Source organism: Pseudomonas sp. GLN_2 (genome assembly GCF_043106005.1).
Lineage (GTDB): Bacteria > Pseudomonadota > Gammaproteobacteria > Pseudomonadales > Pseudomonadaceae > Aquipseudomonas > Aquipseudomonas alloputida.
Genome location: NZ_JBICMC010000099.1, coordinates 1 through 57,671, shown reverse-complemented (window position 1 = coordinate 57,671; position 57,671 = coordinate 1). Strand labels below are relative to the sequence as shown.

The 57,671-nt window shown below is 60.0% G+C and carries 43 protein-coding genes (1 of these 43 running past the window's edge); 7 read left to right on the top strand and 36 right to left on the bottom strand.

The window, feature by feature from the left end; genetic code table 11:
• The 26 genes from ACF8Q6_RS24490 to mtnA all read right to left on the bottom strand — a co-directional run.
• On the bottom strand, positions 1-4,015 hold the 5' portion of the coding sequence (locus ACF8Q6_RS24490; RefSeq protein WP_392494215.1) for an SDR family NAD(P)-dependent oxidoreductase. Its footprint begins 3,485 nt before the window's first position; the window shows 4,015 of its 7,500 coding nt (coding positions 1-4,015); its start codon is at positions 4,013-4,015; its stop codon lies beyond the left edge, outside the window.
• A gap of 521 nt (positions 4,016-4,536) precedes the next feature.
• A complete protein-coding gene (rfbA, locus tag ACF8Q6_RS24485) occupies positions 4,537-5,418 on the bottom strand; it encodes a glucose-1-phosphate thymidylyltransferase RfbA (protein WP_014592009.1) in 882 nt (293 codons plus the stop codon).
• Positions 5,415-6,320 carry a dTDP-4-dehydrorhamnose reductase gene (gene rfbD / locus ACF8Q6_RS24480; RefSeq protein WP_392490888.1) on the bottom strand — a complete coding sequence of 302 codons (906 nt, stop codon included), beginning with the start codon at positions 6,318-6,320 and terminating at the stop codon, positions 5,415-5,417. The genes rfbA and rfbD overlap by 4 nt, the downstream gene beginning before the upstream one ends.
• Positions 6,317-7,387 (bottom strand): dTDP-glucose 4,6-dehydratase, encoded by a 1,071-nt coding sequence (gene rfbB, locus ACF8Q6_RS24475; RefSeq protein WP_392490887.1) that lies wholly within the window; start codon positions 7,385-7,387, stop codon positions 6,317-6,319. Before rfbB ends, rfbD begins: the two co-directional genes overlap by 4 nt.
• 169 nt (positions 7,388-7,556) lie before the next feature.
• Complete coding sequence (locus tag ACF8Q6_RS24470; RefSeq protein ID WP_392490886.1) at positions 7,557-9,575, bottom strand: polysaccharide biosynthesis protein; 2,019 nt, start codon at positions 9,573-9,575, stop codon at positions 7,557-7,559.
• A gap of 6 nt (positions 9,576-9,581) precedes the next feature.
• A complete protein-coding gene (locus ACF8Q6_RS24465; RefSeq protein ID WP_392490885.1) occupies positions 9,582-10,595 on the bottom strand; it encodes a glycosyltransferase family 4 protein in 1,014 nt (337 codons plus the stop codon).
• Positions 10,592-11,581 (bottom strand): UDP-glucose 4-epimerase family protein, encoded by a 990-nt coding sequence (locus ACF8Q6_RS24460; RefSeq protein ID WP_392490884.1) that lies wholly within the window; start codon positions 11,579-11,581, stop codon positions 10,592-10,594. The genes ACF8Q6_RS24465 and ACF8Q6_RS24460 overlap by 4 nt, the downstream gene beginning before the upstream one ends.
• On the bottom strand, positions 11,578-12,735 hold the full coding sequence (locus ACF8Q6_RS24455) for a glycosyltransferase family 4 protein (RefSeq protein ID WP_392490883.1): 1,158 nt from the start codon (positions 12,733-12,735) through the stop codon (positions 11,578-11,580). The genes ACF8Q6_RS24460 and ACF8Q6_RS24455 overlap by 4 nt, the downstream gene beginning before the upstream one ends.
• Before the next feature lie 65 nt (positions 12,736-12,800).
• On the bottom strand, positions 12,801-13,751 hold the full coding sequence (locus tag ACF8Q6_RS24450; RefSeq protein WP_392490882.1) for an NAD-dependent epimerase/dehydratase family protein: 951 nt from the start codon (positions 13,749-13,751) through the stop codon (positions 12,801-12,803).
• A 34-nt stretch (positions 13,752-13,785) separates the two neighbouring features.
• Entirely contained in the window at positions 13,786-14,838 is a 1,053-nt protein-coding gene (locus ACF8Q6_RS24445) for an EpsG family protein (RefSeq protein ID WP_392490881.1), read from the bottom strand.
• Positions 14,838-15,629: a glycosyltransferase family 2 protein gene (locus tag ACF8Q6_RS24440; protein WP_392490880.1), complete on the bottom strand. Its 792-nt coding sequence runs from the start codon at positions 15,627-15,629 to the stop codon at positions 14,838-14,840. Before ACF8Q6_RS24440 ends, ACF8Q6_RS24445 begins: the two co-directional genes overlap by 1 nt.
• Before the next feature lie 61 nt (positions 15,630-15,690).
• Complete coding sequence (locus ACF8Q6_RS24435) at positions 15,691-16,704, bottom strand: polysaccharide biosynthesis protein (RefSeq protein WP_392490879.1); 1,014 nt, start codon at positions 16,702-16,704, stop codon at positions 15,691-15,693.
• 18 nt (positions 16,705-16,722) lie between these two features.
• On the bottom strand, positions 16,723-17,580 hold the full coding sequence (locus tag ACF8Q6_RS24430; RefSeq protein ID WP_392490878.1) for a dTDP-4-dehydrorhamnose reductase family protein: 858 nt from the start codon (positions 17,578-17,580) through the stop codon (positions 16,723-16,725).
• Positions 17,581-17,618: 38 nt separating this feature from the next.
• Positions 17,619-19,103 carry a hypothetical protein gene (locus tag ACF8Q6_RS24425; protein ID WP_392490877.1) on the bottom strand — a complete coding sequence of 495 codons (1,485 nt, stop codon included), beginning with the start codon at positions 19,101-19,103 and terminating at the stop codon, positions 17,619-17,621.
• Positions 19,104-19,113: 10 nt separating this feature from the next.
• Positions 19,114-20,331, bottom strand: coding sequence for a glycosyltransferase family 2 protein (locus ACF8Q6_RS24420; RefSeq protein WP_392490876.1), 1,218 nt, complete (start codon positions 20,329-20,331; stop codon positions 19,114-19,116).
• A 112-nt stretch (positions 20,332-20,443) separates the two neighbouring features.
• Entirely contained in the window at positions 20,444-21,496 is a 1,053-nt protein-coding gene (locus tag ACF8Q6_RS24415) for a Wzz/FepE/Etk N-terminal domain-containing protein (protein WP_392490875.1), read from the bottom strand.
• A gap of 246 nt (positions 21,497-21,742) precedes the next feature.
• Positions 21,743-23,176 (bottom strand): MBL fold metallo-hydrolase RNA specificity domain-containing protein, encoded by a 1,434-nt coding sequence (locus ACF8Q6_RS24410; protein WP_392490874.1) that lies wholly within the window; start codon positions 23,174-23,176, stop codon positions 21,743-21,745.
• Positions 23,177-23,278: 102 nt separating this feature from the next.
• The gene (locus ACF8Q6_RS24405) at positions 23,279-23,542 is read right to left on the bottom strand and encodes a lipopolysaccharide assembly protein LapA domain-containing protein (protein ID WP_003260859.1); all 264 of its coding nucleotides are present in this window, start codon (positions 23,540-23,542) and stop codon (positions 23,279-23,281) included.
• Between the two features lie 19 nt (positions 23,543-23,561).
• Complete coding sequence (gene ihfB, locus ACF8Q6_RS24400; RefSeq protein ID WP_010952810.1) at positions 23,562-23,864, bottom strand: integration host factor subunit beta; 303 nt, start codon at positions 23,862-23,864, stop codon at positions 23,562-23,564.
• A gap of 345 nt (positions 23,865-24,209) precedes the next feature.
• Entirely contained in the window at positions 24,210-25,886 is a 1,677-nt protein-coding gene (gene rpsA, locus ACF8Q6_RS24395; protein ID WP_003252673.1) for a 30S ribosomal protein S1, read from the bottom strand.
• A 124-nt stretch (positions 25,887-26,010) separates the two neighbouring features.
• Positions 26,011-26,688, bottom strand: coding sequence for a (d)CMP kinase (gene cmk / locus ACF8Q6_RS24390; protein ID WP_392491644.1), 678 nt, complete (start codon positions 26,686-26,688; stop codon positions 26,011-26,013).
• 5 nt (positions 26,689-26,693) lie between these two features.
• Entirely contained in the window at positions 26,694-28,901 is a 2,208-nt protein-coding gene (locus ACF8Q6_RS24385; protein ID WP_392491643.1) for a bifunctional prephenate dehydrogenase/3-phosphoshikimate 1-carboxyvinyltransferase, read from the bottom strand.
• 191 nt (positions 28,902-29,092) lie between these two features.
• Entirely contained in the window at positions 29,093-30,187 is a 1,095-nt protein-coding gene (pheA, locus tag ACF8Q6_RS24380) for a prephenate dehydratase (RefSeq protein ID WP_003252669.1), read from the bottom strand.
• A 1-nt stretch (position 30,188) separates the two neighbouring features.
• Entirely contained in the window at positions 30,189-31,274 is a 1,086-nt protein-coding gene (serC, locus tag ACF8Q6_RS24375; RefSeq protein WP_088513604.1) for a 3-phosphoserine/phosphohydroxythreonine transaminase, read from the bottom strand.
• A gap of 214 nt (positions 31,275-31,488) precedes the next feature.
• Positions 31,489-34,248, bottom strand: coding sequence for a DNA gyrase subunit A (gyrA, locus tag ACF8Q6_RS24370; RefSeq protein WP_392499602.1), 2,760 nt, complete (start codon positions 34,246-34,248; stop codon positions 31,489-31,491).
• Between the two features lie 362 nt (positions 34,249-34,610).
• On the bottom strand, positions 34,611-35,687 hold the full coding sequence (gene mtnA / locus ACF8Q6_RS24365; protein ID WP_012053387.1) for an S-methyl-5-thioribose-1-phosphate isomerase: 1,077 nt from the start codon (positions 35,685-35,687) through the stop codon (positions 34,611-34,613).
• A gap of 110 nt (positions 35,688-35,797) precedes the next feature.
• Here mtnA and ubiG point away from each other — a divergent pair, with 110 nt between their 5' ends.
• The 3 genes from ubiG (at position 35,798) to ACF8Q6_RS24350 (ending at position 38,074) form a co-directional block, all read left to right on the top strand.
• Positions 35,798-36,502, top strand: coding sequence for a bifunctional 2-polyprenyl-6-hydroxyphenol methylase/3-demethylubiquinol 3-O-methyltransferase UbiG (ubiG, locus tag ACF8Q6_RS24360; protein ID WP_392493750.1), 705 nt, complete (start codon positions 35,798-35,800; stop codon positions 36,500-36,502).
• Positions 36,503-36,504: 2 nt separating this feature from the next.
• Positions 36,505-37,176: an N-acetylmuramic acid 6-phosphate phosphatase MupP gene (gene mupP / locus ACF8Q6_RS24355; RefSeq protein WP_003252659.1), complete on the top strand. Its 672-nt coding sequence runs from the start codon at positions 36,505-36,507 to the stop codon at positions 37,174-37,176.
• Between the two features lie 157 nt (positions 37,177-37,333).
• A complete protein-coding gene (locus ACF8Q6_RS24350) occupies positions 37,334-38,074 on the top strand; it encodes a YciK family oxidoreductase (RefSeq protein ID WP_003252656.1) in 741 nt (246 codons plus the stop codon).
• A gap of 118 nt (positions 38,075-38,192) precedes the next feature.
• Here the strand turns inward: ACF8Q6_RS24350 and ACF8Q6_RS24345 are convergent, their stop codons facing one another.
• The 7 genes from ACF8Q6_RS24345 to ACF8Q6_RS24315 all read right to left on the bottom strand — a co-directional run bounded on the left by ACF8Q6_RS24345 (position 38,193) and on the right by ACF8Q6_RS24315 (position 46,181).
• Positions 38,193-38,978 carry a TenA family transcriptional regulator gene (locus ACF8Q6_RS24345; RefSeq protein WP_010952802.1) on the bottom strand — a complete coding sequence of 262 codons (786 nt, stop codon included), beginning with the start codon at positions 38,976-38,978 and terminating at the stop codon, positions 38,193-38,195.
• Positions 38,979-39,008: 30 nt separating this feature from the next.
• Positions 39,009-41,465: an EAL domain-containing protein gene (locus ACF8Q6_RS24340; protein ID WP_392492638.1), complete on the bottom strand. Its 2,457-nt coding sequence runs from the start codon at positions 41,463-41,465 to the stop codon at positions 39,009-39,011.
• Between the two features lie 262 nt (positions 41,466-41,727).
• The gene (locus ACF8Q6_RS24335) at positions 41,728-43,560 is read right to left on the bottom strand and encodes an ABC transporter ATP-binding protein (protein ID WP_012053391.1); all 1,833 of its coding nucleotides are present in this window, start codon (positions 43,558-43,560) and stop codon (positions 41,728-41,730) included.
• The gene (locus ACF8Q6_RS24330) at positions 43,553-44,185 is read right to left on the bottom strand and encodes a DsbA family protein (protein WP_017147873.1); all 633 of its coding nucleotides are present in this window, start codon (positions 44,183-44,185) and stop codon (positions 43,553-43,555) included. The genes ACF8Q6_RS24335 and ACF8Q6_RS24330 overlap by 8 nt, the downstream gene beginning before the upstream one ends.
• 3 nt (positions 44,186-44,188) lie before the next feature.
• The gene (locus tag ACF8Q6_RS24325) at positions 44,189-45,121 is read right to left on the bottom strand and encodes a rhodanese-related sulfurtransferase (RefSeq protein WP_185280069.1); all 933 of its coding nucleotides are present in this window, start codon (positions 45,119-45,121) and stop codon (positions 44,189-44,191) included.
• A gap of 228 nt (positions 45,122-45,349) precedes the next feature.
• A complete protein-coding gene (locus tag ACF8Q6_RS24320; RefSeq protein WP_010952797.1) occupies positions 45,350-45,646 on the bottom strand; it encodes a BolA family transcriptional regulator in 297 nt (98 codons plus the stop codon).
• Positions 45,647-45,656: 10 nt separating this feature from the next.
• Complete coding sequence (locus tag ACF8Q6_RS24315; RefSeq protein WP_003252642.1) at positions 45,657-46,181, bottom strand: DUF2059 domain-containing protein; 525 nt, start codon at positions 46,179-46,181, stop codon at positions 45,657-45,659.
• A 154-nt stretch (positions 46,182-46,335) separates the two neighbouring features.
• Between ACF8Q6_RS24315 and ACF8Q6_RS24310 the strand changes: the two genes are divergently transcribed.
• The gene (locus tag ACF8Q6_RS24310) at positions 46,336-47,730 is read left to right on the top strand and encodes a class II fumarate hydratase (RefSeq protein ID WP_392490140.1); all 1,395 of its coding nucleotides are present in this window, start codon (positions 46,336-46,338) and stop codon (positions 47,728-47,730) included.
• Positions 47,731-47,826: 96 nt separating this feature from the next.
• Here the strand turns inward: ACF8Q6_RS24310 and ACF8Q6_RS24305 are convergent, their stop codons facing one another.
• The 3 genes from ACF8Q6_RS24305 to pap form a co-directional block, all read right to left on the bottom strand.
• Positions 47,827-48,987 (bottom strand): alginate lyase family protein, encoded by a 1,161-nt coding sequence (locus tag ACF8Q6_RS24305; protein WP_392490141.1) that lies wholly within the window; start codon positions 48,985-48,987, stop codon positions 47,827-47,829.
• Between the two features lie 74 nt (positions 48,988-49,061).
• The gene (locus tag ACF8Q6_RS24300; RefSeq protein ID WP_392490142.1) at positions 49,062-50,036 is read right to left on the bottom strand and encodes a DMT family transporter; all 975 of its coding nucleotides are present in this window, start codon (positions 50,034-50,036) and stop codon (positions 49,062-49,064) included.
• A gap of 291 nt (positions 50,037-50,327) precedes the next feature.
• The gene (gene pap, locus ACF8Q6_RS24295; protein WP_014754195.1) at positions 50,328-51,821 is read right to left on the bottom strand and encodes a polyphosphate:AMP phosphotransferase; all 1,494 of its coding nucleotides are present in this window, start codon (positions 51,819-51,821) and stop codon (positions 50,328-50,330) included.
• A gap of 136 nt (positions 51,822-51,957) precedes the next feature.
• Between pap and mnmC the strand changes: the two genes are divergently transcribed.
• From mnmC to ngg, 3 genes are all read left to right on the top strand, one after another.
• Positions 51,958-53,922, top strand: coding sequence for a bifunctional tRNA (5-methylaminomethyl-2-thiouridine)(34)-methyltransferase MnmD/FAD-dependent 5-carboxymethylaminomethyl-2-thiouridine(34) oxidoreductase MnmC (gene mnmC / locus ACF8Q6_RS24290; protein WP_392490149.1), 1,965 nt, complete (start codon positions 51,958-51,960; stop codon positions 53,920-53,922).
• 130 nt (positions 53,923-54,052) lie between these two features.
• Positions 54,053-55,840 carry an N-acetylglutaminylglutamine amidotransferase gene (locus ACF8Q6_RS24285; RefSeq protein WP_392490148.1) on the top strand — a complete coding sequence of 596 codons (1,788 nt, stop codon included), beginning with the start codon at positions 54,053-54,055 and terminating at the stop codon, positions 55,838-55,840.
• Between the two features lie 3 nt (positions 55,841-55,843).
• A complete protein-coding gene (gene ngg / locus ACF8Q6_RS24280) occupies positions 55,844-57,589 on the top strand; it encodes an N-acetylglutaminylglutamine synthetase (protein WP_014754198.1) in 1,746 nt (581 codons plus the stop codon).
• Positions 57,590-57,671 lie beyond the last annotated feature (82 nt).

Below are 57,671 nucleotides of genomic sequence, written 5' to 3'. Positions count from 1 at the left end.
GCAGAGTGTCGAAGGCCTGGCTGCCATCCAGCAACGCCGACAGATGACGGCCGATACGGCCCACGGAATGGATAATCTGGAAGTACTCGGGGTAGCTTCTGAACAGCTCTTGCCAGATAGCCTGCGAGGTCGGGCGCTCGCCCTGGTCGACCAGTTGCCAGCTGCCGTCCGCGCTACGCTGCAGGCTGCCGTCGTGCTCGGCATGGCGCAACAGCATCGCCAGGAAGTCGCCCTGGCCCTGCGACCATAGCGCGACCTGCTCGGCACTGATGCGGCCGCCGGCCTGTTCCACCGCATCGAGGACAAAGCTGCTGCACAGCACATCCAGCAGTGGCTCCACTTCATTCAGGTAACGCACCTGTGCCGGCTCGTCGGCCAGGCACTGCAAGGCCTCGGCCAGCGGCGAGCAGGCCACGGCGTTACGCTGCACAGGCACAACTGCGCCTGGCGCGGCCTGCCCCACATGGCCCATACGCTTGATGTCGCCACTGCGGTCGTACTGCAGGCGCACGGCACGCATGCGCGCATCCTTGATTGCCAGCACGGCAGCGCCGCTGGCATCGAACAGGGTGAAGTCGACCAGCAGCGAATGCGCGGTGCGCTTGCGCTGGCGCACCTCGGCCAGCACCGGCACACCGCCGGCATTGGTAAAGGCAATGCGCCCAAGCTTGACGGGGATGAACGCCAGGCCATCGTCATGCCCCTGGCGGCTGGCCAGCAGCTCGGTAATCAGCTGGAAGGCACCATCCAGCAGCGCCGGGTGCAGGTGCAGGCTTGCCAGTTCGTGTTCGATGGCAGCAGGCACGACCAACTGAGCCAGCACGCGCTCCCCTTCCACCCAGGCTGCGGCCACCGTCTGGTAAGCGGGGCCGTAGTTCAGGCCAACCGCGCAGGTCATTGCCAGGTGCTGCTCGCCGGTGAAGTCTGCCGGGCGGGCTGGCAACGCCGGTGCCCGGGTGTCCAGCAGCACACCGCGCGCTTCGCCCGGCAAGCGTGCGACCACGTGCTGTACCCAGTCTTCGCGTTGCATCAACGTGCGCGAGCTGATGCGCAATGTGCCATCGGCCTCTTCCACCTGCACGCGCACTTTCTTGCTGACCTCGCTGCTCAGCAGCAGAGGGTTGTGGATTTCCAGCTCTTCGATATCGACGAACTCGCCCGGCTGGTGCAGTTGCGCCACGGCCAGGGCCAGCTCGGTAAAGCCTGCACCCGGGAACAGTACCGACTCACCCACCTTGTGGTCGGCCAGGGTCGGGTACTGCTGGGTATCCAGGCGGTTTTCCCAGGTCAGCGCTTGGTCCGTTACCGGGTAACCCAGCAACGGGTGCACGCGCTCGTGGCTCAGCGGGCCATAGGCCTCGGCAGTGACCGGCAAGCTGAAGTGATCGCGCTGCCAGGCGTAGTTAGGCAGGCGCAGCGGGCGCCCCGTCACCGGGAAGCGTGCCTGCCACTGTGGCTCCACGGCGGCAATCTGCAGGCGGGCTACGGTACGTTCCAGCAGCAGCGGACTGTGGTCGTTGCGCTTGAGGGTGCCAATCACCTGCCCCGGTTGTTCGCACTCGGCCAGCACATCGCTGACGTAGCTGCGCAGAATCGCATGCGGGCCCACTTCGACGAACAGGTTAAGGCCATTGCGCACCAAGGCAGCCAGCGCGCCCTGGAACAGCACCGGGAAGCGAATGTTCTGCCACCAGTACTGGCTGTCCAGGCGTTCGCCGTTCAACTGGCCACCGACGACAGTGGAGTAGAACGGAATCTTCGTAGCCTGCGGGCGGATATGCGCGAGGTCGTCGATAACCGCTTGCTTGATCGGGTCCATGGCCGGCGAGTGGAAGGCGTAGTCCAGGTCCAGGCGACGGGCGAATACCTGGCGCTCTTCCAGGGCCGCCTCCAGCAGTGCCAGGGCGTCGACCTCACCGGCCACAGTGGCGCCGCGGGCGCTGTTCTCGCCCGCCACCACCAGGCGGCCGTCCAGTTTCAGTTCGGCAATCAGCTGCGCCGTGGCTTCACCCGAGAGGCCGACCGCCGTCATCTTACCGGTACCACGGGTCAGGCCCTGCAGGCGGCTGCGGTGGTAGATGACCTGGGTGGCGTCCTCCAGGCTCAACGCGCCGCTGGCCCAGGCCGCGGCCACTTCACCCACACTGTGGCCAATCACCGCCACCGGGTGGATGCCTTCGGCAGCCAGCACTTTGGTAACCGCCACTTGCAGGGCAAACAGCGCAGGCTGGGCGATTTCGGTACGTGCATAACGGCCTTCGCCGTTGTCGCCCAGCAGCTCGGCGCGCAGCGAGTAGCCCGCCAAGGGCTGGAACAACGCGTCCACTTCATCCACGGCGGCGGCGAACAGCGGCTGGTCGAGCATCGCCCGGCCCATGCCCTGCCATTGCGAGCCGTTGCCGGAATAGACAAATACCGGTGCCGAGGCGCCGTCCAGGGCCTGGCCGGCCTCCAGCACTGCGCTCAGTTCGCTGAGGGTCGGGTCCTGGGCATAGTCGTCCAGCGCCTGGGCAGCTTCGGCTGCAGTGTCGCAAACCAGCAGCAGGCGATGGCTGTGCGCATCCCGGCGGAACATCGCCTGGTAGGCCACATCGTAATAGTCGGCCTGCGGCTGCCCGGCCAGGTAGGCGGCAAAGCGCTCTGCGGTTGCGCGCAGGCCTTCTTCGCTCTTGGCACTGAGCAGTAACGGCACGCGCCGGGCGCTGGCCGCTTGCGCTACCGGCGCCTGTAGCTCGGGGCTTTGCAGGATGACATGGGCGTTGGCGCCGCCAAAGCCGAACGAGTTCACCCCCACGGTCAACTGGCCATCGGCTTTCAGCGGCAGGGGCTCGGTGACCACCTGCAGGTTGAGGTCGGCGAACGCGATGTTCGGGTTGAGCGCCTGCACGCCAATGGTAGCGGGCACGGTACGCTCAGCCAGGCAGTTCAGTGCCTTCATCAGGCCAGCCACGCCAGAGGCGGCTTCAAGGTGCCCGAGGTTGCTTTTCACCGAGCCGATTGGCAGCGGGTTGCCGGCGCCGCGCGCCTGGCCCAGCGCCTCGCCGATGGCGCGGGTTTCGATCGGGTCCCCCACAGCGGTACCGGTGCCGTGGGCCTCCAGGTAGTCCAATTGCTCGGGGGCGATGCCGGCCTGGGTGTAGGCGCGCTTGAGCAACGCCGCCTGGGCCTCGGCATTGGGCAGGGTCAGGCTGGACTTGCGCCCGTCGGTGTTCACCGCACTGGCCGCCACCACTGCCAAAATGGTGTTTCCATCGGCCACTGCCTGGTCGTAGTCCTTGAGCAGGAACAACCCGCCGCCTTCGGAGCGGGCGTAACCGTCGCCGTTTTCGTCGAACGACTGGCAGCGCCCGGTGCGCGACAGCATGGTCGCCTTGGCGAAGATCATGAAACCGAACGGGTGCATGTGCAGGCTGATACCGCCCGTCACGGCTTGGTCGACATCACCGCTGAGGATGGCCTGGCACGCCTGGTGGAAGGCCACCAGCGACGACGAGCAGGCGGTGTCGATGGCCATGCTCGGGCCTCGCAGGTCGTAGAAAAACGACAGGCGGTTGGCCGCGATACTCATGGTGTTGCCGGTCGCCGTGGCGCCATCGATGGCCGACAGGTCCTCGAGCAGGCGGTAGGACTGCTCGACACCGGCGATACCCAGGTACACGCCACAGTTGCTGCCACGCAGGCTGGACGGCTTGACCCCGGCGTTCTCGAAGGTTTCCCAGCACATTTCCAGCAGCATGCGCTGCTGCGGGTCCATCATCGCGGCTTCACGCGGCGAGATGCTGAAGAAGCCAGCGTCGAAAGCGCTGATATCACCCAGGGTGCCTGAGGCGAAGGTGTAGCTGGTTGCAGGGCTGGCCTTGTCCGGGTGCAGGAACTCGCGTTTGTTCCAACGCGACGGGTCAACCTGGGTCACCAGGTCGCGGCCCTCCATCAGGTTTTGCCAGAAGCCTGCATTGGAAGAGCCAGGAAAACGGTACGCACAACCAACGATTGCAACCTTTCTACGCTTGATCAAAACCTATTCCTTCAAATCTCATCGGGCACCGTCCCATCCGTCGGACAGCCGGCATGCCTGGCCCGGCCACGAAACTGGCCAGTCGTTATATGTCACTGATGATTGTCTGGGTACCTGAAACTGCCATGCACGCACCGGGCGCAAGACTCATGGTCTGGGACTCGCGTGGGAATGTTCAGATTTGTGTATGCGGATGATACGCGGGTTGCCGGGGTGGGAAAACCCTGGGGTGAGGGATGGTTCACGTATCGGCGCAGGAGCGGGTTTACCCGCGAATTCGGTGGTGGAGGCGACGGTGAATGGCCGGAGGAGATTGGCCAGCAGGGCCGGCCCTTTCGCGGGTGAACCCGCTCCTACAGCGGCCTGTGCCGCCCTCGATGCGTGTGTAGGAGCGGGTTTACCCGCGAATACGGTAGCGCCGGCAACGGTGAACGGCGGGTGGAAATTGGCCAGCAGGCCCGGCCCCTTCGCGGCTTGAACCGCCCGTGGAATGGCGGCTCCACCCCGCCGAGGTTGTTACCTCAATAAACCGTGCCTTGAATCAAACGCAGCAGATACTGGCCATAACCGGTCTTGGCCAGCGGTGCTGCCAGCGTTTCCAACTGTTGGGCATCGATCCACCCCTGCCGGAATGCCACCTCTTCGGGGCAGGCCACCTTCAGCCCTTGCCGCCGCTCGATCGTCGCGATATACCCGCTTGCCTCAAGCAACGAGTCATGCGTCCCGGTATCCAGCCAGGCATACCCGCGCCCCATGATCTCTACCGACAAACGGTGCTGCTCCAGGTACGCGCGGTTCACGTCGGTAATCTCCAGCTCACCACGCGCGGATGGCCGAATGCTTTTGGCAATCTCGATAACGTCGTTGTCGTAGAAGTACAACCCGGTCACGGCATAGTTGGACTTGGGTTTGGCCGGTTTTTCTTCCAGGCTGATGGCATTACCCTGCCCGTCGAATTCGACCACGCCATAACGCTCGGGGTCTTGCACGTGATAGGCGAACACACTGGCGCTGCCCTGGCGGTCCATCGCGTTGCGCAGCAACTGCTGGAAGTCGTGGCCGTAATAGATGTTGTCACCCAGCACCAGCGCGGTGGGGGCGTTGCCGAGGAAGTCTTCGCCAATCAGGAACGCCTGGGCCAGGCCGTCCGGGGATGGCTGCACGGCGTAGGTGATGTTGATACCCCAGCGGTGGCCGTTGCCCAGCAGCTGCTCGAAGCGCGGGGTGTCTTGCGGGGTGGAGATGATCAGGATGTCATGAATGCCCGCCAGCATCAGGGTGGTCAGCGGGTAATAGATCATCGGCTTGTCGTACACCGGCAACAGTTGCTTGGAAATTGCCAGGGTCGCCGGGTGCAGGCGGGTACCCGACCCACCTGCCAGAATAATGCCTTTACGCTTCATAGTGGTCCTTTCTCGTGGATTTCCGTCAGCATGCGAGCCACACCCAGGCGCCAATCTGGCAGGGTCAGGGCAAAGGCCTTCTGCAGTTTATGGGTATCGAGACGCGAGTTGGCCGGCCGCATGGCCGCCGTCGGGTAGGCCTCTGTGGTCAAGGGGGTGACGTTCTCGGCATGAGCTTTCAGCGGCACGCCATGGACCGCCGCTTGCTCCAGTACGTAACGGGCATAGCCGCACCAGGTGGTTTCACCCTCAGCGGCCAGGTGGTACAGGCCAGCCAGGGATGGGTTGCGGCGCGTGGCGACAATGGCGTGCGCGGTGATGTCGGCGATCAGTTCTGCACCCGTCGGGGCACCGTGCTGGTCATCGATCACGCCCAGGCTGTCACGCTCCGCAGCCAGGCGCAGCATGGTTTTGGCGAAATTGTTGCCGCGTGCGGCATACACCCAGCAGGTGCGGAAAATCAGGTGCTGGCAACCGGCAGCCTGGATCGCTTGCTCGCCGGCCAGCTTGCTGGCGCCATAGGTATTCAATGGGTCAACGGCATCGTCTTCGCGCCAAGGCTGGGTGCCCTGCCCCGGGAACACGTAGTCGGTGGAGTAATGTACCAGTAGCGCGCCACATTCGGCGGCAGCGCGGGCCAGCACGCCGACGGCGTCGGCGTTTACCTTGAAGGCTTGCTCACGGTCACTCTCGGCCTTGTCCACGGCAGTGTAGGCCGCCGCATTGACGATGACATCGGGGGCATAGACACGGACCGTTTCGGCCAGGCCAAGCAAGTTGGCCAGGTCGCCACAGTACGCCTGGCTGCGAGCGTTCAGCGCCAGCAACTGCCCCAGTGGGGCCAGGCTGCGTTGCAGTTCCCATCCTACCTGACCGTCCTTACCCAGCAGCAGCACCTTCATGCAGAACGCCCTGCGTAGTTTTTTTCTACCCAGTCGCGGTAACTGCCAGACTGCACGTTCTGCACCCAGTCCTGATTGTCGAGGTACCAGGCCACGGTTTTGCGGATGCCGGTTTCGAACGTTTCCGCAGGCTTCCAGCCAAGCTCCTGCTCCAGCTTGCGGGCATCGATGGCATAACGGCGGTCGTGACCTGGACGGTCGCTTACATAGGTGATCTGTTCGGCGTAGGGCTTGCCGTCGGCGCGTGGGCGCAGTTCGTCCAGCAGCGCGCATACGCGGTTGACGATGTCCAGGTTGGGCTTTTCATTCCAGCCGCCGACGTTGTACACCTCACCAGCTTTGCCGGCCTCCAGTACGCGGCGGATGGCGCTGCAGTGGTCCTTTACGTACAACCAGTCGCGAATCTGCTGACCGTCGCCATACACCGGCAGCGGCTTGCCGGCCAGGGCGTTGACGATCATCAGCGGGATGAGCTTTTCCGGGAAGTGATAAGGGCCGTAATTGTTCGAGCAATTGGTGGTCAGCACCGGCAGGCCGTAGGTGTGGTAGTACGAACGCACCAAGTGGTCGCTGGCAGCCTTGCTGGCCGAGTACGGGCTGTTAGGCTGGTACTGGTGGGTTTCAGTGAAAGCCGGTTCGGCGGCAGTCAGAGAGCCATACACTTCGTCGGTAGACACATGCAGGAAGCGGAATGCCTGCCGCGCCGGCTCATCAAGGCCGCCCCAGTATGCACGCGCGGCTTCCAGCAACTGGAACGTGCCGACGACGTTGGTTTCAATGAAGGCTTGCGGGCCATGGATCGAGCGGTCGACGTGGGACTCGGCGGCAAAGTTGATGATGGCGCGGGGCTGATGGGCATTCAGTAATTCCGCGACCAGCCGGCTATCGGCAATGTCGCCGTGCACGAAGATATGGCGCTTGTCGCCCTGCAGGCTGCTCAGGGTCTGCAGGTTGCCTGCATAGGTGAGTTTGTCCAGGTTGACCACGGGTTCGTCATCGCCGGCCAGCCAGTCCAAAACGAAGTTCGCCCCGATAAAGCCTGCACCGCCGGTTACCAGAATGGTCATGTTTGTCTGCTTCCGTTGTCAGGGTCTGCGCTTCCACTTTCAGGATTCTAGACTGTCGGCGGTTGATTCGAGAGCGAAGACGATGGCAACGTGATATTCAGGCTGGAATGGCGGAGATACAGGGGCCGCGCTGCGGCCCTGTGGAAGCAGGATTACCTGCAAAGCAAGGTCAAGGCTCCAGGCGCCGCTGCTGGTAAATCCAGTCGACAATCTCGCCTTCCGGCGAATAGCCGCTCACGGTTTCACGCAGCAACTGCCGTACCCGCACAAAGTCATCCACCGCCGCTGCCGCCATCAGCTGCCGCAGGAACTCCTTGAGCGTATCCCAGGGCAGGAAGTCTTCATTGGCACTCATGATCATCGGGTGACGGGTCGCAATGACGTTATCGCCAATCAGCAACTCTTCATACAGCTTTTCCCCCGGACGCAACCCGGTGAACTCAATGGCAATATCACCCATCGGGTTACGCTCGGAGCGCACACTGAAGCCCGACAGGTGAATCATCTTCTCGGCCAGTTCCACAATTTTCACCGGCTCGCCCATGTCCAGCACGAACACATCGCCACCCTTGCCCATGGAGCCGGCCTGAATTACCAGCTGCGCGGCCTCGGGAATGGTCATGAAGTAGCGGGTGATCTTGGGGTGGGTGACGGTAAGCGGGCCGCCCGCCTTGATCTGCTTGTGGAACAGTGGAATCACCGACCCCGATGAGCCCAGCACGTTACCGAAGCGCACCATGGTGAAGCGGGTCTTGTTCACCTGCGAAACGTTGCTGCTGTCGCCAAACAGCACCGGCGCCACTTCACGGCTCAGCGCCTGCAGGGTCATCTCGGCCAGGCGTTTGGTGCTGCCCATCACATTGGTCGGGCGCACGGCCTTGTCGGTGGAAATCAGCACGAAGTTGGCAACCCCGGCCTGCAACGCGGCCTGGGCAGTGTGCAGTGTGCCGATGACATTATTCATCAGGCCTTCGGTGATGTTGTGCTCCACCATCGGCACGTGCTTATAGGCGGCTGCGTGATAGACAGTATCGACGTGCCAGGTGCGCATGATGTCCAGAAGCTGGGACTGGTTGCGCACCGAGCCCAGCATGGGTACTAGGCTGACCGTAAGGGATTCACGGGCAACACGCTGCTCCAACTCGGAGAGGATGCTGTAGAGGTTGAATTCACTGTGATCGAACAACAGCAGGGTTTTTGGCCCCTGGCCCAATATCTGCCGGCACAGTTCCGAGCCGATGGAGCCGCCGGCACCGGTTACCAGTACGATCTGATCGACGATGCAGCGCTCCAGCAGGTCAGCCTGTGCCGGGACGGCATCGCGACCCAATAGGTCGGCAATATCTACTTCCTGGATGTCGTCCACCTTTACTTTACCGCTGGCCAGGTCCAGGAAGCTGGGAATACTGCGCACGTGCAGCGGGTAGCCTTCAAGGAAGTTAAGGATTTCGCGACGGCGAGTGCGGGTAGAGGACGGTATGGCTAGCAGGATTTCCTGCGCTCCCGTGGCATCGATCATGTCCTGTAACTGGTCGGGGCGGTAGACCTGCAAGCCGGCAATCACCCGGTCGGTGATGCTGGGGTCATCGTCGATGAAGGCAACCGGGCGCAGGGCCTTGTCAGACCGCAGGGCGGCAGCAAGCTGATTGCCAGCACCACCGGCGCCATAGATGGCGACCCGCGGCAGGCTGTCGCCACGGCCATTATTGGCAAAAGGAACGTGCTGCACTGCAGCGGCAAACCAGTCACCCAAGAAATACTGCCGCATGGCCAGGCGAAGACCGCCGATCATGATCAGGCTCAACCACCAGTAATTGAAGGTTATGGACCGTGGCACAACATTCTGGTGGTTGCTAGCCCAGTAGATGATGAAGCCGAGAATGAGCGCCGAGAGTGTCACGGCCTTGATGATGGCGATCAAGGCGTCGTTACCGAAATATCTCATCACCGCACGGTACAAGCCGAAGCGAATGAACAACGGAATGGACACCAAAGGAGCAGTGAGGAACAGCCATGCATGGTCGATTATGGGGTTAGCCATCTCTTCAATGCCTAGACGGACCACAAACGCGAGCCAGAGCGCCACCCATATCAGCAGCACATCAGTAGACAATTGCAGCATCCGTTTCTGGCGCCGCGTAAGCTGTAGAAGCCAACTGCGCATCTTGTTATCGCCTCCTGGTCTCATAGATAGTCAGGCCTCCCGCCGTCCGGCGTTAAACTTTGCCGCCAGTACACATAGCGGCGCATAGGCGATCAGTAGACCGCCAACTCCGTCAAGGAGCCCCGATCCCACCAGCAACGCGAGTGGTGTCAGCCAGAGTACATTGATCAACAGCACAGTGAGAGTGACTACTCTGTGGCTTTTGTAGTGCCTGGCCGCATACTGATAGCCGTGGCTGCGATGTGCCTCGTGGACCTTCTCCCCACGCAGGAGCCTTCGAATCAGGGTCCAGGTTGCATCAACAACGAATACTCCTAGCAGTATTAGCCAACTCCAGAAAAAAGCAGGCGAAATCCAAGCAGCCTGCAGGGCCAGTAGCCCCATCATGATCCCGAGGAAACCACTGCCGGCATCGCCCATGAAGATCTTCGCTGGAGGGAAGTTCCAGATCCAGAAACCTGCCACTGCGGCCAGCAACAAGCCGCAAAGCCACAGTTGCGATGCCTGCCCGCCCAGCCAATAGAGCAATGCGCCACCGATGCATGCCGTCACGGCCTGGCCACTGGCCAAGCCATCAATTCCATCCATGAAATTGTTCAAATTGAGTAACCAGACCAAATACACGGCCGCAAGAACGCTTCCCACCCACCCCAGATCTATAACCGTTCCAAAGAGCTCAAGGGGGGGAGCACCTGCCATCCAGAACAAGCCCCAGGCCGCGGCAGAAAAATGCCCGAGCAATCGCCAGCGTGCAGGCACATGACCATGGTCATCAAGAAACCCTATCAGCGCTGCGATCAGACCTGCCCCGAAAAGCCCTACTGCTAGAGCGCCAGGCAACACTCCCACGATTCCAAGTACTACCAACCCTAAAAGGAACGACAACACAATAGCAACGCCACCACCACGAGGCGTGGGCACGGTGTGGGAACTGCGTGCATTCGGCACATCTATCATGCTCGCTGAGAGCGCATAGCGACGAAGGGCGGCGGTTAAAAAATATGAAAGAATTGCGGTAATGGGTAATAGCAACCAAAGGCTCATTTGGATTCCTGCTGACGATATGCTTTGACGGTTCGCTTCAATTCATCGGATACCGAAGACTGCGGCTGCCAACCGAGCAACCGTCTATTTTTTTCAATGTCTATCGTCAGTGAGCCACACAGTCGGCGAAATTCTGCCTTTTTCCCAACCAAGGCTGCCAGCCCCAGCAAAAATGACACCGGGAACGGTATCAAACGGGATGATTTACCTAGCGCGCCTGCTACTTTCGATAACAGAGCTGGCGTCGACAGATCCTGGCCATCTGACACGAGGAATATCTGATTGCCAGCGTTTGGGTGGTCAATGCAATGAATCAGGAGGGAAATGAGGTTACTCAATCCCACCAGGCTTCTGCTGTTGTGCACTGACGCCAAAGGCAACGGTATACCTCGATCCATCCATTTGACCATCTTAAGAAAATTCGCCTTTACCCCTGGACCGTAGATCAGTGGTGGTCGAACAATCACGACATCCATTGCGCTCTCCGCTGCCAAGGCCAGCAAACCCTGCTCGGCCTCCCACTTGGATATACCGTAGGGATCAGTCGGTGAACAGTTGTCCTGCGCGTTGAAAGGAGCTTCGCTCGTTTCCTCACCATTAACCTTGATGGAGCTCAAGTAGATGAATCGACGGACACCAGCACTCGCTGCCTGGCGGGCGAGTGCAAGCGTTCCATCTACATTCACGCGACGAAAAGCAGCCAAGGGATCGTTCGTAGTTTCATTCATTACGTGAACACGCGCCGCGCAATGTACGACAACATCAACGTTTTCCAGCGCGGCCTTCCAATCAGTCTCGCCGTTGATCGAAGGCACACATACCGCGTCTACCAGAGTGCTGATCGCTTCTGGCCTCTCACGGTACTGTGCGACTACGTCAAAACGCCCAGTCTCTATAAGCCCGTTCAACAGCGCGCCCCCCACAAAACCGGTGGATCCCGTCACCAGAATGCGCTCACCGGCTGACAGTTCTGCTGAATGACTCACTTGTAAAATCCTTCATATTGTTGGATTAAAAGCGCTGAGCAGTGCCTGGAATCGAAGTCCCTTCTCGCACGCTCTCTTGCCTTTGTGGACATGCTAATCAGCCGCTGGGGGTGCGACAGTAGAGCATCTATCGCATCGGATAAAGCACCGGGGTTACGGACAGGCACCAATAGCCCCGTTTCGCCATTGACGACAGCATCATTAAGGCCATAGATATCCGTTCCAACTGTTGGAAGGCCCATCGCTGCTGCTTCGATAACTACCGTACCGAAACCTTCCCGATAGCTCGGCAAACAGAGCAAATCGGCCGCTGCCATAAATTTTTCAGGCAATTCCTGCAGGCCAAGCACCTTTACGTGCGCGGTCCCCGCTGCAAAATGAGACTCGACAACCTCTCGCCCTTCAGCCTCATAAGGCCCGACCAGCACGAGAAAAAGGTCCGCATGCACTGCCCTCAGCGTGGTGAAAGCCTCCATGAGTTCACCTATACCCTTTTCTGGAGTGACCCTCCCAACAAAGAGAAGAACTTTGGCATCCTGAGGAATTTCGAGTTCGTTTCTGGTCTGCGCAATCACCTCCGGTGAAAAACGCTGACGGTCAAATCGATCCATATCAACACCCGCCAGTGAACCGAAGCCAATCACTGACACTTTCTCTTGATGAATCACACCTTCTCGAACGAGAAACTCTCGCTGGCTGACACTGTCGGCGTAGTTGTGGGTATTTAATCTGGCGATTAGCGCGTCGCAAAATTTTAGCAGGTGCTTTTTGAACCCATTCATGGTTACCCAAGGCTGGCCTGTGAAGGTGTGCAAACGTATCTTGACACCTGCGATCCGCCCAGCAATAGCCGCTAGCAGTCCTGCTTTAGGCGTCGTGGAGTGAACGATGTCATAACCCTGCTTCCTGAACAAGATGATAAGCTTTATCAGGCTCCGCAAATCCTTCAACGGGCTGATTTCACGGGCTATCTCGACAGGTATAAAATTCAGATCCTTCCTTGACTGAAGCACTCCACTCATGTCGTCGTTACTGGCGATCACGTCGACCTCTGCTCCCGCTTCATTTAGCGCTCGCAATTGAGCGCTGAGCTGCGTAACCACAAAAAACGGGACAGTAGAAATCCGTGCTACCCGCAAACCCTTAATTGACATACTGTTAGATTCCAATGCGCCAGTCACAGATAAAATTACCCAATAGCCTTCAATTCATAATTCCATTATTTTTGGATCACTTCACATATGTGCAAGGGGACGCTGTACTTAGGCGTAAAATTCAAATCGTTGCGTATTTTCTCCGCAGGATAAGAAGTTTTATTTACTAGGGCATCTACTCGACTTTGTGTTAACGGCAAACGCATCATGTTCCCAGCAAGCCAAACAGCCACTCTGACTAGCCACTCCGGCAACCACCATTGCGGCGCCTGAACACCTTGACAATCTGCAAGTGCCTCGACCACGTCCCTCAGCCTGCAATCATTGGACAAGTTGTAGATTTGCCTCGCTGCACGTGGCTCAATCGAACAACAGGCAAGGGCTGCTGCAACGTCATTCGCATGAATGTAAGTGGCAATCGCTTCTTCGCGCCCAACGTAGAAGAACATCTTTTTACAAATGATCCTGGCCAACTGACGAATGGAACCATTGGGCATGTCACAAGCAAACACATTGGACGGTCGAAGTATTACCCAGTCACCCGACTCTCCCTGCAATGCAGCATGAGACATGATCAGCTTGTCCGCATCGGTCTTGGTAATCTCGTACATTCCTTGAGGATTAGGTGCGGTCTGCTCGGTGACCACTCGTCTTTTGCCCGCCGCTGGTCCATACGCGCCAACACTGCTCAATTGTACCCAGCGAACGTGAGGCGCCCCCCGGCCCCTGCGGCCAAGGGCATCGAGTAGGCGCTTTACCGCGCTCACATGCAAAGCGGGCATTAATTGCTCATTCTTGATTTCACCCGCACAATTGATGATCACATCACAGCCATCTACAAGACGTTCAACGTCCAGCGTATCACTCGTGAGATCCCCCACTAGCACTTCCAGTTTTTCACTGGATGCTTTCCCGGGCTTACGGGTCAACATTCGAATCGAGTGCGCTTGCTCGGCGAGGACCGTCATCAAACGTCCCCCAATGAAGCCATTTGCGCCCAATACTAGGATTTTCAAGTTCCCGCTCCTATCACAACCTTGCGACACCAACTTACAGGCCGCCGAGTGCATCCAGTAAATGATAAGGCAAAAAAGGGCTAGGACCCTGCCCCATTTCCTGGAGATAGTTCCTGTAACTAGCCACCATTGACAAGATCCCAACTGCCGATAGCCCTATTTTTATCGCCCAGTCCAAGGAGCGCTCATTATCGTTATACGCTACCAGAACGGCTAATGGCAGCGAGAACGACAACAAATCGAGAAATCGCAACCCAGCATAACTAATGCTTGCTAACGCAAAAAATGCGATTGTTAAAACAGTAGTAAGAATCACTAACTTTATTTTGTCGCTGCGCGGCAGGCGCGAAGCCACAACCGCCATGAGCATGACTGCAATGACCGCCACCTTACTCATGCCAGAAAACTTTCCAGGTGATGAAACTGCACTGTAAGCACTGAGCTTCATCAGGAAATAATCACTTTTAAGGACCAGTAACAACGCCACGCACACCACAAAACCAAGGCCGGCAATTAAACTGCTCCAGCGCGCCCACGGGACGCGCAACATCATCAGATAGGCGACGTTAAAAATCGAGGAATAATGAAACCCCAAAGCGAGCAACGAAAAACCTACCCGTCTTGAGTAACGAATCCGTCGAGCATATTGGAATGCTAAAAGCAAAAACACACTGGCCAAACCTAATCGCAATGTGTTCATGCTGTACTGATAAATAAAGGAAGGTAAGAAACAGGACAACAAAAAAAATCGCTCATTCGCATTGGAGCGCAACAAATAATAAAAAAGAACAATAAATAGCAAAAGACCAAATAATCTCACTGCGCCAACAGAAGAGCCTGTAACGCCCATGAAAATCCAGCCCAGGAAAGTAAAGGCAGGCTCAACCCCTCCCGCCAAAGGATCCAAGGTAGCCAAACCCAACAACCACTCATAGGTGTTAGTATCCGTACCAACAGCACCGCGCAATACAGCTACTACTGCAACAAACAAAATCACCAAAGCAACAGGAATACGGCTCCTGTTCTTGGTAATTTCAGAAGCAACTAGCGCCAACAGCATCATTGCCCAGCCGAAGATATAAATCATTAACGTCTTCGCACATATGAGTTTACGACACGTCGGGCAAACTTCAGCATCGACCACGACACGGCCAACAAAAATGGCAGGATTCCAATTCTCTTTTCCCGCAACAGCGCGCCATGAACACCTAATTCACCCAACTCCATAGACCATAACTGCCCGCTCAAACCAGAATCCCCATAAACAGGTTTAAAGGTTTTGACCAACGGAAAATCCATATTGCAACACACACCCCCCTTAAAAAGGATATCAGACCAGAGCTGATAATCCTCACAGTAGCGCTTTCCTTGTTTAAATCGACTTTTCACGCCATGCTGGAGCATTACCGATGATGTAGTAAATTGATTAGAAAACAGTAGCTGTCGCTTTGTTACCTGGGTACAACTCACTTCCTCTACAGCCGGCTCTCGCTGCATCCCCGAAGCAAATTTTTGCCCCAACAAAGTTACTTCGGGGTGCTGTTCAAGCCAGTTGTACTGAAGTTCTACTTTTCGAGCATGCCAACAATCATCAGAGTCTAAGAAGGCCACATACTTGCCGCTCGCCTGTGCCCAGCCTGCATTGCGTGCGTTCCCTGGCCCACCATTCCGCGGCAGTTTAATCACTTTTATCCAACCTGCCGGGTATTTTTGCTGCTCGGCATACAGTTGTTCAAGCGTATCATCTGGGCTACAGTCATCAACCAAAATTACTTCGATCGGTCTTAGGGTTTGCGTAAACACCGATTCGACCGCACGCGAAATTGATGCTTTGCTCCGATAGCAAGGAACAATTACACTGACAGAAGCCTTTGTCACTGCGAACCACCTTTTCCAGCACCATTAAAGATAATGCACTGCAACCACAGAGACATCGCAGTCAAACCTTCAACTCTTGCTGAATATACTCCAACCTCAACAACGTCTCCTTGATTTCTTCGATGGACAGCAGCGTTGTATTATGGGAGGTGTAGTCATCAAGCTGAGAGACCTCCTGCTCGCCATCAGAAGCATACTTCTCATAATTCAGATCGCGATTGTCGGCAGGGATCCGATAGTACCGCCCCATGTCCTCAGCCTTAGCCATCTCTTCGCGAGATATCAATGATTCGTAGAGCTTTTCGCCGTGCCGGGTACCAATCACCTTGACTTCACTGTTTGATACAAAGAGCTGCTTGAGCGCTTCCGCCAAATCTCCCACTGTCGAAGCGGGCGCTTTCTGAACAAAGATATCACCTTGCTGGGAGTGCTCAAACGCGTGCAAAACCAGATCGACCGAGTCTTCCAATGACATCAGAAAACGGGTCATATTGGGGTCTGTGACCGTCAACGCCTGCCCACACTTAAGTTGATTCACAAATAGCGGAATCACTGACCCGCGGGACGCCATGACATTGCCGTAACGAGTGGCACATATAACGGTGGGTGAAGTATCGGGAATCATCCGAGATTTCGCGATTACCAACTTCTCAGCTAGAGCCTTGGAAATACCCATCGCATTTATGGGATAAACCGCTTTATCAGTACTCAAAACAACAACGCGTTTGACCTTACACTCAACCGCCGCATTGAGAACATTTTCAGTCCCCATGACATTGGTTTTCACGGCCTCCATTGGAAAAAACTCACAAGATGGAACTTGCTTTAGTGCTGCAGCGTGAAAAATATAATCCACGCCCACCATTGCCTGGATAAGGCTGCTATAGTCCCGAACATCGCCAATATAAAACTTTACCTTGTCGTTACCCAAGGCGATACGCATGTCTTCTTGTTTTTTTTCATCGCGACTGAATATTCTTATTTCTTTAACATCAGTATCCAAAAAGCGCTTTAGCACTGTATTACCGAACGATCCAGTGCCACCGGTAATCATCAATACTTTATTTTTGAACATATATTTGCCCTGAAAAATCTATTTAAAGTCGCGCATGCTAGATATCAAATCATCCCAACAGGGAGGCACATATCCGACAGCTTCTCGGAAACGTGTCGAATCGAGAGACCGGTCAATGACTACCTCATCATCGGCTGTAATAGTGATAGCCTTACCATAAATCCTCGCGACTTTACTTAACAGCGAATACTTATCAATGGCATCAGCTGACACGTGATAAAGGCCGCTTAATTCAGTATTAGGCAAGACGAGATTGCCGATGATCCGACCTAATTCAACGGTGGGCAAACCTGAGAAAATCGCTCGCTGATAACCCTTCACAGGACCTGTTTGCGACAAGAACCAGTCAATGAGTGATTTGCTACTGCTCAGCTCATGACCAATAATGGAAGTCCTAAGTGTAATGGCATTGGTCGCATCAGTGACCTCGCCAATATACTTCGACTTACCATAAAGGTCCTCTGCATCAGACGGGTCTGACTCAATGTACATCCCTCGAGTTCCGGCGTATACGCAATCCGTACTAATATGAACTAGACGAGCGCCAATCAAACTGGCTATTTTTTGCAGCCGATGGGGTAGCAAAGAATTGATCGGCAGTACAGCAAGCGGATCGTTTGCAGTTGCCAGTTGCTTTATTAAACCGGTGCAATTGATTATTACGTCAGGACGGTGCTGATTAAACAGTGCTAAAATCTCATCCTGGTTAAGCACATCGATACCCACCTGAATGCGCACCTGCTCAGCCGGTGAGAAAAATCGTAACACCCCCGCACTACGGACGGTACCACACACGTCGTAGCGTGGATCAGACGCCAGATGCCTGAATACCGCGCTACCTAACATCCCGGACGCACCGAGCACCATGATTTTCATTGTCATTCTCCCTAATCAGGAAAGCGTATACGGTCACGTCATCTGAGTCCAGCAAGATGCCGTCGAAAAACTACCAAGCCTACTGCGCACAACGCTGCCGAAGAAAGACACGTCACGACCAAGACAGCCAAACCGCTGCTTAACCAAATTGAACATAGGAAAAAAATTCCGTTCGCCAGTGCGGTAGTGAAAAGCACAGCTATCAGACAGGTTCTATATGCGCTCTTCAACCAAGGAAAGCGACGGCATGTGAAATATGCAGTACACGCAAGCGAAAACAAATTGTAAAGCACCCAAGTGTACCCTCCGCCGACCGCTCCAAAGTGAGCCACCAGCGTGGGTAGCGCCAACAGCATGACGGGCACTGCCACCAAATTCAAGCGAAAAGACAGTGAAGTCCAACTTGCCGCTAACTGCAGCGCAAAGGGAATAATTAATAGAGATTGTAATGCCGTACCCACTAATAACCACGGCAACACGATCGCCATTCCGTTTGCCAGGAACGGCTCAAACAGCATAAGTAGAACGGGCTGAGCAAACCAAAATACCGCGCTGCACATAATTGTCATGACAAGGGAAAACAAAACCAGTGCAGCACGAAATATTTTTTCTATTACGTCAAACTGGCCAAGCCGCAAGTTACTTGAAAACCTCGGAAACAAAACAGCATTAAAAGCTGTCGAGAATATGTAGGGAAATCCAGCGACCGTGCTCGCCAGGCTGTAATAGGCATACTCTTCCAAGCCAAGCTTACCGCTCATGAATACCTTGTCGTATTGCACCGTTATCAGCGAGGTCAGTGAGATTAGAAAAACCCCTCGACTAAAAGCAATTCCGTGCTTCAGATATTTGAAGTGGACCCTGGCTCGCCCGAGAACTCCATGCCTTTTCAACACCAAGAGCAAGGAAACGACATAAACAAATTGCACCACTACCTGAACTATAAAATAGCCAACCACACTATCAAGACGCGAAACCTCGCTAACAACCAGAAGCACGCCCAGCGTCCGCATTATGGAGTACGGAATATAAATCTTATTTAACGACTGCTGTAGCTCATGGCCGACAAATACTCCCTGCAACAACATCACCGGGAGATTCAATCCAATAAATATAGCCATACAATACAAACAATATAGTGCTTGCTGCTCAGCAATCACGGTGAGCTTCAGCCAACTTGACACAAGCAGGGGTGAAGCCATCACAATCACTAACGCCGCCACCAATCCCATTAAGGTGAACACCAGCAAATAGGTATTGATGAGCGCGAAAATGGGACGATGTGAGCGCCCGATTAATCGTGAGCCTCTTATACTCGCCAAGCGCTGTATTACACTACTGGTAAGCCCGCCCTCGAGCACCATCAGTACCATCAGAAGCGTGGTGAAGAAACCGACCAACCCCACCGCTTCGGCCCCCAATACATGTGCTGCCACAGGCAGGGAAGCCAAGCTCGCCAACGCATAGATCAATTTTCCAGAAAAACTGGCAAGCAATAGCGATGATAGGTTAGGTATCTTCATGGCTGCACAATCACTCACTACCCTGAGCGCTTACTGACGATGACCCGCTTTGTGCAGAGCCTGACAAGCTCAAAGGCAGTCGCTGATCCAAGGCCTGCCGGGCAAGATACACGTCTTCAACCACAGCTACTACTTCTCGACCATTACTAGCCTTGGGCTTCAAAACGCGTTTAAACCTGGCAAGCGCATACTTGCAGGCGACAGAGAACAGCTCCGAAACGATCCGGGCAGTACCGACTTGGGTGCATCCGCCTTGCTTAGCAGCACGCCGCGCCGAGAGCACCTCCTTTGCATAATCCCGATGATGGAAAAGGCATAAAGCATAAAGCCGAGCCAGATTGAACTGGGCTTGACGAGTTTTATCACCTAAGCCATCAAGGGTGGCCCAAGCAGCGTGGGCCCAGACAGTCTCCACACTGAAAAACATCGGCAACTCAGGCGGCCAACGTAGATCGGTGAACGGCTTCATGTGTGGATCGCTTTTAAGATCGCCCTTGTGCTTCCCCATAGCACTGCGCCCGCTATTGCTGCCTCCGCCACCGCCCGGCATGGTAAAGGGAAAGTCTATGAGGGAGTATGTTTTACCTATCAGAGATAGCGAGATGGAGGCTGACATGTCAGGGCTAGTTCCATAGAAGATCTTACCGCTACGCTGCCGAAGCTCATCCAGAAGACGGCGCTTGACCAATCCGTGATAAAGCTTGGGTAACGCATCAGTACCCTGACAAGCTTCATGCAGTGCAATATCCAAACGTGCTTTCACGTCATACTGTATGCATCCACCGGAAAAATCGTCCAAGTAAATGCGCCCGGCATGCGCGGCGCCATAGAACCTGGTCCGAAAGTCAGGCCAGTAGTAAAACGCTTTTACCTGTGGCGTCAGCATTTCGATCGCCTCAGATTTTGCGAACTCGGCTGCTTCGATGATTCTCGCGGAGACTGTGTCGTCGTCACCGATCAGGCATACGTATTCGCCTTCTGCCAGCTCAATCGCACGCTCATGATTCTCGGTCATGGAAAGACGATTTTTCCAATGTACGTACACCAAACGCGAATCTGTCTGAGCGACCGCCCATGCCGCGAGAGCACAGTCATCATTGCTGGTGTCGTGCACAACGATCTGCAGCCGGTCGCTTTTAATTTCCAGCAGGCTTTTCACGCAAGGGATCGCATACTTTGAGCGGTTATGGGTTGGCACTACCACTGAGACTAGATATCGCTCACTCATTTTCAATCGAACCCTTAAAAAATTTGATCATTGCTTCAGTCTGGTGAGTCATTCCATGACTCTTGACTTTACGGAATGCGATAACTGACTGCACCGGCCAATCGGCTACTGGCTACGTGCGCAAACGCGCTTGACGGAAACGCCAAGCCTCACGAACAAGAGCAATAAAAATCCCTAGAAACAAGCCCGCAAATATTCCGACAGCCACCAGCAATGCCTTCCTTGGTTTAATCGGCCTCTCTGGTATCTCGACGACACCATCCTGACGATACACCGAGAATTGATCAGGGCTAACCTTCAAAGATCGATAGACGGCCACCTGCTCTTCACGCTCGCGGAGGTTATTGACGAATGGATCATCAGATGAGCGTGTCTGGAGATTCTGAATTTCCGACTCCAGGGCCTTGCTCCCTCGCATGTACATTAGCGACCCGTTCATACCTGCAGAAACTTCAGACGAAAGATTATTTTCAATAATTGGCGGTTTTTCCAAACCGATCGACCTTGATATTTTCAAGGCTTCTGTCAATTGGGCAATGCGGTCATCCCGCTCAAGTTTGGCTTTCGCCCGCGCAGAATCTATAGATTGCTGAATATTATCAGCTTCTACTTTAAAGTCAGACGCCACCCTTTCCATCAACTCTTTTTTTGATTGCTCACCCGCCATCTCCGCATAGCGCACAGCCCAATCAGCGGCTTGTTTAGGATCCTCCGCCAACACTGTTACTGTTGCATATTGCTCTGACTGATTGATACCAACCAAAAACTGAGCATTAAACTTTGCATAAAGCCCTGCTTGCGATTCACCGTCAACATTTTCAACAAGACTCGCCAAATAGACACGTTTGTAAAACATCTGTCGTAAAACATTTGACTGCAAGTTTCGCAAATAAACGTCATTCACAAACTTTGCCGTTATTGGCACAAGAAGCCCTCTGCCATCCGACCGCCCGACATTCAGCTGATTGATATCGCTATCTAACGGAGGCTGAACATTCAGCTTGGCTTGATAAACGGGCGTCACTGCAATCGCGTAAATAGCGAAGACCGCGACCACCACTGCAGTAACCACCAGCACCAACCAACGCTGCCGCCATATCCCCTCAGTCAAATCGAAAATATCAAATTCACGCTCTTGCTTGAAGCGCTCGAGGTCATTGCGCATTTCTTTTATTTTTCCTTGATTCCGAAAAGCTGAACAGACTACTGGTATACCAAGCAGCGCTGAATTCTATAGCGGCCGCTCCTACGGTAACTAAAATCGAGCGCAGCGGCAATTAGCCTCTGCTTGATCCTGGACCTGACCGAAGGAAGCTTGGAAAAAATGCTGCCCCACACATGTGACCTGAGAGGCAATGACCGTAAAAGTAGTTCCCTGGTTCCACCAAGGCCTGTTCAGACTGTCAGGTCGTTATCGAGGAATGCTCACCTCTACCCTGTGCTTGAACGCTAAGCTTGCGGTCATCAAGGCCTGGCTCAACGCAGCTTTTGCATTAGGATCACCGTGCACTAAGAGGATATTCACTGCCGAGCTAGGGCCTCGTGTTGCGAAGCTCACTAACCCTTTTTGGTCCGCATGCCCCGAGTACCCCGACAACGTCATGACCTTAGCCCGCACCTCGTACATATGCCCATCCAGGTCGATCTGCACAAAACCCTCCGCCCCCTCACTCGCCTGTATCACCGCCCCCGGCGTCCCCTTAGCCTGGTACCCCACGAACATCACCTCATGCCGCGGATCCCCCAGCATGGCCTTGAGGTAATTGACGATGCGCCCACCCGAACACATGCCATTGCCGGCAATCACGATCGCCGGTCGCCCGGTGCTCTTGAGGTAATTGACCACCTGCTGGTGGCGGGCATGGGTGTCCACACTGATCAGTTGGCTGAAGCCGAGTGGATCGCGCCCGGCTGCAACACGCGCCCTGGCTTCTGCATTCCAGTATTCGTGCAGCTCCCGGTACACGCGGGTGATGCGCTGAGCCAAGGGCGAATCGAGGATGATGGGCAACTGTGACCAGTCGATTGGCTCACCGTCCGGAGCCGGACCGGTAGTGTTCAGCAGGGCTTTGCGGTGCAGAATGTCTTCCAGCTCGTACAACAGCTCCTGCGTGCGACCAAGACTGAATGCAGGAATCAGGAGGGTACCTTTGTCGGCCAGGGCTCGGTCGATGGCGTCTTCCAACCGCTGACGGCGGTCGTCTGCCTGCGGGTGCAGGCGGTCGCCGTAGGTGCTTTCCAGCACCAGCACGTCAGCACGCTCCGGGGGCTGCACCGGGCGCAGCAGCGGGTTGCCACAAGCGCCCAGATCGCCAGAAAACACATACCGGCTGTTGGTTTGCTCATGCTGCATATCGCACTCAACATAAGCGGAACCCAGCAGATGCCCTGCACGCTGCAGGCGAATACGGCAGGCAAGACCAGGGTACTCAACCACCGTGTGCCACTGCTCGAAGGGCAGCGGCACGATAAGGTCACCGATGAAATCGAGATAGCGCGCCACCTGCGCAGGCTCGCTGCTGATGCTCAGCTTGTAGGCGTCTTCCAGCACCAGCGGCAGCAGCCGGGCCGAAGGCTCGCTGCACAGGATAGGGCCACGGTAACCCGCTGCCAGCAGCGCAGGGATGCGCCCGACATGGTCGATATGGACATGGGTGATGACCAGAGCCTGAATACCCTGGATATCAAAACCGAGGGGGGCGGATGCTGCACCGGGCGGCGCATCACTTCCCTGTTCCAGCCCGCAGTCGACCAGCAAACTGGTGGATGGGCCGAGGTGCAGCTGGTGACAGGACCCGGTGACACCCCGGGTACCACCGTGATGGGAAAGGCTGGGATATTCCATGCTGCGCACACTCGCCTGGACCGAAAATGAAGTGGACTATTACTCCATGACGACCGACGCATGCATAGGCGAACCTTTCTTTAGTAGGTGTAGGAAATTTCCTTAGTTGCCGTTCAGTGCCGCCTGACGGGCAGAAGCCCTGATCTTGCGCTTGCTGCGCTGCACGCCGTAAGCCCCCAGCAACGGCCCGACCGCCAGGCCAATGACCAAGGCAGCCAATACCAGGACAGCAACCGGCATGGCGGGTGCAGCCCAGCCGAACAGAACCAGTGACACGGTTTGCTGGTTCTCCAGCACGAAGAACAACACCACAGCCGCCAATAGCAGCACGAACACCGCCGCCAGGGCGCGCTTGAGGTTACGCATCAGATTGCTCCTTGTGGAATCAGGTGTGGGCCTCTTCATGCTCGTCTTCATTGACCCGGTCACGCAACTCTTTGCCGGGCTTGAAGTGCGGCACGAACTTGCCTTCGAGGCTGACCGACTGGCCGGTCTTCGGGTTACGGCCTACGCGAGGGGCGCGATAGTGCAGCGAGAAGCTGCCAAAACCGCGGATCTCGATGCGATCGCCGGTAGCCAGGCATTGCGACATCTGCTCAAGCATGGTCTTGATGGCCAGCTCCACATCCTTGGACGAGAGCAGCCCCTGATGGGTGACAATACGTTCGATCAGCTCCGACTTCGTCATATTTTTCCCTTCGTTATCAAGCAGCTAGATCATTGCTTAACCAGTTTGTAGCACGCCGGGAAGGATTTGAACAGGGTGGATCTTGACTTAATAAAAAAATTCAAGATTGAAGTAATTCAAGAATGGTCTACCCCTCAGGCAGGCCAGCGCCGCCTGATTCGCGGGCAAGCCCGCTCCTACAATGGGGGGCGTCGGCCTGAGGCGAGTGTGATCCAGCGCCATCGGTGTAGGAGCGGGTTTACCCGCGAACACCGGCGAAGCCGGTGCCATCCGCCGCGCCGCCTGATTGCGGAGCACAAAAAAAGGGCGACCCGAGGGTCGCCCTTTTTACCGATCAAACAGAACTCAGTTCTGCTTGGCCATTGCTTCGCGCAGCAGCGCAGCCATGGTGGTGTCGGCAGCAGCTTCCGGAGCGTTTTTCAGGCTCTGGATAGCTTCGCGCTCTTCAGCGTCGTCTTTCGATTTGATCGACAGGCTGATAACGCGGGACTTGCGGTCAACGCTGATGATCTTGGCTTCGATCTCTTCGCCTTCCTTCAGAACGTTACGCGCGTCTTCAACGCGGTCACGGCTGATTTCGGAAGCTTTCAGAGTGGCTTCGATGTCGTCGGCCAGGGTGACGATGGCGCCTTTGGCGTCAACTTCTTTCACGATGCCCTTGACGATAGCGCCCTTGTCATTGACAGCAACGAAGTTGGAGAACGGATCGTCTTCCAGCTGCTTGATGCCCAGGGAGATGCGCTCGCGCTCTGGGTCGACCGACAGGATGACGGTTTCCAGCTCGTCGCCCTTCTTGAAACGACGTACGGCTTCTTCGCCGGTTTCGTTCCAGGAGATGTCGGACAGGTGAACCAGGCCGTCGATGCCGCCGTCCAGACCAATGAAGATACCGAAGTCGGTGATCGACTTGATGGTACCGGTGATCTTGTCACCCTTGTTGAACTGGCCGGAGAAGTCTTCCCATGGGTTGGACTTGCACTGCTTGATGCCCAGGGAGATACGACGACGCTCTTCGTCGATGTCCAGAACCATGACTTCCACTTCGTCGCCAACCTGAACGACTTTCGACGGGTGGATGTTCTTGTTGGTCCAGTCCATTTCGGAAACGTGTACCAGACCTTCAACGCCTTCTTCCAGCTCAGCGAAGCAGCCGTAGTCGGTCAGGTTGGTAACGCGAGCCTGTACGCGAGTACCTTCTGGGTAACGGGCAGTGATAGCTACCCACGGATCTTCGCCCATCTGCTTCAGACCCAGCGAAACGCGGTTGCGCTCACGGTCGAACTTCAGAACGCGTACGTCGACTTCGTCGCCAACGTTAACGATTTCCGATGGGTGCTTGATGCGCTTCCAGGCCATGTCGGTGATGTGCAGCAGGCCGTCGATACCGCCCAGGTCCACGAATGCGCCGTAGTCGGTGAGGTTCTTGACGATACCTTTGACTTGCTGGCCTTCCTGCAGGGTTTCCAGCAGGGCTTCGCGCTCGGCGCTGTTCTCGGCTTCCAGCACGCTGCGACGGGAAACGACAACGTTGTTGCGCTTCTGGTCCAGCTTGATGACCTTGAATTCCAGCTCTTTGCCTTCCAGGTGGGTGGTGTCACGCACTGGGCGGACATCAACCAGGGAGCCCGGCAGGAACGCACGGATGCCGTTAACGTCGACAGTGAAGCCGCCCTTAACCTTACCGTTGATAACGCCCTTGACCACTTCTTCGGCGGCGAAAGCTGCTTCCAGAACAATCCAGCACTCGGCGCGCTTGGCTTTTTCACGGGACAGCTTGGTTTCGCCAAAGCCGTCTTCGACCGCGTCCAGCGCAACGTGAACTTCGTCACCGACCTTGATGGTCAGCTCGCCAGCTTCGTTGTAGAACTGCTCGAGCGGGATGACGCCCTCGGACTTCAGGCCAGCGTGTACGGTAACCCAGTCGCCGTCGATGTCGACAACGATACCGGTGATGATCGCACCCGGCTGAAGATTGAGGGTTTTCAGGCTTTCTTCAAAGAGTTCTGCAAAGCTTTCGCTCATTTTAATTCCTGTAGATTCGGGCGAAACAAACGCCCATAACCACATTCCAGACAATGTGGGTTCGTTTTAAGTAAAGGAAAGCCGGCAGGACGTTGACTGGTGCCCCTGCCTGCTTTCCTGGCTATCAGATAAGGTCGCGCTGGGCAATCTCGCTTCTGATACGTTGCAACACCTGCTCGATGGACAACTCGGTAGAGTCCAACTGAATGGCATCGGCCGCTGGCTTCAGCGGGGCCACTGCACGTTGGGTGTCGCGCTCATCACGCGCACGAATCTCATCCAGCAGACTCGACAGACTAACATCTTCACCCTTGCCCTTCAACTGCAGGTAGCGGCGACGTGCGCGCTCCTCCGCGCTGGCGGTGAGGAAGACCTTCAAGGGCGCATCCGGGAACACCACGGTACCCATGTCGCGACCGTCAGCAATCAGCCCCGGCTCTTCGCGGAACTCACGCTGACGCACCAGCAGCGCATCACGCACTGCCGGCAGCGAGGCCACCATCGATGCACCAGCACCGACGGTTTCGGTACGGATGACGTTGCTGACGTCCTCACCCTCAAGGATGATCTGTTGCAGCTTACCGGGCTCGGCAGCAATGAACTGCACATCCAGATGGGCGGCAAGTTTGGTCAGCAGCTCTTCGTTGGTCAGGTCGACGCCGTGGTTGCTGGCATTGAATGCCAGCAAGCGATACAGCGCGCCGGAGTCCAGCAGCTTCCAGCCCAGCTCGCGGGCAATCAGCCCGGCGACCGTGCCCTTGCCCGAGCCGCTTGGCCCGTCGATGGTGATAACCGGTGCCATTGAATTCACGACTTGCCCTCTTCTGCCACGCGAATCCCCACTTCGGCGCACAGCGCCAGGAAGTTGGGGAACGAGGTGGCGACGTTGGCGCAGTCGTGAATGCGAATTGGCGCACTGGCGCGCAGCGAAGCCACGCTGAAGGCCATGGCGATGCGGTGGTCACCATGCCCATGCACTTCGCCGCCGCCCATCTGGCCGCCGTCGATGATGATGCCGTCCGGGGTCGGCTCGCACTTGATACCCAAGGTGGTGAGGCCATCGGCCATCACCTGGATGCGATCGGACTCCTTCACCCGCAGCTCTTCGGCGCCACGCAGCACGGTACGCCCTTCAGCGCAGGCTGCGGCCACGAACAATACCGGGAATTCGTCGATGGCCAGCGGCACCAACGCTTCAGGAATGTCGATACCCTTCAGCTTGGCACCGCGCACACGCAGGTCGGCCACGGGTTCGCCGCCCACTTCACGCTGGTTTTCCAGGGTGATGTCGCCGCCCATCAGGCGCAGGATGTCGATCACGCCGGTACGGGTCGGGTTGATGCCGACATGCTCCAGCACCAGCTCGGAGCCTTCAGCGATAGAGGCTGCGACCAGGAAGAACGCGGCCGAGGAAATGTCAGCCGGCACTTCGATCCGGGTAGCGGTCAGCTTGCCACCGGACTGCAGCGAGGCCACCGGGCCATGGCTGTCGACCGAGTAGCCAAAACCGCGCAGCATGCGCTCGGTGTGGTCACGGGTAGGTGCAGGCTCAGTGACAGTGGTCTTGCCTTCGGCGTACAGGCCGGCCAGCAGCAGGCAGGATTTGACCTGGGCGCTAGCCATTGGCAGCGTGTAGGTCAGCCCTTTGAGCTTGTGGCCACCGCGGATGGTCAGCGGCGGGCGGCCGTCCGGGCCGGTCTCGACCACAGCACCCATTTCGCGCAGCGGGTTGGCCACACGGTTCATCGGGCGCTTGGACAGCGAGGCGTCGCCGGTCATGGTGACATCGAACGACTGACCGGCCAACAGGCCCGACAGCAGGCGCATCGAAGTACCGGAGTTACCTACGTACAGCGGCCCAGGTGGCGGCTTGAGGCCATGCAGGCCCACGCCGTGAATGGTCACACGACCGTGGTTGGGGCCTTCGATGACCACACCCATGTCACGGAATGCCTGCAGGGTCGCCAGCGCATCTTCGCCTTCGAGGAAGCCTTCGACCTCGGTAGTACCTTCGGCCAGCGAGCCGAGCATGATCGAGCGATGGGAAATCGACTTGTCGCCCGGTACACGGATCCGCCCGTTCAGGCGGCCACCCGGTTGGGCCTGGAAAATCAGATCGTTGGCGTTCATAGCGTCCACATAGGCCCGGCGGGCCAGGATTTTACTGAAATGCTCGCGGGCAACCCGTGCACGGGTGAATACACCCAGCAGTTGGTGCCCATCCCCTTCAGCGATCGCGTCGCGCAGGGCGTCGAGATCGCTGCGATATGTATCAAGCGTGCGCAGGACAGCGTCGCGGTTGGCGAGGAAGATGTCATGCCACATGGTCGGATCGCTGCCGGCGATTCTTGTGAAATCGCGGAATCCACCCGCAGCGTACCGGAAGATCTCGAGGTTTTCATTGCGTTTGGCCAGTGAGTCGACCAGGCCAAAGGCCAGCAGGTGTGGCAGATGGCTGGTGGCGGCCAGTACTTCGTCATGGCGCTCGACCGACATGTGCTCCACATCGGCATCCAGCGCACGCCACAGGCGGTCAACCAGGGCCAGCGCGGCGGGGTCGGTTTCGGCCAGCGGCGTGAGGATGACCTTGTGCCGGCGGAACAAGGTGGCATTGGAGGCTTCTACCCCGCTCTGCTCGGAACCGGCAATGGGGTGGCCCGGGACGAAGCACGGCAGGCGATCACCGAAGACGGCACGCGCTTCCCGCACGACGTTGCCCTTGGCGCTGCCGACGTCGGTGATGATTGCATCACCCAGGTCGAGCTGGGCCAGGCGGGCCAGGACTTTCTCCATGGCCAGGATCGGTACGGCCAGCTGAATGACATCGGCGCCCACGCAAGCGGCGGCGAGGTCTTCTTCGCAGCGGTCGACCACGCCCAGGGCCACGGCCTGCTTGCGCGAGGGGGCATCCAGGTCGACACCGACCACTTCGCGGCACAGGCCGCTTTCACGCAGGCCTTTGGCGAACGAGCCGCCGATCAGGCCGAGACCGACCACGACCAGGCGGTTGATGATTGGCGCGGGTTTGGTTTTTGCTGCATTTACCACTGGTGCGAACCCTGTTCTGAAATCTGGACAGCCGGTAAGAGCCATTGGGGCTGCCTTGCAGCCCATCGCGACACAAGGCCGCTCCCACAATGCGCTACACCTGTGTGGGAGCGGCCTTGTGTCGCGATGGGGCGCGAAGCGGCCCCAACAACCTCAGATCAAAGCACCGCCTTCGGATACGAGCCCAGCACCTTCAGCGCCACAGCCTCCTGGCTGATCTGCTCGAGCACCGCCTTGATCAGCGGATCGCGGTGGTGACCGACGAAGTCGATGAAGAACACGTAGGTCCACTTGCCGCTGCGCGACGGGCGGGTCTCGATGCGGGTCAGGTCGATGCCGTTCTGATAGAACGGCACCAGCAACTCATGCAACGCACCTGGCTTGTTGCTCATCGAAACGATGATCGAGGTCTTGTCGTCGCCGGTCGGCGGTACTTCCTGGTTACCGATCATCAGGAAGCGCGTGGAGTTGTCCGGGCGGTCTTCGATCTTCTCGGCCAGACGGGTCAGGCCGTACAGGTTGGCCGCCATATCGCCGGCGATCGCCGCCGAGTTCCACTCGCCCTTGACCCGCTTGGCCGCTTCGGCATTGCTCGATACGGCCACGCGCTCCACGTTCGGGTAGTGCGCGTCCAGCCACTTTCGGCACTGGGCCAGCGACTGGGCGTGGGAATAGATGCGGGTGATGCTGTCGGTCTTGGTATTCTCGCCCACCAGCAGGTGGTGGTGGATACGCAGCTCGACCTCACCGCAAATCACCATGTCATGCTCGAGGAAGCTGTCCAGGGTGTGGCTGACCGCACCTTCAGTGGAGTTTTCCACCGGCACCACACCGAAGTTGACGGCACCGGCCGCCACCTCACGGAACACTTCGTCGATGGCCGCCATCGGCCGACTGATCACCGCGTGGCCGAAGTGCTTCATGGCCGCCGCCTGGGTGAAGGTGCCTTCAGGGCCGAGGTAGGCGATTTTCAGCGGCTCTTCCAGGGCCAGGCACGACGACATGATTTCGCGGAACAGCCGCGCCATCTCTTCGTTGCCCAGCGGGCCCTTGTTGCGCTCCATCACACGCTTGAGCACCGCAGCTTCGCGCTCGGGACGGTAGAACACCGGCTTCTCGCCCTCTTTCAGGGAGGCCGTCTTGACCCGGGCTACTTCTTCGGCGCAGCGGGCGCGGTCGCTGATCAGCTCGAGGATTTTCTCGTCGAGGCTGTCGATGCGCACGCGCAGCGCCTTGAGCTCCTGTTCGGACATGTCAGCCATGCTCCTTCTCGAATTCAGCCATGTAGCCTACCAGCGCTTCTACCGCTTCCAGGCCCAGGGCGTTGTAGATGGAGGCGCGCATGCCGCCCACCGAACGGTGGCCCTTGAGGTTGAGCAGGCCACGCGCGTCGGCGCCAGCGAGGAAGGCCTTGTCCAGGCGCTCGTCAGCCAGGCGGAACGGCACGTTCATCCACGAACGGGCGTTGACGCTGATCGGGTTGGTGTAGAACTCGCTGCGGTCGATGAACCCGTAAAGGCGCTCTTTCTTGGCACGGTTGCGCTGCTCCATGGCCTCAACACCACCCTGCTCTTTCAGCCACTCGAAGACCAGGCCAGAGAGGTACCAGGAGTAGGTGGCCGGGGTGTTGTACATCGACCCGTTGTCAGCCGAAACCTTGTAGTCGAGCATGGTCGGGCAGCTGCTGCGGGCATGACCCAACAGGTCTTCGCGCACGATCACCACCACCAGGCCGCTTGGGCCGATATTCTTCTGCGCGCCGGCGTAGATCAGGCCGAACTGCGACACATCGATCGGGCGCGAGAGGATGTCGGACGACATATCGACCACCAACGGCACGTCACCGGTTTGCGGCACCCAGTCAAACTGCAGGCCACCGATGGTCTCGTTGGACGCGTAGTGCACGTAGGCAGCGTTTTGGGTCAGGTTCCACTCGTTCTGGCCGGGGATGGCCAGGTAGTCGTAAGGCTTGGCAGTGGCGGCGACGTTGACGTTGCCGAAACGGCGCGCTTCCTCGATGGCCTTTTTCGACCAGATACCGGTTTCGATGTAATCGGCCGTGCCGTTTTCCGGCAGCAGGTTCAGCGGGATTTCAGCGAACTGCTGGCTGGCGCCCCCTTGCAGGAACAGCACCTTGTAGTTGGAGGGGACGGACAGCAGGTCACGCAGGTCCTGCTCGGCCTTTTCGGCGATGGCCACGTAATCGTCGCTGCGATGGCTCATTTCCATCACCGACAACCCCTTGCCACGCCAGTCCAGCATCTCGGCCTGTGCGCGCTGCAGGACAGCGTCAGGAAGCGCGGCAGGGCCTGCGCAGAAGTTAAAGGCTCGTTTGCTCACATCCACTCTCGCTCTGCCAAATAGAACAAAAACTATCACATGGGTTAGCAGCGACCCTGTGGGAGCGGGCGAGCCCGCGAACACCGGCAAAGCCGGTGCCATCTACCGCAGTGTCTGCTTCGCGGGCATGCCCGCTCCCACAAGGCCGGGCTTTGCCAGCTGTTATCAGTCAAACGGGGCGACCTTGGTCGCCCCGTTCGGGTTTCACGCTTGATTACTCTTGCGAGGCCTCTTCGGCGCCTGCAGCTTCGTCTGGCGCTTCGGCTTCGACACCCCCCTCGTCTGCCTCGATCACTTCATCGAGTTCGTCCTCGGACGGCTCCTGGATACGCTCCAGGCCCACCAGTGTCTCATCGGCCGCCAGCTTGATCAGCGTAACACCCTGGGTATTGCGGCTCAGGCTGGACACCTCGCCAACCCGGGTGCGAACCAGCGTGCCCTGGTCGGAAATCAGCATGATCTCCTCGCCTTCCTGCACCTGGATAGCACCGATCAGCAGGCCGTTGCGCCCTTTGGTACCCATGGCGATCACACCCTGGCCACCGCGGCCGCGACGCGGGAACTTGGACAGCGGGGTGCGCTTGCCAAAGCCACGCTCGGAGGCGGTGAGGATCTGCGAGCCGGACTCCGGGATCAGCATCGAGATGATCCGCTGACCTTTGCCCAGCTTCATGCCGCGCACACCACGGGCGTTGCGGCCCATTTCACGCACGACGCTCTCGGCAAAGCGAATGACCTTGCCAGCGTCGGAGAACATCATGACTTCCTTGGCGCCATCGGTGATGGCCGCGGCAATCAGAGTGTCGCCTTCCTTCAGCTTCAGGGCGATCAGGCCGTTGGAGCGCGGACGGGCGAACTGCACCAGCGGGGTCTTCTTGACGGTACCGGAAGCGGTCGCCATGAAGATGTATGAGCCGGTCGGCTCTGCAACCCACTCCGGGGTGTCGCCGTCTTCTTCGTCGACTTCCTCGGCCTCTACCAGCTCACCCTCGAGCACGGTGTCATCAGCCTCGTCCAGTTCTTCGTCGAGGTCGGCGTTCTGCTGCAGCGCTTCGAGGTCGATCTGCAGCATGGCGGTGATGCGCTCACCCTCCTCCAGCGGCAGCAGGTTGACCAGCGGACGACCGCGGGCAGCGCGGGACGCTTCGGGGATTTCGTAGGTCTTCTTCCAGTACACCTTGCCCTTGCTGGAGAACAGCAACAGGGTGGCATGGCTGTTGGCGACCAGCAGGTGCTCGATGTAGTCCTCGTCTTTCACGCCGGTCGCCGACTTGCCTTTGCCGCCACGGCGCTGGGCCTGGTAGGCGGACAGTGGCTGGGTCTTGGCATAACCACCATGGGAGATGGTGACCACGCGCTCTTCTTCCGGGATCATGTCGCCGTAGTTGAGGTCGTGGCTGGCATTGAGGATTTCGGTGCGGCGCACATCGCCGTACTCGGCACGAATGGCCTCCAGCTCCTCGCGAATCACTTCCATCAGGCGCTCGGCGCTGCTGAGGATGCGGATCAACTCGCCGATCTGCTCGAGGATTTCCTGGTACTCGGCCAGCAGCTTCTCGTGCTCCAGGCCGGTCAGGCGGTGCAGGCGCAGGTCGAGAATGGCCTGGGCCTGTTCCGGCGACAGGAAGTACTTGCCGTCATGCAGGCCGTACTGCTCCGGCAGGTCCTCAGGGCGGCAGGAATCGGCGCCGGCGCGCTCGACCATGACCTGCACGGCACTGGACTCCCACGGCGTGGAAACCAGGGCTTCCTTGGCTTCGGACGGCGTCGGCGAGGCCTTGATCAGGGCAATGACCGGGTCGATGTTGGACAGCGCGACCGCCTGGCCTTCAAGGATATGGCCGCGTTCACGAGCCTTGCGCAGCTCGAATACGGTACGGCGGGTCACCACTTCACGGCGGTGGCGGACGAACGCTTCGAGCAGGTCCTTGAGGTTGAGCAGGCGCGGACGGCCGTCGACCAGGGCCACCACGTTGATGCCGAATACGCTCTGCAGCTGGGTTTGCTGGTAGAGGTTGTTGAGCACCACCTCCGGCACCTCGCCGCGACGCAGCTCGATGACGATGCGCATGCCGTCCTTGTCGGACTCGTCGCGCAGCTCGGTGATGCCTTCGATCTTCTTCTCTTTGACAAGCTCGGCGATCTTCTCGATCAGGCGCGCCTTGTTCAGCTGGTACGGCAGCTCGGTGATCACGATCTGCTGACGGCCGCCAACCTTGTCGATGTCTTCGATCTCGGAGCGGGCGCGCATGTAGATGCGGCCACGGCCGGTGCGATAGGCCTCGATGATGCCCTGGCGACCGTTGATGATGCCGGCAGTCGGGAAGTCCGGGCCAGGGATGAACTGCATCAGCTCATCGATGGTGACTTCCGGGTTGTCGATGAGCGCCAGGCAGCCATCGATGACCTCGCCGAGGTTGTGCGGCGGGATATTGGTCGCCATGCCCACGGCAATACCGCTGGAACCGTTGACCAGCAGGTTGGGAATACGCGTCGGCATGACCGCCGGGATCTGCTCGGTGCCGTCGTAGTTGGGCACCCAGTCGACGGTTTCCTTGTGCAGGTCGGCCAGCAGCTCGTGGGCCAGTTTGGTCATGCGCACTTCGGTGTATCGCATGGCGGCAGCGTTGTCGCCGTCCACCGAACCGAAGTTGCCCTGGCCGTCGACCAGCAGGTAGCGCAACGAGAACGGCTGGGCCATACGCACGATGGTGTCGTAGACCGCAGTGTCGCCGTGCGGGTGGTACTTACCGATCACGTCACCGACCACACGGGCGGATTTCTTGTACGGCTTGTTCCAGTCGTTGCCCAGTTCGCTCATCGCATAGAGAACGCGGCGATGCACGGGCTTCAAGCCGTCACGCGCATCGGGCAGCGCTCGCCCGACAATCACGCTCATCGCGTAGTCGAGGTAAGACTGTCTCAGTTCGTCTTCGATATTGACCGGGAGGATTTCTTTGGCCAGTTCGCCCATGAGAAGCCTGATTCCTTTTTCTGGTGAAACTTCGCAGCTCCATCAAGGGCCGAACGAAGCTCGCCGCCGCAGCGCATAAGGGTGCGACGACTTACGACAAATCAATGAGTTGTGCCATGGATCTGCGCAATGAAGGCCACCACTTTGGGCAGCCTTGGAAACTGCCGGATATTATCACAAAGGCGGGGGCGGTGGGGAGATCTGTACGGCAGTGCACGGTCATTGTGGGAGCGGCCTTGTGTCGCGATAGGGCTGCACAGCAGCCCCGGCAATTTTTGCTTCTTCGCCGACATCTCGGGGCCGCTTTGCGGCCCTATCGCGACGCAAGGCCGCTCCCACAAAGTACGCGTTCTACCGGGGTATCAGTGCAGGCGCTTGCGGCAAATCAACTGGGCCAGTTTGGCGGTATCCGGGCGCTCGACAACACCCCGTTCGGTCACGATAACGTCAATCAGGTCGGCCGGGGTCACGTCGAACACCGGGTTGAATACCTGCACATCCCGTACCGCCGGGGCACCGCCAAAGTCCAGCCACTCGTCGGCGTCACGCTCTTCCAGGGGAATATCCTCGCCGGTTGCCAGGTTCAGGTCGATGCTGGTGCTCGGCGCCACCACCATGAAGCGCACACCATGGTGCATGGCGCTGACCGCCAACTGGTAGGTGCCGATCTTGCTGGCCACGTCGCCATTGGCAGCGATGCAGTCCGCGCCCACCACCACCCAGGTGATGCCCTTGGTCTTCATCAGATGCGCCAGCGCCGAGTCGGCGCACAGGGTCACCGGGATGCCCTCGTTGGCCAGCTCCCAGGCCGTCAGGCGCGAGCCCTGCAGCCAAGGACGAGTCTCACCGGCATACACCCGCTCGACCATGCCTTCCAGGTAGCCGGCACGGATCACCCCCAGTGCGGTGCCGAAGCCGCCACTGGCAAGGGCGCCGGCGTTGCCGAAGGTGAGCAGGGCCTGGGCATTGCCCTGATGACGACGGATCAGTTCGATACCCTGCTGGGCCATGGTCAGGTTGGCCTCACGGTCGCTTTCGTGAATGGCCACCGCTTCGGCCTCCAGCGCCGCCAGCACGTCTTCTTCCGGACGCAGGCGCAGCAGACGCTCGCGCATGCGGTTCAGCGCCCAGAACAAGTTGGCGGCGGTAGGACGCGCTTCGGCGAGGGTGAGAAAGTCGTCTTCCAGGTCCATTTCCCAATCGCCGCCTTCGGCCAGCCGCTCTTCAAGGGCCAGTACCAGGCCGTAAGCTGCGGCAATACCGATCGCCGAGGCGCCGCGCACGGCCATGTCACGGATGGCTGCGGCCACCTGCGCAACATTGTCGCAGGCCAGCCAACGCTCCTCCGACGGCAGAAGGCGCTGGTCGAGCAGGTGCAAGGCGCCGCCCTGCCAGCGGATCGCGGTCACCTTCTCCGCCGCCAAAAGTCGCTCGCGCATCGCCTCTCCCCGTCATTCGGATATCAAAAACGGGCGATTATAGCGACCCTCGCGGCCAAGCGCTCGGGTATACTCCGGCGCAATTTTGCGAAGTTTCAGAGGACTGTTCAATGAGCAACGTCGACCGCGCCGAAATCGCCAAGTTCGAAGCGCTGGCCCACCGCTGGTGGGACCGCGAAAGCGAGTTCAAGCCGCTGCACGAAATCAACCCGCTGCGCGTCAACTGGATCGACGAGCGCGTCAGCCTGGCCGGCAAGAAAGTGCTGGACGTGGGTTGCGGTGGCGGCATCCTCAGCGAAGCCATGGCCCTGCGCGGCGCCACGGTCACCGGTATCGACATGGGCGAGGCGCCACTGGCGGTGGCTCAGTTGCACCAGCTGGAGTCCGGCGTGCAGGTGGAATACCGGCAGATCACCGCCGAAGCCCTGGCCGAGGAAATGCCTGAACAGTTCGACGTGGTCACCTGCCTGGAAATGCTCGAGCACGTGCCCGACCCGTCTTCGGTGATCCGCGCCTGCTACCGCATGGTCAAGCCGGGCGGCCAGGTGTTCTTCTCCACCATCAACCGCAACCCCAAGGCCTACCTGCTGGCCATCGTCGGCGCCGAGTACATCCTGAAGATGCTGCCGCGCGGCACCCATGACTTCAAGAAATTCATCCGCCCGTCCGAACTGGGCGCCTGGAGCCGCGATGCAGGCCTGCAGGTGAAGGACATCATCGGCCTCACCTACAACCCGCTGACCAAGCACTACAAGCTCAACAGCGACGTCGACGTCGACGTCAACTACATGATCCAGACCCTGCGCGAGGAATAAGCATGCGTTTGCGAGCAGTACTCTTCGACATGGACGGCACCTTGCTGGACACGGCGCCGGACTTCATCGCCATTTGCCAGGCCATGCTCGCCGACCGCGGGCTGCCGGCCGTTGACGACAACCTGATCCGTGGCGTGATCTCGGGTGGCGCCCGCGCCATGGTCGCCACTGCGTTCGCCATGGACCCGGAGGCTGACGGCTTCGAGGCCCTGCGCCTGGAGTTCCTCGAGCGTTACCAGCGCGACTGCGCGGTGCACAGCAAGCTGTTCGAGGGCATGGCCGAGCTGCTGGCCGACATCGAGAAAGGCAACCTGCTGTGGGGCGTCGTCACCAACAAGCCGGTGCGCTTCGCCGAGCCGATCATGCAGCAGCTGGGCCTGGCCGAGCGTTCGGCGTTGCTGATCTGCCCGGACCACGTGAAAAACAGCAAACCCGACCCCGAGCCGCTGATCCTGGCCTGCAAGACGCTGAACCTGGACCCGGCCAGTGTGCTGTTCGTCGGCGACGACCTGCGCGACATCGAGTCCGGCCGCGACGCAGGTACCCGCACGGCGGCGGTGCGCTACGGCTATATTCATCCAGAGGACAACCCCAACAACTGGGGTGCCGACGTGGTGGTGGACCACCCACTGGAACTGCGCAAAGTGATCGACAGCGCGCTGTGCGGCTGCTGAACCCAGACCGATGACCGGGCCCCGCCTCTTTGTAGGAGCGGGTTCACCCGCGAATGCGCCAGCCCAGACAACACTGGCGCCTGATTGGACGCATTCGCGGGTAAACCCGCTCCTACGATAGCCCCGGGCCGCCCACACGAACTCGAAGGACAGAACCATGTTCGACTACACCGCCCGCCCCGACCTGCTGCAAGGCCGGGTCATCCTGGTTACCGGTGCCGGCCGTGGCATTGGTGCCGCGGCTGCCAAGGCCTATGCCGCACTGGGTGCCACCGTACTGCTGCTGGGCAAGACCGAGGCCAACCTGAACGAGGTCTACGACCAGATCGAAGCCGCCGGCCACCCACAGCCGGTCGTCATCCCGTTCAACCTGGAAACCGCCCTGCCACACCAGTACGACGAGCTGGCGGCCATGATCGAAGGCCAGTTCGGCCGCCTCGATGGCCTGCTCAACAATGCGTCGATCATCGGCCCGCGCACGCCGCTGGAACAGCTGTCGGGTGACAACTTCATGCGCGTGATGCACATCAACGTCAATGCCACCTTCATGCTCACCAGCACCCTGCTGCCGCTGCTGAAGCTGTCGGAAGACGCTTCGGTGGTGTTCACCAGCAGCAGCGTCGGGCGCAAGGGCCGGGCTTACTGGGGCGCCTATGGCGTGTCGAAGTTCGCCACCGAAGGCCTGATGCAGACCCTGGCCGATGAACTGGAAGGTGTGGCGCCGGTGCGCGCCAACAGCATCAACCCAGGCGCCACGCGCACGGCGATGCGGGCCCAGGCCTACCCCGGCGAGAACCCGCAGAACAACCCGCTGCCCGAAGAGATCATGCCGGTGTACCTGTACCTGATGGGGCCGGACAGCACAGGGGTGAACGGGCAGGCGTTCAACGCCCAATAAACCTGCATCGGCCTCTTCGCGGGCTTGCCCGCTCCCACAGGCAGGGCGCAATCCTTGAGGGTTGCGGTGATCCTGTGGGAGCGGGCAAGCCCGCGAAGAGGCCGGTACAGGAAAGCGATCAGCCCGCAGCCAACGCCGGCCGCATACGGCCTTGCTGGCGCCCTTCCAGCTGCATGCAGCGCTCCAGGAACAGGAACATGCAGTCGTAACTCTTGCAGATCGCCCTGCGCAGCTCGGTCCGCAACCCCAGGGTGGGGTTCTCACCGGCCAGGGTACAGATGATCTCCAGCGCCTCCCACGGGTGCGCATCGTCATACTGGGCATGCATCTTCAGCCACTTCATCGCCCGCTTGCGCCCTTCTTCAGGGAACCCCTGCGCGTAGGTGTCAGTCGAGCACACCACCGCCGACCACTCACCGGTCGCGCCTTCGATGGCGTAGTTGGTCGCCGCCATGGAAATGGCCAGGTTCTCGGTGGCGCACACCCGCCAGCACCAGTCGTTCAGGCCGTTCAGCTCGGGCGGCACTTCTTGCGCCTGCAACTCGTGCAGGTGCACACCGTGCGCCTGGCACCAGTTCACCCAGTAGTCGGCATGGTTGAGCTCGACGCGGATGTTGCGCATCAGCCAGCGCCGCGCCATGTCCTCGCCCTGATGCCGGCCATAGCGAGTCTTGGTCAGGTTATGCGCCATGTACAACGAAAACTGCTCCACCACCGGCCAGCCACCGATCAGGTACTGACGGATGGTCGATTGCTTCAGCTGGCCATCGCGTAGACGCGCATAAAACTCATGCTCAACCACCCGGCGCTTGCTCTCGCGGCAGTCTTCAATCAGTTGCTGGGCCCATTGGGGGTAACTGGCGGGGTCCATCAAAGGCCCGATACGAACGAATGCGTCAATCACTTTCAGCTCCTTGATCCTTGTGATTTCCAACTAGCGAAACGTGCCAGGTGCTCGCTGCAACAGAGGCCGGGCGGCGATCCGTTGGCGCTGCAGACTGTCACAGGTGAACACCTGGGGGCGTTCGATCAGGTAGCCCTGGGCGTAATCCACGCCTATTTCCTGCAAGGCCTGCTCGATCAAGGGTGTTTCGACGAACTCGGCAATCGTGCGCTTACCCATCACATGGCCGATATGGTTGATGACCTCGACCATGGCCCGGTTGACCGGGTCGTCGAGCATGTCCTTGACGAAACTCCCGTCAATCTTCAGGTAGTCCACGGGCAAATGCTTGAGATAGGCGAACGAGGACATGCCAGCGCAAAAATCATCCAACGAGAAACGGCAACCCAGCCCTTTCAGCTCGTTGATGAAGCGAATGGCGCTGCCCAGGTTGGCAATGGCGCTGGTTTCGGTAATTTCGAAACAGATCATTCGCGGCGGAATGGCGTATTCGACGAACAACCGCTGGAGGTATTCAAGGAACTTGTCGTCGCCAATGCTGGACCCCGACAGGTTGATGGCACAGGTCGACAACGGCCCTTCACGCCCTTCTTCCAGGCACTGGCGTATGACCATGAACACATTGCGCACCACCCAGCGGTCCAGCGCGGTCATCAGGCCGTAGCGCTCGGCCGCCGGGATGAAGCTGCTGGGCAGGATGGTGCGGCCGCTTTCGTCGTGCAGGCGCAACAGAATTTCGATATGGCCCGGGCCCTCGAAGGTTTTGAGCGGGGCGATTTCCTGGGCGTAGAGGCAAAAGCGGTTTTCTTCCAGGGCCACATGCAGGCGCTGGATCCAGGCCATTTCGCCAAAGCGCATGGACAGTTCGCTGTCGTCGGCGTGGTACACCTGCACACGGTTTCGGCCCTTTTCCTTGGCCATGTAGCAGGCCATGTCGGCGGCGCGCAGCGAGGCCTCCAAGGTACCGGGGGCCTGGGCCATATGCACCAGGCCAATGCTGACCGTGGTCACGAACGGCCGCCCTTTCCATACAAAGTGCAGGCTCTGCACCATCTGGCGCAATTGTTCGCCAATGCGCTCGGCCTGGTCGGGCGGGCAGTTTTCCAGCAGCACGCCAAATTCATCGCCGCCCAGCCGCGCCAGCGTATCGCCCTCACGCAGACCAGATTGCAGCACCGCGCAGATGTGCCGCAGCAACTCATCGCCGGCAGCGTGGCCACAGGTGTCGTTGACCAGCTTGAACTGGTCGAGGTCAAGGAACATCAGCGAATGCCGCCCGGCCTGGCGCGCCAGGTCGTTGAGCGCCTGCTCCAGGCGGTATTCGAACTCGCGGCGGTTGGCCAGCCCGGTCAGGGCGTCGTGGGTTGCCTGCCAGGACAGATTGGCGATGTACTGGCGTTCCTGGGTCATATCGTGCAGCACCAGCACGATGCCACTGACCTGGCCATCATTGACGATCGGCGAGCCGACCAGGTTGATCGACACGGTACTGCCGTCCAGGCGCTGGATCAGCCGGGCATGCTCGGAGCCGCCCTTGAGGCTGCCGCTGAGCACTTGTTCGACCAAGCTGCGCCCGTCCTCCTCGGCGTGTTCGTCCACCAGGCTGAACAGCGCCGACAGCGGCAGGCCCTGGGCCTGCCCGGATTGCCAGTGGGTCAATTGCTCGGCGGCCGGGTTCATGTAGCCGATACTGCCCTCGACATCGGTGGTGATCACCGCATCACCGATGGCCTGCAGGGTAATCTGCGCACGCTCTTTTTCTTCCTGCAGGGCGCTGGCAAATGCCTGGCGCTGGGCCAACAGCTTGCTGGAGCGGCGCCAGGCAATGGTGATCAGGAACATCGCGGTCAGCAGGTTGGTGATCAGCAGCACCCGCAGCAACATGCGCGAGCCTTCGCCCAAGGCATCACTGAACGCCTTGGCGGCCGGGGTCACGCCTTCGTTGATGGCAACAATGCGGGCCTTCCAGTCGCTGACGGTGTCGGCATCCACCGGGCCATTGGCAAAACGCTGGCGCATTTCACCGGCCAGTACATCCAGCTTGGCCAGATAGTCGTCACCGATGTCCCAGTAATCGATGGCTGTCTGCATATAGCTGACATGGCGAAAGTTGCGGTAGAACCAGATGATCCGCTCGACATCGTCAGGGTGGTTGCCACCTTGCAGAACCGCCTGTCGTGCGGCGTCCAGATCAGGGCTGGGGTGGTCGAGCACTTCGCGCAGACGATAGTCACCCTGCGGTACGGTAATGGCCTGGCGATAGCGTTGGTAGGTGCTGTCGTCGCGCGTCTCGCCGTACAGACTGAGGTAGTAGATGGCATCTTTCTGCGCCTTGGACCACAGGCTTTCGCCCGCGACATAGGCGCGCACGGCCGACAGCGTATAAAGGCTGAGGCTGCCCAACGCCACCTGAAGGACCACGACGGCGATGAAAGGCCATGTGATGCCGAGCAACTTTGGCGCTTCGAGTGTGCGATTTCCCTTCATGGAGTCCCTGTCACAGAGCAGATAAGGCGTAAATCGACCCAGACAAGCACAGCGTAGGCCATTTGCCATCGCTGTGGAGGGGATTTTTATGACAAGGAAGCGGGGGGGTTACAGCGTACGCGCTGGCCATTGTGGGAGCGGCCTTGCGTCGCGAAAGGGCTGCAGAGCAGCCCCCGGGGATTTATGCGTGAACACAGGGACCGTGGGGCCGCTTCGCGCCCCGTTCGCGACGCAAGGCCGCTCCCACAAGTACGGTGAATAATCAGCTCTGCTGCAGATGCCCATACAGCTTGGCGTATAACCCACCCTCGGCAATCAGCTGCTGATGGTCGCCGTCTTCGGCCACGTGCCCGCCATCGAACACCAGCACCCGGTCGGCCTGTTTCACCGCCGACAAGCGGTGGGCGATGATCAGCGTGGTGCGGCCGCTGAGGAAGCACGCCAAGGCCTGATGCAGGTTGTACTCGGTGGCGGCATCCAGGGCTGAGGTGGCCTCGTCGAGGATCACCACCTTGGGCTCAGCCAGTACCATGCGGGCAATGGCCAAACGCTGGCGCTGGCCACCGGACAAGCGCACGCCTGAACGCCCCACCACACTGTCCAGGCCTTGCGGCAAGGCAGCGATGGTGGCATCCAGCTGGGCGATGCGCAGCGCCTGCCAGCACGCATCATCGCTGCAGTCACGGCCCATGGTCAGGTTGGCACGCACGCTGTCGTTGAACAGCGACGGGTGCTGCAACACCACCGCGACGTTCTCGCGCAGGGTTTCCAGGCCGATTTCCTGCAGGCTGGCCCCGCCAAAGCGGATGGTCCCGGCCTGGGCGCTGTAAAGGCCCAGCAGTAGCTGCACCAGCGTGCTCTTGCCGCCGCCGCTGGCACCGACAATCGCCACCTTCTCACCCGCAGCGATGGACAGGTCGAGGTGCTCGAGCACCGGCTCGTCGGCATAGGCAAAGCGCAGGTCGCGCACTTCAATGCCCACCGTTTCGCGCCCGGCGAACGGGTCGCTGGCGGCCGGGTATTGCGGCTCGTCGGCACGCGCCAGCAGCTCGTTGAGGCGGCTCAGCGCACCGCCGGCGGCGTAGTACGCATATTGCAGATTAAGCAGTTGCTCCACCGGACCGATCATGAACCACAGGTAGCTGAACACCGCCAGCATCTGGCCGATCGACAGGTCGGAAAACAGCACGGTCAGCATGGCCGCCGCGCGGAAGATGTCGATGCCGAACTGGAACAGCAAGCCACTGGCACGGCCACTGGCATCGCTTTTCCATTGCGAGTCCACGGCGTAATCGCGCACCTCGCGGGCACGCAGGCCCAGGCGGCCAAGGAAGTAGCCCTGGCGGTTGCCGGCGCGGATTTCCTGAATGGCATCGAGGGTTTCCGCCAGCGCCTGGGTAAAGCGCGCGGTGCTGTCGTTTTCGAGCTTTTTCAGGTGTTTGACCCGCTTGCCCAACTGCACCGTGAAGTAGATCACCAGCGGGTTGAACAGCAAGATCAGCAAGGCCAGCTGCCAGTGCATCCAGATCAGGATGGCCGCCGTGCCGGTCAGTGTCAGCATGGCCACCAGGAAGCGGCTGAGGGTTTCGCCAACAAACTTGTCGAGGGTGTCCAGGTCGGTGACCAGGTGGGTGGTCACCGTACCGCTGCCCAGGCTTTCGTACTCTTTCAGCGAAATACGCTTGAGGCGCTCGATCAGGCGGATGCGCAGGCGGTAGACGATGTCCTTGGCCAGCCCGGCGAACAGCTTGGACTGGATCACGTTGAAGGCCAGCGCAGCCAGGCGCAGGCACAGGGTGAGCGCCAGCATCAGGCCGATGTAGCCGGCTGCTACCTGCCAGTTGGACGGCAGCAGGTGGTTCATCCACTTCAGCGCGGCATCACCATGGCCGAGCAGTACTTCGTCCACCAACAGCGGCAGCAGCAGCGGAATGGGCACACTGCAACACGCCGCCAGTAACGCAATGAGGTTGGCGGACCAGAGGTTTTTCTTGTGATGCAGGGCCAGGCGGCGGATTTCCGCCCAGCTCAGTCGATCGCCCGCAGTGTATGGCTTTCCCGGTACCGGGTCGGGTGACCCTGGTACATCAAGCACAGGCGGCCTGCTGCAGCCAGCGGCCGAGCAAGGGTTGCAGGCGCTCCAGTGGCTGGTAGCCGTTGGTCAGCAAGGCCAGTTGGCCATTGCGCTCAGCCAGCAAGGTCGGGAAACCGGCAATACCCAGGTCCTGGGCCCAGGCGAAGTCGGCCGCGGTGGCGGCGCGGGTATCGCCACGGGCGAAGGTTTCGGCGAACGCGGCACGGTCGAAGCCACACTGGGAGGCCAGCTCGACCAGCTGCGGCGCGGTGGTCACATCGGTGCCCTGCTCGTAGAACGAACGCTGGATCAACGCCAGCAGCGGCCAGACGCGCTCGGCATCCAGCTCGCGGGCCGCGACCAGGGCGCGACAGGCCGGCTCGGTGTCGTAGACGAAACCGTCAGGCATGGCCCCCTCGAAGCGGAACGGCTGGCCGGTAGCATCAGCCACCGCCTGCCAGTGTTCCAGGATGTACTTGCGAGTGGAGCTGTCCAGGGCGCTGCCGCCCGTCCGCAGCCCGCCCGTTACCAGGCGGGCAGGCACGCCTGCCTCACGCGCCTGGGCGATCAGGGCCGCGGCCACTGGCGCAAAACCCCAGCACCAGGAGCACATCGGGTCCATCACATAGATCAGGCGTGCAGACATGCTTCAAGCCTCGGCTTTGTAGTTGTAACCGATCGGGTGCGGCAGGTTGCGGGCCTTGGCCAGCTCGATCTGCTTCTGCCGGTCGATGGCACTGCGCCGGGTCTTCTCGCTCAGGCTGTCCCAGCAATGCGGGCAGCTGACACCTGGCGAATAGTGCTCGGACGCGCGCTCCTCTGCATTGATCGGATGGCGGCAGGCGTGGCACTGGTCGTACTCGCCTTCGCTCAAGTCATGGCGCACCGTAACCCGGTTGTCGAAGACGAAGCAGTCGCCGTCCCACAGGCTTTCTTCCTGAGGCACTTCCTCGAAGTATTTCAGGATGCCGCCCTTAAGATGATAGACCGACTCGAAGCCTTCACCGAGCATGTAGCTGGAGGCCTTTTCGCAACGGATGCCGCCGGTGCAGAACATGGCGACCTTCTTGTGCTTGCTCGGGTCGAAATTGGCCTTGATGTACTCCGGGAACTCACGGAACGTTTCGGTCTTCGGGTCGATGGCGCCCTTGAACGTACCGATGGCCACTTCGTAGTCGTTGCGGGTGTCGATCAGCAGCACTTCCGGGTCGCTGATCAGGGCGTTCCAGTCCTTGGGCTCGACATAGGTGCCAACGGCCTGGTTGGGGTCTACGCCCGGCACGCCGAGGGTGACGATCTCTTTCTTGAGCTTGACCTTGGTGCGGTAGAACGGCTGTTCGTCGCAGTACGATTCTTTGTGGTCGACATCGACCAGGCGCGGGTCGCTGCGCAGCCAGGCCAGCAGGCCATCGATGCCTTCACGGGTGGCCGATACGGTGCCGTTGATGCCCTCGTGGGCCAGCAGCAGGGTGCCTTTGACGTTGTTGTCGAGCATGGTCTTGAGCAGCGGCTCGCGCAGCTCGACGTAGTCTTCCAGGGTGACGAACTTGTACAGCGCCGCGACGACGATGGCTTGAGACATGTAACAGAATCTCCAGGTGGTTGCCCTCGTAAGGGGCGGACCGGGTTTGACGGTATAGAAAAAGCATGGGGGCGCTTTGCGCCCCTTTCGCGACACAAGGCCGCTCCCACAGGGGACCGCGTAACCTGATGGCTAGTGCGGTTTTTTGTGGGAGCGGCCTTGTGTCGCGAAAGGGCCGCAAAGCGGCCCCCGGATTTTGCAGGATTCTACCAGAACAACAGAAAGGTTTCAGTGCCCGCCGCCGGCGCACACCGGCGAGGCCGGAGCAACGCCGACCTTGGCCCACTCTTCGGCGGTGTAGGTGTGGATGGCCAGGGCGTGGATCTCGCCCATCAGCTCACCCATGGTGGCGTACACCTTCTGGTGGCGCTTGACGCTGTTCAACCCGGCGAACTGCTCGCTGACGATCACGGCCTTGTAGTGGGTCTCCTGACCACGACTGTGCATGTGACTTTCGTTGAGCACTTCCAGGTGTTGCGGCGCCAGCGCGGCCAGTTGCTGTTCAATACGTTGTTGCATGGTCATTGCTGCGTACTCACTTCTTCGCTGGGGCGGCGGCCTTGCCTGCGTTCGGGTCCAGCTCTTTGGTCATGTCTTCCAGCAGCTTGTTCACCACCGGTACTGCGGGCTCCAGGCTCTGCTGGGTCAGCTGCGCCGACTGCTGGGTGACCTTGGGCATTTCACGCAGCACTTTCTTGCCCAGCGGCGACTCGTAGAACTTGACCAGGTCTTTCAGCTCCTGCTCGGTGAAGGTCTGGGTGTACAGGTCGACCATCTTCGGCTTCAGCTTGTTCCAGCCGATGGCGTTGTCCAGGGCGGCATTGGCCTTGGCCTGGTAGCTTTCCAGCACCGGTTGCTTGGCGGCCGGGGCCTTGGTCTGGGCGAAACGCTGGGCGAACATCTGCTGCACTTGCATGTACACCGGGGTGCCCAGCTTGTCGGCGTTGGCCAGGGTCAGGAATTTCTCGGCAGCAGCGTTGTGGCTGGCGGTGGCAGCGAGTACCTGGCCGCTGGCGCAAACCAGGGCAACGGCGGCACAAAGGACACGGAGACGGGTCATTGCATTTCCTTCAAAGAGAGGGAGGCGGGCACCTCAGAGTAGAGCATTCTGCGCCGTGGTGGCGATGTGCTCAAGTGGCACGACGAGCGACGGAACCGCTCGGTCGAATCAGGGCCTAAACTGCGATTTCGAACTACACAGGAGTGAGTACAGAATGAGCCGTATCGAGACAGACAGCCTGGGCCCGGTCGAAGTTCCGGAGGACGCCTATTGGGGTGCGCAGACCCAGCGTTCGCTGATCAACTTCGCCATTGGCAAGGAGCGCATGCCCCTCGCGGTGTTGCACGCCCTGGCACTGATCAAGAAGGCCGCGGCGCGCGTCAACGACCGCAATGGCGACCTGCCGGCCGACATCGCCCGGCTGATCGAACAGGCCGCCGATGAAGTGCTGGCTGGCCAGCACGACGATCAGTTCCCGCTCGTCGTCTGGCAGACGGGCAGTGGCACCCAGAGCAACATGAACGTCAACGAGGTGATTGCCGGACGCGCCAACGAACTGGCCGGCAAAGGCCGTGGCGGCAAGGCGCCAGTACACCCCAATGACCACGTCAACCGCTCGCAGAGCTCCAACGACTGCTTCCCCACCGCCATGCACATTGCGGCAGCCCAGGCGGTGCATGAAAAGCTGCTGCCGGCCGTCACCGAACTGTCTTCAGGGCTGGCCGAGCTGTCGATGCGTCACCACCAGCTGGTGAAAACCGGTCGCACACACATGATGGACGCCACGCCGATTACCTTCGGCCAGGAAGTGTCGGCCTTCGTCGCCCAGCTCGATTACGCCCAGCGCGCCATCCGCGCCACCCTGCCGGCGGTGTGCGAACTGGCCCAGGGCGGCACTGCCGTGGGTACCGGGCTGAACGCCCCGCAGGGGTTTGCCGAGGCCATCGCTGCCGAACTGGCGGCGCTGTCCGGCCTGCCGTTCATCACCGCGCCGAACAAGTTCGCCGCCCTCGCCGGCCACGAACCGCTGACCAGCCTGGCGGGCGCCCTGAAGACCCTGGCCGTGGCCTTGATGAAAATTGCCAACGACCTGCGCCTGCTGGGTTCCGGCCCGCGCGCCGGCCTGGCCGAGGTGCGCTTGCCGGCCAACGAGCCCGGCAGCTCGATCATGCCGGGCAAGGTCAACCCCACCCAGTGCGAGGCGCTGTCGATGCTGGCCTGCCAGGTACTGGGCAACGACGCGGCCATCGGCTTTGCCGCCAGCCAGGGGCATTTGCAGCTGAATGTGTTCAAGCCGGTGATCATCCATAACCTGCTGCAATCCATCGAGTTGTTGGCCGATGGTTGCCGCAACTTCCAGCAGCATTGCGTGGCGGGTATCGAGCCGGATGCCGAGCAGATGGCCGCGCACCTGGAGCGCGGGTTGATGCTGGTAACGGCGCTGAACCCGCATATTGGCTATGACAAGGCAGCGGAAATTGCCAAGAAGGCTTACAGCGAGGGCACGACCTTGCGCGAGGCGGCATTGGAGCTGAAGTACCTGACCAATGAACAGTTCGATCAGTGGGTGCGGCCGGAGAACATGCTGGCGCCTGGGGGCAAAGGCTAGATTCCCCCATGAGCCGCCCAGGTTGCCTCATCACCCCGGCACCGCACCACGGGCGGCTCACGGTTTATCGGGTAGAGGTGTCTATCTCTCTGGCACTCAAGAAATCGGGTCATCCCCGGTACGGGGATAAGCATGGGTCAGACTTTCCCACATGTAATGGAAATCGCCTTGCGTTGGCCGATGTCTTTGCACAAATGCGCGAGTTTCCGGCAAAGGGTGACCCAAACGGACCGCATAGTGGGTATAACCAATTTCAAATGTCCATTGAGCACTCAACTGGATGCCGTGGTATCGCTTACAAATGTCTGGCATCAACGCAATGTTTTCATACCGAGAATGAAACTCCATCGTCTGCATCATTCGCGCCATGGCTTGCGTTTCCTCGTCGCTGTACAGATCGATCCCCTGCAATAACGCAGTTTCAGCTACATTGATGGTAGCCGCCAGACCATAAGCGGTGTGGGCGAAGTCCCGACAGCTCTCAACGTTCATCCCCTCAATGTATCGGTATGGACTACCCCACTGTTGATTGACCTCTTCGTCGGTCGGCACCCGGGTCCAATTGGGCAGTAGTCTGGGACGCGCCCCATCACTTTCCAGATAAATGGACGCCACGATATGGTCTTTCCATAACTGGATACTCCTGGCGAAGATTTCGTGATTGTCGGTAAAAATCGCTATATATAAAAGTGCCTCGATACCTGTGGAGCGCCAATTGCCAGGCACGGTATCCCACTTCCACCCGTCTCCATAGAAGAGCTCCTCTATGATCGGTTGAAACTGCGTTTCCAACATCCCTCTGAATCGCGCCTTACCTTCAGTCGTCCAGCCAGACGCAGTATGAGCAAGGATTTCCGCAGCACTGATGAATAAGCACGCTGCCCACGATGCCTGAAGGCGTGCATTTTCGCCGATATGTCCTCCGGTAAATTCTCTAGACCATGCGTCTAGGATTTTGATGGCAGTAGCTGCATATTCCTCGTCCCCCATGATCACCCAGAGCAATGCCTGCGCATAGGCAGCCTGACCATCTCGGGTTTGATCAGTACACCCACAATCCGGCTGGCTATAAGCTCCGCAATCCACTACAGCGCGCGGCTTCGGAACCCAGTCTTTATCTGCTCTTTTCAAATAGTCATTCAGTACTTTTTCACTGGCACTCTTCCAAGGTTCACGATGCAAATTATGACGCACGAATTGCTCAAGGTAATTCACATTGACCTTTATACCCGGATGCACAAACGCATGAGCCTTCATCACCCTTACTCCGCGAACTTTTATGCACATTTGATTCAAATAGCAAAAAGCTCGCAACTAGCAAAAATGCTAGGTCAGCCCTCCGATGAGTATGCGCGCTGACCTCGTTCTCGACGCGCCCGCCAGCTGGCCACCAGCGAGGGCCCCAGCGCTACCAGCGCCGAACCGAACACTACCGTGACCGCCCCCACATAACCCAGGGCGTTGATGTCCTCGGCATGCACATACTCAGGCCACACCCATGCTGCCAGCGCTACCGCAACAAAGGTCACCAGCGGGGTCAGCGCCAGCGTGGCACTTACCCGCGACGCCTCCCAGTGCGCCAGCGCTTCGGCGAACGCGCCGTAAGCCACCAGGGTGTTCAGGCAACAGGCCAGCAGCAGCCAGCCTTGCACCGGGGTCAGTTGCAAGGCCTCCAGCGGGTGCACCCAAGGTGTCAGCAACGCAGCGCAGCTGAGGTAGATCACCATCATCACCTGCTGCGAGTGCCACACGGTCAGCAACTGCTTCTGGCTCAGGGCGTAGAACACCCAGATGCTGGTCGCCAGCAAAATGGTCAACACGCCGGTGGTGTAGGTACCCAGCGAAGTCAGCAGCTCTTCCAGGCGCTGGTTGAAGAACAGGCCAAACCCTGCCAGCAGCACCAACAGGCCCACGCCCTGCCCCACACTGAAGCACTCGCGGAACACGAACACGCTGGCCACCAGCAACAACACCGGGCCGATCTGTACCACCAGTTGTGCGGTGCCTGGGCTAAGCAGTTTGAGACCGATCAGGTAGAGCACGTAGTTGCCCATCAGGCCGAGCACCGCAACCAGCACCAGGCCCCTGCCCCTGGGCGCAAGCTTGCGTATGGACGGCAAACGCCGCTGAGCCGCCAGCCAGGCGAACAGCAGGCCGCCGGAGACCAGCAGGCGGTACCAGGTGACAGTGATCGGATCGACCACTTGCAGTACCTGCTTGAGCTTGATCGGCAGGATGCCCCAGAGCAGCGCCGTCAGAAGTGCCAGGAACAGCCCATAGCCCCAGCGGCCAGAAGTGGTGTGCATAAAATCCTCGATCAAGCCCGTGGTGGGGGTTGTTGAATTCTACGGGGTTGGAGGACGGGGACGGTGGAGAGTGCCGAGAAAAGAATTCATCAGGTCATTCTTTTGGGGCATGGCTGGGGGGAGGTGTTGCCTGTTCTGGCCCTTTCGCGGGTGAACCCGCTCCTACGGGAGGGTGAGCTGCGCCCCGGTGTTGGATTTTTTGTCCAACATCCGGGGCGCAGCTCACCGCGCGATCCCTCGTAGGAGCGGGTTTACACGCGAAGAGGCCAGAACAGGCAACCTCACCTTCGGCTATTTCTTGTGCTTGGCAAACGCCGCCTCAAGCGCCTGGTTGATGGTGCGCACCACCTTCACCCGCGCCCAGCGCTTGTCATTGGCCTCCACCAGCGTCCAAGGGGCAATCTCGCTGCTGGTGCGGTCGACCATGTCGCCCACCGCCTGGGAGTATTCGTCCCACTTGTCGCGGTTGCGCCAGTCATCCTCGGTGATCTTGTAGCGCTTGAACGGAATTTGCTCACGCTCTTCGAAGCGCTCCAGTTGGGTCTGCTGGTCGATCGCCAGCCAGAACTTGACCACCACCACGCCAGCATCCACCAACTGCTCTTCAAAGTCGTTGATCTCGCTGTAGGCACGCATCCAGTCAGCGGGGCTGCAGAAGCCTTCCACCCGCTCCACCAGCACCCGGCCATACCAGGAGCGGTCGAAGATGGTGAACTTGCCCCGTGCCGGGATGTGCCGCCAGAACCGCCACAGGTACGGCTGGGCGCGCTCTTCTTCGGTCGGCGCGGCAATCGGCACGATACGGTACTGCCGCGGGTCCAGCGCTGCCGCCACCCGGCGGATGGCGCCCCCCTTGCCGGCGGCGTCATTACCTTCGAACACCGCCACCAGGGCGTGCCGGCGCATGCGCTTGTCACGCAGCAGGCCGGCCAGACGGGCCTGTTCGGTGATCAACTGTTCCTGATAGTCGGCCTTGTCCAGGCGCAAGGTCATGTCCAGGGCGCCAAGCAGGCTGCGGTCGTCGATGCTGTGGCCCAGCGGGGCCACGTTGCCCTGGTGCTTGCCCTTGGGATTATTGGCCAGCGCGGCTTGCAGGCTTTCCAGCAGAATGCGCCCCACCGCCAGGCTGCGGTAATTCGGGTCTACCCCTTCGATGATGTGCCATGGCGCGTAGTCGCGGCTGGTGCGACGCAGCACGCGCTCACCAAAGCGCACGAAGCGGTCGTAGGTTTGCGACTGCTGCCAATCCAGCGGGCTGATCTTCCAGCTGTGCAGCGGGTCGTCCTTGAGAGATTTCAGCCGTGCCTTCATCTGCTTCTTGGACAGGTGGAACCAGAACTTGATGATCAGCGCACCTTCATCGCATAGCATCTCCTCCAGGCGCTCGGCACCGGTAATGGCCTGATCGAGCACGGCATCCTTGAACACTCCGTGCACCCGTCCCTGCAGCATCTGGCTGTACCAGTTGCCAAAGAACACACCCATCCGCCCCTTGGGTGGCAAGGCCCGCCAATAGCGCCAGGCGGGTGGGCGGGCCAGCTCTTCGTCGGTCTGCTGGTCGAAGGTGAGCACATCGATCATGCGCGGGTCCATCCACTCGTTGAGCAGTTTTACCGTCTCACCCTTGCCGGCGCCTTCAATGCCGTTGATCAGCACGATCACCGGAAACCGCGCCTGCTGCTTGAGTTCGTACTGGGCTTCGAGCAGGGCCTCGCGTAAAGCGGGTACCTCGGCGTCGTAAGCCTCCTTGTCGATGCTGTGGCCGATTTCGGCAGATTCGAACATGCACTGGCTCCTTCAATGGATAAACAAGACTAGCGGATTTCATTTCGGGCTGTGCGGGCCTCTTCACCAATGAACGCGCTCCCACAGCTCAGCCGGATGGCATAAAATCCCGCCATCCGCTGCAACCGAGCCCACCATGCCCACCCTCCTCCAGCACGCCCAGATCGACTGGGACGACCAGGGCCGCCCCCATTCGCGGCACTATGACGACGTCTATTTCGCAGTCAACGAAGGCATCGAAGAAACCAAGCACGTGTTCCTCGGCCAGACCCGCCTGGCCGAACGTTTTGCCCACCTGGCGCCGCATGCCTGCACGGTGATCGGCGAAACCGGTTTTGGCACCGGCATGAATTTTTTCTGCGCCTGGCAGCTGTTCGACCAGCACGCACACAGCGACGCGCGCCTGCACTTCGTCAGCGTCGAGAAGTACCCCCTCGACCACGCCGACATGGCCCGCGCAGTGCGCCTGTGGCCTGAACTGGCCGCCTATACCGAGCCGCTGCTGGAGCAATACGTGGCGGTGCACCCGGGCTTTCAGCAGTTCACCTTCGCCGATGGCAGGGTCACCCTGACCCTGTTGATAGGCGATGTGCTGGAACAGCTGCCGCAACTCGATGCGCAGATCGATGTGTGGTTCCTCGACGGCTTCGCCCCCGCCAAGAACCCCGACATGTGGACCCCGGAGCTGTTTGCGCAACTGGCCCGGCTATCGCATCCGGGCACGGTGCTGGGTACCTTCACCACCACCGGCTGGGTACGTCGCAGCCTGGTCGAAGCCGGCTTCGCCATGAAGAAGGTGCCAGGCATCGGCAAGAAGTGGGAGGTGATGAGCGGCGCCTACGTCGGCCCCCTGCCCGGCCCATGCGCGCCTTGGTACGCGCGCCCCGCGGTGACACAGGGGCCGCGCGAGGCGCTGGTGATCGGTGCCGGACTTGCCGGCAGCAGCAGCGCCGCCAGCCTGGCCCGGCGCGGCTGGCAGGTTACCGTGCTGGAGCGCCACGAAGCCCCCGCCCAGGAGGCTTCGGGCAACCCGCAAGGGGTGCTGTACCTCAAGCTGTCTGCCCATGGCACCGCGCTGTCGCAGATGATCCTGTCCGGGTTCGGCTACACCCGGCGTCAGCTGCAGCGCTTGCAGCGTGGCCGTGACTGGGATGCCTGCGGGGTGCTGCAACTGGCCTTCGACAGCAAGGAGGCCGAACGCCAGGGCAAGCTGGCTGCCGCCTTCGACCCCGGCTTGTTGCACTGCCTGGCGCGCGCCGAGGCCGAAGCCATCGCCGGCGTGGCGTTGCCTGGCGGCGGGTTGTTCTACCCCGAAGGTGGCTGGGTGCACCCGCCGGCGCTGTGCCAGCAGCAGTTGCAGCACCCTGGTATTCATTTGGTGACGCACCAGGAAGTGCTCGAACTGCGCAAAGTGGATGAACAGTGGCAAGCCTGGGCTGGCGACCAGCTGTTAGCCCGCGCTCCAGTGGTGGTCCTGGCCGGCGCGGCGGATGTGCTGCGCTTCGAACCTTGCGCGCAGTTACCACTCAAGCGCATCCGTGGGCAGATCACCCGCTTGCCGGCCACCGCCAGCAGCGAGGCACTGCGCACCGTGGTGTGCGCGGAAGGCTATGTGGCACCGCCGCGCGAGGGTGAACATACACTGGGCGCCAGTTTTGACTTCCATAGCGAAGACCTTGCGCCGACGGTAGCCGAGCATCAGGGCAACCTGTCGCTGCTGGACGAAATTTCCGTCGATCTGGCGCAACGGCTGGCTGTGGCTGAACTGGACCCCGAGCAATTGCAGGGACGTGCTGCGTTCCGTTGCACCAGCCCGGATTACCTGCCGATCGTCGGCCCCATCGCCGACGCGCAGGCGTTTGCCGAAGCCTATGCAGTACTGGGCCGGGATGCGCGGCAAGTACCGGATGTGCCCTGCCCTTGGCTGGGCGGGTTGTATGTGAACAGCGGGCATGGCTCACGCGGGTTGATCACGGCGCCGTTGAGTGGCGAGCTGGTTGCGGCCTGGGTATGTGGGGAACCGCTGCCATTGCCGCGGGCAGTGGCGCAGGCGTGTCATCCGAACCGGTTTGGATTGCGCCGGTTGATCCGGGGGAAATGATTGCATCGGGTCGCCTGCTCGGCCACATATAACCAAACATTCTAAAACTCTCGAAAAGCACATAGGTCAGTTCCTTAAGGTGCCCTAATCCGGGGCATCACCTCCCCAACGGAAAAACCGGTAAGGACTTATGTGCGGATTAGCAGGAGAGTTACGTTTCACCCCCATCGACCAAGCCCCTCGCCCAGCCGACCTGGCTGCGGTAGAGCGCATTACCCATCACCTGGCCCCGCGTGGCCCGGATGCCTGGGGCTTCCATAGCCAGGGGCCGATTGCCCTTGGCCACCGGCGGTTGAAGATCATGGACCTGTCCGACGGCTCGGCGCAGCCGATGGTCGACAATACGCTGGGCCTGTCGCTGGCCTTCAACGGCGCCATCTACAACTTCCCCGAGCTGCGCGAGGAACTGCAGGCGCTGGGCTACAGCTTCTGGTCCGACGGCGACACTGAGGTGCTGCTCAAGGGCTACCACGCCTGGGGCGCGGCGCTGCTGCCCAAGCTCAACGGCATGTTTGCCCTGGCCATCTGGGAGCGCGACAACCAGCGCCTGTTCCTGGCCCGCGACCGCCTGGGCGTCAAACCCCTGTACCTGTCGCGCAACGGCGAGCGCCTGCGCTTTGCCTCGACCCTGCCGGCACTGCTCAAGGGCGGCGACATCGACCCGATGCTCGACCCGGTGGCCCTCAACCACTACCTGAACTTCCACGCCGTGGTACCGGCACCGCGCACCCTGCTGGCCAACGTGCAGAAGCTGGAGCCTGGCACCTGGATGCGCATCGACCGGCATGGCGAAGTGGAACGCCAGGTCTGGTGGCAACTGCACTACGGCCCCCACCCCGACGAGCGTGAACTGGACCTGGAAGGCTGGACCACCCGCGTGCTCGACGCCACCCGCGACGCCGTAGCCATCCGCCAGCGGGCAGCCGTCGATGTGGGTGTGTTGCTGTCGGGCGGCGTCGATTCCAGCCTGCTGGTCGGCTTGCTGCGCGAAGTGGGCGTTGACGACCTGTCGACCTTCTCCATCGGCTTTGAAGATGCCGGCGGCGAGCGCGGCGACGAGTTCCAGTATTCGGACCTGATCGCCAAGCACTACGGCACCCGTCACCACCAGTTGCGCATTGCCGAACACGAAATCATCGACCAACTGCCGGCCGCCTTCCGCGCCATGAGCGAACCGATGGTCAGCCACGATTGCATCGCGTTCTACCTGCTGTCGCGGGAAGTGGCCAAACACTGCAAAGGCGTACAAAGCGGCCAGGGTGCCGATGAGCTGTTCGCCGGTTACCACTGGTACCCGCAGGTGGACGGTGCCGACGATGCCTATGCGGCCTACCGTGACGCCTTCTTCGACCGCAGCCACGCCGAATACCGCGACACCGTGCAAGCCCCCTGGCTGCTGGAAACCGACGCTGCCGGCGACTTCGTGCGCGAACACTTCGCGCGCCCCGGCGCACCGGCTGCCGTGGACAAGGCCCTGCGCCTGGACAGCACCGTGATGCTGGTCGACGACCCGGTCAAGCGGGTGGACAACATGACCATGGCCTGGGGCCTGGAGGCGCGTACGCCGTTCCTCGATTACCGCCTGGTGGAACTGTCGGCACGCATTCCCGCACGCTTCAAGCTGCCCGACGGCGGCAAGCAGGTGCTCAAGCAGGCGGCGCGACGGGTGATCCCGCATGAGGTGATCGACCGCAAGAAGGGTTACTTCCCGGTACCGGGCCTGAAGCATCTGGAAGGTGCCACGTTGGGCTGGGTACGCGAACTGTTGACCGACCCCAGCCAGGACCGAGGGTTGTTCAACCCGGCCATGCTCGACCGCCTGCTGAGCAACCCACACGGCCAGCTGACGCCATTGCGCGGTTCCAAGCTGTGGCAACTGGCGGCGCTGAACCTGTGGCTGAGCGAACAAGGAATCTGACCGATGAAAGCCCATGAAATCGCTTATGGTCAGCGCCTGCTGCGCGGCCAGGCGCCGTCCTACGAGCGCCTGCAGGCGCGCCTGGCCGGCGACGGCAGCCAGCCCCACGACCAACCGCGTGCCGTGCACTGCGGCTGGGGCCGGCTGTTGATAGGCCACACCTACCCCGACCCGGCTTCCCTGGCCGAGGATCTGCTCGACGAGCACCCGGGCGAACGCGACATCGCCCTGTACGTGGCCGCACCGCAGCAGGTGCTGGCCCAGGCCCCCCAGCAGCTGTTCCTCGACCCATCCGACACCCTGCGCCTGTGGTTCACCGACTACCGCCCGGCGCAGCGGGTATTTCGCGGCTTCCGCGTGCGCCGGGCACAGAACCCCGCCGACTGGCAGGCGATCAACACGCTGTACCAGGCGCGCGGGATGCTCCCGGTCGACGCCGAGCTGCTTACCCCCCGGCACCTGGGTGGCCCGGTGTACTGGCTGGCAGAGGACGAAGACAGCGGCGCGGTTATCGGCAGCGTCATGGGCCTGAACCACACCAAGGCGTTCGATGACCCCGAGCATGGCAGCAGCCTGTGGTGCCTGGCGGTGGACCCACACTGCACCCGCCCCGGCGTGGGTGAAGTGTTGGTGCGCCACCTGATCGAACACTTCATGAGCCGTGGCCTGGCCTACCTGGACCTGTCGGTGCTGCACGACAACCGCCAGGCCAAGCGCCTTTACCAGAAACTGGGTTTTCGCAACCTGCCCACCTTCGCAGTCAAGCGCAAGAACGGTATCAACGAGCAACTGTTCCTCGGGCCTGGCCCGCAAGCCGACCTCAACCCCTACGCTCGCATCATCGTCGACGAGGCGCTACGCCGGGGCATCGAAGTGCAGGTCGATGACGCCGCTGGCGGCCTGTTCACCCTGAGCCTGGGCGGGCGGCGCATTCGCTGCCGGGAATCGCTCAGCGACCTGACCAGTGCCGTGACCATGACCCTGTGCCAGGACAAACGCCTGACCCAGCACGCCCTGCACAACGCTGGGCTGCAGGTGCCCGCGCAACAGCTGGCGGGCAATGCCGATGACAACCTGGCGTTTCTGGAAGAGCATGGCGCGGTGGTGGTCAAGCCGGTCGATGGCGAGCAAGGCCAGGGCGTGGCGGTGAACCTGACCTGCATCGACGACATCACCCGTGCCGTGGCGCATGCCCGCCAGTTCGACAGCCGCGTGCTGCTGGAAAGCTTCCATGCCGGGTTCGACCTGCGCATCGTGGTGATCGGCTACGAGGTGGTGGCCGCGGCCATCCGCCACCCAGCGCAGGTGCTGGGCGACGGTAAGCACAGTGTACGCCAGTTGATCGAAGCCCAGAGCCGTCGCCGCCAGGCCGCCACCGGTGGTGAAAGCCGCATTCCGCTGGACGACGAAACCGAGCGCACCTTGCGCGCAGCAGGCGTTGGCTATGACGACGTGTTGCCGGCCGGCCAGCGCCTGGCCGTGCGGCGCACGGCCAACCTGCACACCGGCGGCACCCTGGAAGACGTCACCGAACGCCTGCACCCGGTGCTGGCCGACGCTGCCGTGCGGGCGGCACGGGCACTGGAAATTCCGGTGGTTGGGCTGGACTTCATGGTGCGCGATGCCGGGCAGCCGGAGTACGTGATCATCGAGGCCAACGAACGTGCTGGCCTGGCCAACCATGAACCGCAGCCCACGGCCGAGCGTTTTATCGACCTGCTGTTTCCCCATAGCCGGCCGTTGGCCTGACAACTGCTCGGCTTTTTGTGGGAGCGGCCTTGTGTCGCGAATGGGGTGCGAAGCGCCCCTAGGATCTCAGCTTCGCTGCCGA

Bases quoted from the DNA above. Each gene is read 5' to 3' on its own strand.
- rfbA (WP_014592009.1), bottom strand. From the start codon at position 5,418: ATGAAGCGTAAAGGCATTATTCTGGCAGGTGGGTCGGGTACCCGCCTG.
- rfbD (WP_392490888.1), bottom strand. From the start codon at position 6,320: ATGAAGGTGCTGCTGCTGGGTAAGGACGGTCAGGTAGGATGGGAACTG.
- rfbB (WP_392490887.1), bottom strand. From the start codon at position 7,387: ATGACCATTCTGGTAACCGGCGGTGCAGGCTTTATCGGGGCGAACTTC.
- ACF8Q6_RS24470 (WP_392490886.1), bottom strand. From the start codon at position 9,575: ATGAGACCAGGAGGCGATAACAAGATGCGCAGTTGGCTTCTACAGCTT.
- ACF8Q6_RS24465 (WP_392490885.1), bottom strand. From the start codon at position 10,595: ATGAGCCTTTGGTTGCTATTACCCATTACCGCAATTCTTTCATATTTT.
- ACF8Q6_RS24455 (WP_392490883.1), bottom strand. From the start codon at position 12,735: ATGTCAATTAAGGGTTTGCGGGTAGCACGGATTTCTACTGTCCCGTTT.
- ACF8Q6_RS24445 (WP_392490881.1), bottom strand. From the start codon at position 14,838: ATGATTTATATCTTCGGCTGGGCAATGATGCTGTTGGCGCTAGTTGCT.
- ACF8Q6_RS24435 (WP_392490879.1), bottom strand. From the start codon at position 16,704: ATGTTCAAAAATAAAGTATTGATGATTACCGGTGGCACTGGATCGTTC.
- ACF8Q6_RS24430 (WP_392490878.1), bottom strand. From the start codon at position 17,580: ATGAAAATCATGGTGCTCGGTGCGTCCGGGATGTTAGGTAGCGCGGTA.
- ACF8Q6_RS24425 (WP_392490877.1), bottom strand. From the start codon at position 19,103: ATGAAGATACCTAACCTATCATCGCTATTGCTTGCCAGTTTTTCTGGA.
- ACF8Q6_RS24420 (WP_392490876.1), bottom strand. From the start codon at position 20,331: ATGAGTGAGCGATATCTAGTCTCAGTGGTAGTGCCAACCCATAACCGC.
- ACF8Q6_RS24415 (WP_392490875.1), bottom strand. From the start codon at position 21,496: ATGCGCAATGACCTCGAGCGCTTCAAGCAAGAGCGTGAATTTGATATT.
- ACF8Q6_RS24410 (WP_392490874.1), bottom strand. From the start codon at position 23,176: ATGGAATATCCCAGCCTTTCCCATCACGGTGGTACCCGGGGTGTCACC.
- ACF8Q6_RS24405 (WP_003260859.1), bottom strand. From the start codon at position 23,542: ATGCGTAACCTCAAGCGCGCCCTGGCGGCGGTGTTCGTGCTGCTATTG.
- ihfB (WP_010952810.1), bottom strand. From the start codon at position 23,864: ATGACGAAGTCGGAGCTGATCGAACGTATTGTCACCCATCAGGGGCTG.
- rpsA (WP_003252673.1), bottom strand. From the start codon at position 25,886: ATGAGCGAAAGCTTTGCAGAACTCTTTGAAGAAAGCCTGAAAACCCTC.
- cmk (WP_392491644.1), bottom strand. From the start codon at position 26,688: ATGGCACCGGTTATCACCATCGACGGGCCAAGCGGCTCGGGCAAGGGC.
- pheA (WP_003252669.1), bottom strand. From the start codon at position 30,187: ATGTCCGAACAGGAGCTCAAGGCGCTGCGCGTGCGCATCGACAGCCTC.
- gyrA (WP_392499602.1), bottom strand. From the start codon at position 34,248: ATGGGCGAACTGGCCAAAGAAATCCTCCCGGTCAATATCGAAGACGAA.
- mtnA (WP_012053387.1), bottom strand. From the start codon at position 35,687: ATGCGCGAGCGACTTTTGGCGGCGGAGAAGGTGACCGCGATCCGCTGG.
- ubiG (WP_392493750.1), top strand. From the start codon at position 35,798: ATGAGCAACGTCGACCGCGCCGAAATCGCCAAGTTCGAAGCGCTGGCC.
- mupP (WP_003252659.1), top strand. From the start codon at position 36,505: ATGCGTTTGCGAGCAGTACTCTTCGACATGGACGGCACCTTGCTGGAC.
- ACF8Q6_RS24350 (WP_003252656.1), top strand. From the start codon at position 37,334: ATGTTCGACTACACCGCCCGCCCCGACCTGCTGCAAGGCCGGGTCATC.
- ACF8Q6_RS24340 (WP_392492638.1), bottom strand. From the start codon at position 41,465: ATGAAGGGAAATCGCACACTCGAAGCGCCAAAGTTGCTCGGCATCACA.
- ACF8Q6_RS24330 (WP_017147873.1), bottom strand. From the start codon at position 44,185: ATGTCTGCACGCCTGATCTATGTGATGGACCCGATGTGCTCCTGGTGC.
- ACF8Q6_RS24325 (WP_185280069.1), bottom strand. From the start codon at position 45,121: ATGTCTCAAGCCATCGTCGTCGCGGCGCTGTACAAGTTCGTCACCCTG.
- ACF8Q6_RS24320 (WP_010952797.1), bottom strand. From the start codon at position 45,646: ATGACCATGCAACAACGTATTGAACAGCAACTGGCCGCGCTGGCGCCG.
- ACF8Q6_RS24315 (WP_003252642.1), bottom strand. From the start codon at position 46,181: ATGACCCGTCTCCGTGTCCTTTGTGCCGCCGTTGCCCTGGTTTGCGCC.
- ACF8Q6_RS24310 (WP_392490140.1), top strand. From the start codon at position 46,336: ATGAGCCGTATCGAGACAGACAGCCTGGGCCCGGTCGAAGTTCCGGAG.
- ACF8Q6_RS24305 (WP_392490141.1), bottom strand. From the start codon at position 48,987: ATGAAGGCTCATGCGTTTGTGCATCCGGGTATAAAGGTCAATGTGAAT.
- ACF8Q6_RS24300 (WP_392490142.1), bottom strand. From the start codon at position 50,036: ATGCACACCACTTCTGGCCGCTGGGGCTATGGGCTGTTCCTGGCACTT.
- pap (WP_014754195.1), bottom strand. From the start codon at position 51,821: ATGTTCGAATCTGCCGAAATCGGCCACAGCATCGACAAGGAGGCTTAC.
- mnmC (WP_392490149.1), top strand. From the start codon at position 51,958: ATGCCCACCCTCCTCCAGCACGCCCAGATCGACTGGGACGACCAGGGC.
- ACF8Q6_RS24285 (WP_392490148.1), top strand. From the start codon at position 54,053: ATGTGCGGATTAGCAGGAGAGTTACGTTTCACCCCCATCGACCAAGCC.
- ngg (WP_014754198.1), top strand. From the start codon at position 55,844: ATGAAAGCCCATGAAATCGCTTATGGTCAGCGCCTGCTGCGCGGCCAG.